The sequence below is a fragment of the Alloyangia pacifica genome (genome assembly GCF_900116195.1).
Classification (GTDB): Bacteria; Pseudomonadota; Alphaproteobacteria; order Rhodobacterales; family Rhodobacteraceae; genus Salipiger; species Salipiger pacificus.
Genome location: NZ_FOZW01000005.1, coordinates 284,175 through 341,845, shown reverse-complemented (window position 1 = coordinate 341,845; position 57,671 = coordinate 284,175). Strand labels below are relative to the sequence as shown.

Sequence of the window (57,671 nt, the reverse complement as noted above, 5' to 3'; positions counted from 1 at the left end):
GTAGTCGACGTTGCGGGCCGGATCGAAACCATGTTCGAGCGAGATGAAGGCATCGGGATGCCATCGCAGGTTCACCTGCATGCAGCCAAGGTCGATGGAGTCGATGCCATCCGACTGCCGCGCGCGCACCCAGCTCGCCGCGGTGGCAGGGTTGTTGAAGTAGCGCCCGTCGCCGTCCGCATTGGCCGTCCAGGGCCAGATGGTCAGTTCGCCCTCGTGCATCATTCCAGATTCCTGCAGGCCGATGCCCAGAAGCAGGTTGCCCGGGATCTGGTGGCGCAGCTGCGCGCGCAGGATCTCGCGGATGCAGATACCCGCGGGATCCGCAGAGCCCCGAGTGGCAGGCATCGGCTCGGCCTCGCGCACGGTCGGACGGTAGAAGTCGCTCCAGTCCGCCTGGGCCCCCTGCCCTCCCGCGACAAGCGCCGCCAGCGCAACAAGGGCTGCCCGGATCCCCCGCATCAGAAGCCCCCGTTGATGATCAGGTCGAACACCGTGTCGGACAGGCGCTTGACCATGGCATACATGAAGGGAAGCAGCACCAGCAGGCCGAGGAAGATCGAGACGATCTTCGGCACGAAGGTCAGCGTCATTTCCTGGATCTGCGTCAACGCCTGGAAAAAGGCCACGGCGAGACCGATGCTCAGCGCGATCGCCATGATCGGCCCGGACGCGTAGAGCACGGTCAGGAAGGCGTCCGAGAGGATCGTATGCGTATCGGCTTCGGTCACCGCGCCCCTTTCAGCCGGTTCAGACCGGCATGCGCATGATTTCCTGATAGGCCTCGACCAGCTTGTCGCGCACCGACACCGCCACCTTGACCGTGGATTCCAGTTCCAGCGTGGCCAGAACCACCTGCTGCGTGTCGGCGTCGCCGCGCATGCCGTTCTGCGCGACGGCCTCCGCCTGGCGAATGGTCTGCACCGTGTCGGCACCGGCCTTGGCGATCATGTCCGAGAAGCTGGGCTGCTCGGCCCTGTCCGGCACGATCGCCGGCATCTTCTCGGCGGTCATGTCGCGCGAGGCGCGGTAGGCGCCGCTGGCGGAGTTCAGGGAGAGGAGCGAGGAGGAGGGGCCCGCCATACGTCAAAGTCCTATTTCAGAAGGTCGAGAAGCTGGCTGCGCATGGTGCGCCCGGTCTCGAACATGTTCAGGTTGGCCTGGTAGCTGCGCGAGGCCTCGCGCATGTTGGCCAGCTCGAGGATGGTCTTAACGTTCGAGACCTTCACGAAGCCGTCCTGGTTGGCGGCCGGGTGTGCCGGATCGAAGCGCAGCTCGAAATCGGCATCGTCCTGGGTCACGTCCGAGACCCCCACCATCGAGGCACCGGTCTCGCGATCGATCATCTCCTCGAAGGAGATCACCTTGCGTCGGTAGGGCTCGCCACCCTCGGTGTTGCCGGTGGAGCTGGCGTTGGCGACGTTCTCGGAGACGACCTTGAGGCGCTCGCCCTGCGCCCGCATGCCGCTCGCGGCGACGTTCAGAACTGATTTCAGCGGATCCATGACGTACCTTCTCAGCGAATGCCGGTGACAGCGACGGTCAGCAGGCTGTGGCCCTTGCGATACAGTTCGGCGGCGAGCCGATAGCTGCCGGCCACTTCCGCGGCCTTGATGGTCTGCTGCTCGACCGACACGGTGTTGCCGTCGAGGCTGGCTTCCCATGCCGTTTCGTCGCGCTCGATTCGCACCCCGTCAGGCGTCGTGTGGCCGCTCTGGATGTGCTGCGAATTCGTGACGGACAGGCCGTTCATCGCGCGCTGACCATCCAGCGCCTCGGCGAAGTCATTCACCTCGCGGGCCTTGTAATTAGGCGTATCCGCGTTGGCGATGTTCTCGGAAATCACACCCTGCCGAGCCCCGAGCCACGTCATGCGCTCGGAGGCCAGTTGGAAAAAGGACATACCATCAAGCTTCATGAAGAGTTCCCTTTTGGTTGAAACAAGGATAGCATGAATAAAACGGACACATCAATGGATAGTGACCATGCACACCGCGTTTTCAGAGCTTTCTAGCCTTACCCGTACAATTGAAAGGTCAAGCATAACCGGCGAGGTGAAATCCGCGCTCGGGCTGGTCCTGACGGTTTCGGGGCTTGAGCGCGCGGTGGGCATCGGCGCGCACTGCCTCGTGCAAGGGCGCGAGGGTCCGGTGCTGGCCGAAGTGGTGGGCATCGATGAGAGCGGCACACGCCTGCTGCCCTTCGGCAGCTGGGACGGGGTGCGCACCGGCGATCCGGTGCACGTCTCTCACAGCGCCAACGAAATCCGACCCGACGACGCCTGGATCGGCCGGGTTGTGAACGCGCTGGGTCAGCCGCTCGACGGCAAGGGCCGCCTGCCTGAGGGCGGCACGCCGCGCAAGATCCGCGCTGCACCCCCGCCGGCCTTCGAGCGCCGCCGCGTCGGCGCGCGGCTCAACACAAAGGTCAAGGTGATGGACGTGTTCACCCCGCTCTGCCGCGGGCAGCGCATGGGGGTCTTTGCCGGCTCGGGTGTCGGCAAGTCGACGATGATGGCGATGCTGGCGCGCGGCGCGCAGGCAGACGTGATCGTCGTCGGCCTCGTCGGCGAGCGTGGCCGCGAGGTGCAGGACTTCCTCCAGGAGGATCTCGGCGAAGAGGGCATGGCACGCTCGGTGGTCGTGGTCTCGACCGGCGACGAGCCGCCGTTGATGCGCCGTCAGGCCGCCTGGACCGCCACTGCCGTGGCCGAGCATTTCCGCGACCAGGGCAAGCAGGTGCTTCTGCTGATCGACAGCGTGACCCGTTTCGCCATGGCGCAGCGCGAGATCGGCCTCGCCGGCGGCGAGCCGCCCACCGCCAAGGGCTACCCACCCACCACCTTCGCCGAGATGCCGCGCATGATGGAGCGCGCGGGCCCCGGCTCGGGCACGGGCGGCGACATCACCGCGCTTTACACCGTGCTGGTCGATGGTGGCGACATGGAAGACCCGATCGCCGACGCGGTGCGCGGCATCATGGATGGGCACATCGTGCTCGACCGGAAAATTGCCGAGCAGGGCCGCTTCCCGGCGGTGAACCTGCTGCGCTCGATCTCGCGGATGCTGCCGGACTGCCACCACCCTGACGAATACGCGATCTACAAGGCGGCGCGCCGCGCCGCCGCGCGCTACGCCGACATGGAGGAGCTGATCCGCATCGGCGCCTACCGGCGTGGAAGTGATCCCGAGGTGGACGCGGCGATCGAACTGGCGGAACCGCTCGACATGCTGCTGAGTCAGCGCAAGCACGAGGCGATGGAGAGCTCCGAGACCTTCGCGCGCCTGCACGGCGCGCTCGGGGACGCAGGAATCGACGTCATCACGGAGTGATCTGCAAATGCCGCGAGCCGCACCCCGAAAGGTGCGGCTCGCAACGATGTCTTGGCGACGGAATTCAGACGATCACGAAGTCGTCGACCGTGAGCGAGGTCACGTCGTCGATCCGCGCAATCAGCTGCTGATCTGCCCCGCCGACACCGTCGGCGTCGTAGTAGAGCTTGTTGGACTGGCCATCGAAGATCAGCCGGTCGTCGGCATCGAGGGCCCCGGTTCCCATCACCAGCTGCCCGGCCAGAACCGGTCCGGAAAGCCCGGAAAAGGCGCTCGAAGAGAAGCTCAGCTTGTCACCGTCGACGCTGCTGAAGTCCTTGATCCGGTCGTAGGTCGAGGCGTCTGCCGGGGTTGTGATGAACTGGAACGTGTCCGCCCCGGACCCGCCGGTGAGAACGTTGCGACCGGCATTGCCGATGAGAAGGTCATCGCCATCGCCACCGAAGAGCAGGTCGACGTCCTCACCGCCAACAAGCGTGTCGTTGCCGTCTTCGCCGTAGAGCTTGTCGCGACCAAGGCCCCCTTCCAGCCAGTTATTCCCGTCGTTGCCCTCGATCCGGTTGTCGAGATCGTTGCCCATCGCTGTCAGATCGTCCGATCCGAGCAGTTCGGCATATTCGACATTGTCCCAGAGCGCGGTGATGGACACCGTGCTGAAGACCGTGTCGCGATCGCCTTCACCGGCAGCTTCGATCACCACGTCCCCGCTCGAGTCGACGTAGTAGTCGTCATTGTCGAGCCCGCCGGCCATCTGGTCATCGCCCTCGCCGCCGTCGAGCAGGTCCTTTCCCGCACCGCCGTTTAGCACGTCGTCACCCTCTTCCCCGTAGAGGCGGTCCGCCTCGACGAAACCGTTGATAACGTCGCGGCCCGCGGTGCCGCCGAGATTGTCGCGGTCTTCCGTGCCGTCGATGATGTTGAACACATCGCCCACGGAGATGTCGAAGGTGCTGGTCGCCGTGGAGCCATCCGCCGACAGGGCCTGCACGGTGACCGAGCGGGTGACCGGACCGGATGCATCGAAGCCCGCACCGACCGTGATGGCGCCAGTGGTCGCGTCGATGTCGAACTCGCTTGCGCCGGTCAGCAGCGAATAGCTGACGGCATTGGTCGTTGCGTCCGCGTCTCCCGCCGTGACCGTGATCCCGGTGTAGTCGCCCACCGAAGGCGCGGCCCCGACCGCATTTTCGGCGGTATCGACATCGACCGGCGCGCTCACCGAGAACTCGTTCACATCCTGCACCGCGATCTCGAAGGTGGTGTCGGCAAAGGAGCCGTCCTGCGAGGTGGCACGGACCGTGATACTGCGGCTCGGACCCTCTTCGCGGTCGATCGCGCCGGCGACCAGCACCTCGCCGGTGGTGGACGAGATCAGGAAGCGACCACCGTCGTCATCGACCAGCGAATAGGTGATGCCGTTCTGCGTGGCGTCCGCATCCGAGGCCGATACGGTGATCCCCACGGCTGTGCCGACCGATGCATTCTCCAGCACGGAGCCGCCGGGCGCACCCACGACATCCACTGGCGCCGTCACGTCGGCTTCGTCGACATCCTGGATCGCGATGACGAAGGTCTCGGTCTCGGTCGAGCCGTCACTGGAGGTCGCCAGGACGGTGATCTCGAGCGTTGCATCGGCCTCGCGGTCGATGAGCGTACCGTTCAGCACCGAGACGACGCCGGTGGCGTTGTCGATCTGGAAGGCGCCGCCTGCATCGTCCGTCAGACTGTAGGAAACGCTGTCGGCCACATCCGGATCAGCGGCAAGCGCGGTGATCCCCACGAGCGTGCCGTTGGCGGCACCTTCGGCCACCGAGTTGGGTGCGCCGTCATCATCGACGGGCACGCTCACGCCGTTGTCGTTCGCGTCGGTCACCGCGATGGTGAAGCTTTGCTCCGAAGTGCTGCCGTCGCTGGACGTCGCCAGCACGGTGATCTCGCGGGTCGCTCCGCCTGCCCCTTCGCGGTCAAGCTCCTGCGCGGTGGTGACCACGCCGGTTGCACTGTCGATGACGAACGCGCCATCCGCATTGTCCACCAGCGAGTAGGTGACCGTGCTTCCCTGATCGGGGTCGACGGCAAGGGCGGTGAGTCCGACCTCGGCTCCCGCGCTCAGCCCCTCGGCCACCTCGTTCGCCGCCGTGTCGCTGTCACTGATGGCGCCGACGTCGTCAGCAACCCCCTCGACGGTGACCGTGGCGAGTGCCACATCGCTGCTACTGCCGCCGTCGGAGAGCAGGTAGAGGATCTCGACCTCTTCCGATTGGCCCTCGTCGAGGTACTGGTAGGCGCTCGTAAGGTCGTATTCGACCGCGCCGCCATCGCCCGAGGCGCTGGCGATGCCAAGACCCGGCGCCTGCACCGTCGCCGCGAGGACCATTCCCGCGCCGCCGTCGTTGGCCAGCACGTCGAGCGTCCGAACGCCGCCCGCATCGACGGTGAACGCGTCGTCCACCGCGTCGATCGGATCTGCGGGCTGGAACGACAGGTTCTCGATACTTTCGGCAAGGGTGACCGCGCCATCGGACGCCCGGGTGATCCGGTAGGACCCGCTTCCGAGCAGGTCGATGGAGTAGTCTGCCGCCGTCCCCAGGAGCACCAGCGTATCCTGGCCGGCGCCGCCGTTGACCGTGTCCTGGCCCGCGCTGAAGAAGATGATGTCGCGGCCGCCGCCGGCGTTGATCAGATCATCCCCGAAACCGCCGTCGAGCAGGTCGGCACTGCCGCCGCCGATCAGCGTGTCGTTGTCGGCGCCACCGAACAGTTCGTCCGCGCCATTGCCGCCCTCAAGCACGTCATCGCCCTCGCCGCCGTCGAGCGTGTCGTCACCCTCGCCACCGTAAGCGCTGTCATTGCCCGCGCCGCCGTAGAGCGCGTCATCGCCCTCGCCGTCGTCGAACTCGTTGCCCGGCTTGTTGCCGCCGTAGAGTGCATCGTCGCCGTCACCGCCGTACAGCGAGTCGTTGCCCGACTTGCCGTGCAGCGAGTCCGCCGCGGAGGTGCCGATGATCGCCGTGTCGACCACAACTCCCTGCCCGGTCTTTTCCGCCTGCAGTTCGGTGAGCAACATGCCCTCGGGTGTTCCCTCGGGGAATACGATGACGAAGCCCGACGCATCGATCGTCTCGCTGGTGATGCCGTCGATGTTCAGCAGCGGCCCCCAGTTGCTTTGCGCATCGCTCAGATCGAGGCTCTGGATATCCAGCCCGAGAATGTCGGCGAAATGGAAGATCGCAAGCGGGTTCTTGTGATAGCTGCCCGTGATCACGACGTTGGCGAAGACAATGTTGCCAGAGGCCGGCGGGTGCGCCGGAGCCGGATTGGCATTGCCGTCGCTATTGATCGCGCCGGTGATCTCGATCGCGTTGTCCGGGCGCTGGCTCTGCGGGGTCGCCTCGTCTTCGCCGTCGATGGTCAGGTTGGTGAAGGTCGCGTCGCCATCGAAGCCGAAGAGCTTGATATGGCTCGCGCCGTTGGAACCGCCGGTGCCGTTGTTGCTCATTTCCACGTCGGTGACGGTAAGCGCGTCCAGCGTCGGTACTTCGGGCGTGCCGCCGTCGGAGGAGCGGATGCCGTAGCCCGCGAAGCCCGAGATCGACAGGTCCGTCAGCGAGAGCTCTCCGACATTCGCGCCGTCGGTCACGAAGACCCCGTAGGTCGCGCTGCCGCCATCGACGATGTCGAGCCCGCCAATCGCCACGTCACCGCCGCCCAGATCGCCCGAGAGGGTGATCGCTGCGCCGCTGGTCGGGGAGAGCACGGCGCCCTCGGCGCCCTCGATGGTAATCGCCTTGTCGATCACCAACTGCTCGGCATAGTTGCCCGCAGCGACACGGATGGTGTCTCCGGCCCCGGCAGCGTCGATCGCTTCCTGGATGGTGTCGAACTGGCCGAGGATAACGTTGCCCTGAACCAGCTGGACCGGGCCCTGGTCGAGGGTGGCCAGGGTCAGCGAATCCACCGCGATGCCGCCGGTCACATCGACGTTGGTGAACCAGCCATAGCGGTTGCCACCGAAACTGTCCCAGTCATCGCCGGCCGCGCGCACCTCGGTGAAGACCCAGGCGCCCGAAGCGTCGTAGACGTTCATCGCCACCTCGAGCTCGCCGTCGGCGTTCTCGTAGAACTTGTGCTCGAACGTGTACCAGCCCGAGGCGTCGATGACCGCGTGGTTGCCGGTCTCGAGGTTGTTGATCGGATCATAGTTGGAGTTGTTGCTGGCGCCGACGAGAAGCTCGCCGGTGGTGGCATCCTGGGTGACGTGGAAAATGAAGTCGCGCAGGTGTGCGTTTGTGCCCTGGCTATTGGCCGCCACCGAGTAGTCGAAACCCTCGCCTGCCGCCATGCCGGTATCGAGGTAGATGGCGATCTTGGTGACAACGCCCTCGTCATCGCTCGTCCGGTACCCGTCGAAACGGGTGAAGGCGCCGCCAGAGTCGCTTTCGGAGATGCGCAGGTGGCTCCCGCCATCCGCCGAGTCGACACCGTTGCTGCCGGAGGCTTCGAGCGCCACGGTCGAGCCGTTTGCGACAAAGGCCGAGGCATCCGTCTCGAAATCCGCGGAGAACCGCAGGAACGCGCCCGTGAAGTCCGGGCTGTTGGCGTCGAGCTCGTAGGTGATGCCATCCTCGAAGAGCACACCCTCGACGCCGGTCAGGTGATCGATCGACTGGTCCGCGATGCGGGTGACACTGTAGCTGCCGTCCGGGTTGCGGGTGATATCATAGTCGGACCGGGCGCCGCTCATCAGCGCAACATCGGTTCCGGCACCGCCGACGAGGCTGTCGTTGCCGAGCCCCCCATCGAGTACGTCGTCGCCCTCGCCACCCTCGAGCGTGTCGTTGCCGAGACCACCCGACAGGCTGTCATCGCCGCCGAGGCCGCTCAGCAGGTTCGCGCCGCTGTTGCCGGTGATCGTGTTGTCCAGCGTGTTGCCGGTGCCCGACGGCCCTGCCGCATCGAAGGTCGAGTAGCTGATGTCGTCGAAGTAGAAGCCTTCGTTCAAGCCGCCTGCACCATCGGTTTCTGCACCGGCCGCGCTGGTGCGGAAGAACAGGCGCGACACCTGGTTCGCCTCGGCGTTCGCGTCGTGATCACCTGAGCCATAGAAATCGCGGTAATTCTCGAAGGACGTCGAGCTGCCGATGTAGAGATCGTCGAGGTAGAAATCGACAACGTCATTGTCGGCACCGTCGTTGAAGCGCATCACCATGATGAGACGATGCTCCACCGTCGGATCCACGCCCTCGATCAGCGTCGTGTTTCCGGTGAAGGCCGAGAAATCGTTGAGCGTATCACCGGTCTGCCAATTGCCGTCAGCCAGCGGGTCGGACACCGCGATGCGCAGGCCGTCACCGGTGTTCTCGATGCGCATGAAATTGTTACGGTCGGTGGCCCCTTCGGTGCCGAAGTCGACTTCGAGCGTCGCATTGTCCGACGGATCGGGGTCCACGGCGCGGAAGGTGAAGCCGATCTGCATGGAATCCGCACCGGCGCTGGTCGACGACTCCCCCGCCGCAACGTCGAGACCTGGTGTATAAGGGCCGGCAAAAGCGCCGGAACTGGGATCGCTGGAGATCTTGAAGACCTGATTGTCGCCGTCCTCGGGGTCGGTCACCACCGCCTGGTCGCTGTTGGCCGTACTGTTCACGGCCCAGTCGTTCTCGCCATCGGTGATCGCGCCAAGATCGAAGTCCTCGAAATCCTCGGCGTTCTCGGCGGCATCCATCAACACGAGGTTCTCGACGTTTTCACCGAGCGTATACGTGTCCTTGGTCAGCACCGTATCGACGCCCTCGTCTTCCGCTTCGATCACGGTGTCGCCGGCCTCCGCGACGTAGACATCGTTGCCGGCGCCCCCGGTCATCTCATCCGTGCCCTCGCCGCCGTCGAGCGTATCGTCGCCATCCCCGCCAAAGAGGGTGTCATCGCCGCCAAGGCCCGAAAGCACATCATTGCCGCCCAGGTCTTCATCGTTCTCGGAGAAGATGTTCAGCGCGTCGCGTCCCTCGGTACCGGTCTGGATATCCGCGGCAGCCAGTCCGCGGACGAATACGTCGAGCTCCGCGGTGAGGTCGCTGTTCACCACTGTGAGACCGGAGAGGTCGAGCGTGCTCGTCGCCGCGCCACTTCCATCGTAGGCGCCAGGCCGACCGGGCGTGGCGCTGACCGCGTCAGTGGTGCCATCGGCAATCGGATCGATGAACGCCAATACCCCCCAGCCGCTCGCACCCGAAAGCGACGACTCGCCAATGGTCAGGCCGGAGAGGTCCGTGTAGCCCTGAATGGCCAGATGCGGTTTGTCGTAGTCCCCGGTGACATGCACACCGTCGATCGTCACGCTGCCGATCGGTTCAAGCACATCGTAAGAGCTCTGTTCGAAGCCGGAAATCTGGATCGCGTTGTCGGCGCGCGGTGTCGTGCCCTGCTCGGCGCCGGTGACGGTTACCTCGGAAAGCGTAACATCGCCGTGGTACTGGAAGATAACGATATCGCCGGTTCCGTTCGACCCACCCAGCGCATTGCGGACGAATTCAGAGCCTTCGATCGAGACGGCGGCCACTCCCTCGGCATCATTGAGTTCAAAGCCCGAACCGGAAGCGTTCGAGATGCTTACATTTGAAATCGCGAGCTCTTTGAGTTCCGCGGTGCTTGCAACACGAATGCCGTTGCTACCGCCGTCGGTCACGAGGTTCTGCAGCCCGACGGTGCCGCCCTCAACCTCTGCGCTTACCGTAATCGCGGCGCCCGACCCGGTCCCTACCTGCACCGTCGGCGCGCCCGATTCATCGGCCGCGCCGACGATGGAAACCGCTTTATTCACGAGAAGATTCTCGGCGTAGACGCCCGACGCTACCTGAATTGTGTCGCCATCTGCCGCGACCGCAAGTGCCGCCGCGATGGACTGGAAGGGCGTGAGCTCACCCCCATTAGGAGTCCCCGCACCCGTATAAGACCCGTCTACAAAGATAATACTCATTTCGCGCACCCTATAATACGAAAGTCGCAATCCGGCATAAATGCTGGTTGCCGTTTTCACACGCACCCGGCGACCGGGCACAATACTTCACAGCGCGACCGAATGATTTCGGTCGGCCTAGAACTTTTTCACAGTCTGGAAACTAAATTTCCCCCGTCGGCATCTAGAGCCAGAATTACATGCGGTTCCGTTTCCCCGCATATCACGAATTGAAAATAATTATCTCACTCGAACTGTGTCAAGACCGTGGCACACCTCGTGGCAGATTTCGGACATGAGGTGACCCAAGGTAAGTCCGAGAATTCGCGTGATTTCATTAACAAATACTTAATTTTCCGCCAGATCACCCACGTCGATGCGCACCGGTGAAATGCGCACGGCAAAGCCTCGCGCCTCAGTTCTGCCGGTTTTTAAACACAATTTTTGCTATCGCCGTCCAATCACCGCATTCGATCCAGGACCGCTACGTCCCCCGAATTCGAAGAATACGCCTCGTCGAGAAAAATCGGCGCAACGACCTCGGCAAGTCCCATTTACGGAAACTAAAGAAAACATTCTGAAAATTTCCTCATGACTGTTTCCCTATTTGTGACCAATCAAGAATGTTCGATACAGACGGCGAAACCAGATACCTGATATCGCTGCCCGAACGGCGAGGTCTCGCGGGCACTCGAACCGGCGCCGCTTTGGCGTCATGATTCCTTCCCGTCGCGAGCTGCTCGACATCCACGTGAGCCGAGAAACGCCACGCCGCACCCTCACCCGACGATTGACGCAAGCGCTGCCCAAGTATGGCGAACCCGCCAGACTTGCCCCACTTCGCCGCCAAATTTCGACGCATCCGGGTCGCGAACCAATCCGAATGGGCAAAACGGCCACACCGACGCCCGGCATGCACAGCATTGCTATTGCGCGACAATTCTCGATCCAAAGGGAAAAGGTTCAATTCTTAAATGTCTTTCTGCGCCGGCCCAGATTTCAACCCGACCGGACCAAAGAAAGAACACCTTTCCCGACAAAAACGGAGCTACCCGGCTTAGGTCGCTGCAAACCGGCGCGGCCCTCGGACGCCGAGGCGAGGTCAGAAGGCCCCGTTCGCAATCAGAATTCGCAGGATGATCCATATGACCGCCAAAGCACTTATCTCGCCCCTCGCGATTGCCCCTACTTCCGACCTCGACTCCGAGCCTTACTTTCAGGATTCAGATATCCGCAAGAGTTGGTATCTCGCGGGCTCACCCCGCTCGAGCCTTCGAATCGACGTTGAATCCGTCTGGGACGACTACCAGGGAGAGGGTATCAAGATCGGTGTTCTCGACTCGCAGATCGACTTTCTTCACACCGAGCTCTCGCGTGCCTATGACACATCGCTCGACTACAGTTTCGCCGAGGGCACCGACGACGTCACCATCCGCTCCTCGAGGCTGACGGACTCCCACGGGACCATGGTCGCCGGCGTGATCTCTGCCGAGGGCGACAATGGCTACGGAAGTGTCGGCATCGCTCAGGACGCCACGCTCGTGGGCCTCGCACTCGATTATTCCAGCGCCGATGTCGTCGCGCAGGCCATCGCGGGCATTCGGGCGGGCGCGGAACTCGACGTTCTGAACAACAGCTGGAGCTTCACCTCCAATTTCGCCGACAACTTCGCACAAGGAAGCGACGGCGCGGAGATGGCGGCCGCACTGGAATTTACTGCCAGCACCGGGCGCGATGGGCTCGGCACGTCGATGGTCTTCGCCGCCGGCAACGTGGGCACTGACGGCAGCTCCAACTACCATAACTTCCAGAACTCCCCCTACACCATCGCCGTGGGGGCCGTGGACCGCGACGGCGACGCCTCGTATTTCACCTCGATCGGTGCCAACGTCCTGCTCTCCGCCGCCGGCAGCAGCGTCTACACCACCCTGCCCGACGAAGAATTCAACAACGTCTCGGGCACATCCTTTGCCGCGCCGGCCGTCTCCGCGGTCATCGCCCTGATGCTCGAGGCCAACCCCGAACTCGGCTACCGCGACATCCAGCAAATCCTGGCGATCTCGGCACAGAAGGTTGGCCTTGGCGAAGGCAGCGCGCATGGCGACGGCTGGCTGACCAACGGCGCCGACAATTTCAACGGCGGCGGAATGCACTTCAGCGACAGCTTTGGCTATGGCTTCCTGAACGCCCACGACGCGGTTCGTCTGGCTGAAACCTGGAACAAGCAGCAGACCGTGGAAAACCGCGCGACCACGGAAGTCACGGTGAAAACCGACGCCGCGCTCGTGGCGGGCACGTCGGACCATATCTCGGTCGAACTGCAGGTGACGGACGAGATCATCGCCGAGCACGTGCAGCTTTCCATGAACCTGAGCTGGTCGCTCACCGGGGATCTGGACGTGTACCTGACCTCTCCCGATGGCACCACCGTGCGTCTCGTCTACGACCTGCCGGACGTCGAGCGCGTCGGCAAGATCAAGGACTTTGCATTTACCTCCGTCGCGTCGATGGGCGAGATGGCGGCGGGCACCTGGACGCTCGACATCTACAACCGCAACGCCGACGCAACCGATCGGAATGGCGACGCCGTCACCGGGCTGCTGCGTGAGGTAACCCTTACCGTTCATGGCAGCGACGAGAACATCTACGACGACGTCTACGTCTATACCGACGAGCTCGGTGAGCTTTACGATGACGCGGAACTTGCCGAGCGCAGCGTGCTTTCAGACACTGACGGCGGACTCGATACGATCAATGCCTCCGCGGTCACGTCCAACAGCGTGATCGATCTAAGCGGCGCGCGTGCCAGCCAGATCGCTGGCGTTCAAATGGACATCGACGGCGACGAGATAGAGAACATCTTCAGTGGTGACGGCGACGACCTGCTGGTTGGAAACGATGCAGACAACTGGTTTGCCGCGGGCCGTGGCAATGACACCGTCGCCTACAGCGCCGGCAGCGATACACTCGAGGGCGGCGCGGGCGAGGATACCCTGTCCTTCGAGGCGGCACTGGCGAGCGTGACAGGTTTCCTGACCGACGCCGGCGATTTCATGATCGGCCTGATCGATCAGGGGCTTTCGCTGGTCAGCGGCTTCGAATTCTTCAACTTCTGGGACGTGACCTACAGCTTCGAAGAGATCACCAGCCACTTCGATGGTGCCGAAGAAGTCGTGACGCCGACCGATCCCGAGCCGGAGACCGAGACCGAGACCGAGACCGAGACCGATCCGATCCCGGAAACGCCCGAAACGACAGAGCCCGAGGACAACAGCGGCGCCGAAACGACTCCCGAGGAGACAACGGACCCGGAAACGCCGGAGGAGCCCGACACCGACACCGACACCGACACCGACACCGACACCGACACCGACACCGACACCGACACCGACACCGACACTGGCTCCTACGTCGCGGTGATCGAGGGCAATGCCGGAGACGACCGCCTGCGCGCCGACGATGTGGCGACCCATATCATTGGCGGCGAAGGGGACGACTACCTCGTGGGACAGAGTCACAACGACCTGCTGCAAGGCGACACGGGACACGATAAACTGCGCGCCGGAGCCGGGGCTGACTATCTCTATGGCGGCGAAGGCAACGACACGCTGCTTGGCGAAGAAGGCGACGATCTGCTCTTCGGTGGTGTGGGCGACGATATTCTGCGCGGCGATGAAGGCAACGACACGCTCTACGGCGGCGCGGGCAGCGACAATCTCCAGGGCGGCGAAGGCTCGGATGTCTTTGTCTTCTCGCTCTCTGACCTCGGCGCAATGGACGTGATCTCCGATTTCAACCTTCTGGAGGGCGACAGCATCCGGATCGACGGAATCTCCGCCGATCAGTCGGAGAGCTTCAAGTTCGTCGATGACGGCCGGTCCACCTACCTCGAGATGCACGGAGCTGATGGCGAGAGCTACGTCATTGCCCGCATCCTTGGCCAAGGCGCCTCCGATCTCGAGGTCTCGCAGCTTACGGCGGACTCTCTGTTCTTTGCCTGATCAGGCAGGCTTTCCCGGGCAATGCAAAAGGGCGGCTCCAATCGGGCCGCCCTTTTTCTTTCTCCTGCCTAGGTGCCGGACACCGTGGTGACGAAGCGCTCGTAGGCCTGCGTCACTGCCGCCTCCAATTCGGGTGGGATATCGAGATCAATGGCCTCGTCCCGCGCGAGGTCGTCGGCACGCTTTTCGATACGTGTAAACTTTCCGCTTGCGGTCGGATCGCCACCGCCGCCCTTGCGTGACGCCGACGGGCTCTCGTAGCGGTTCTCCAGCGGTGGATGCAGCGACAATGCGCTCGAAATCCTGGCGAGCTGCGCCTCGGGATCTCCAATGAGGTCGGAATGGGTCAAACCAACGCGGCGATCCGCCGGAAAATCTTTCCAGAGTTCGACCAACCGGTTGACCCTTTCGACATAGTATGCGGCGGCCGCGCTATCCGTTCCGTATTCGTCGCGGCCCAGCCCATCGTAAAGCTTGCGGATCGAGCGGATGGCCGGCTTCGGGCGGCGCGCAACGAAGATCGCGCGTGCCTGAAAGAATGCCGGCGGCGCTTCCGCATCGTGCCGGGAATGCAGGAGCTTGTCGAAGAGATACTTCGAACCCGGCGCCCAACCGCCGCGAAGCGCCTGATTGACGACCAAACGGCCAAGCGCTTCTCGGCTCTTGTAGCGAATATGTGCCTCGCCATAGCCGTTTACGTCCGGACGCGAGCACAGGATATTTGACAGTGCCGTGGAGCCGCAGCGCATATGGGCTAAGATGAAGATGCAGTTGCGATACTGGCATTGCGGCATCAGCGTCGCGGTGGTGCGTCCGATCGCGGATTTGAGGTGTTCTCTCATGTCTTCAGATCGTTCCCAATTCAAAAAAGTGACGCGCAGATCACGTAGTCCCACCCGAACGCGCAGCAGCTCCCGAGGGCTCGCGCCGGGGTTCCAGTCGGGTCCGCAGTGCGCGGATCATCGGACGCTCGACCAGCCGGTAGATCGCGATGCCTGCAATTGTGCAGATCACTACTGCGAGGCCATTCGTCACGACGAATTGCGCCCAGCCTTCGAGCGGCAGCCTTGCGAGACCCTTGTACAGAATGACCATCAAGATCGTGTGGCTGAGATAGATCGAGTAACTGGCGTCCCCGATGGCCGACAGCCAGCTCATGTGCAGGTTCGGAGCAAGGCTTTGAATGCCCAGCGTACCTGCCACCGTCAGAACCGCGGCGACGAAGAACGCCAAGGTCGTCGATGCCCCCTGCAGCCCACTGAACCCGGCGAGGAATGCCAGGGCGAGGCCGATCGGCAGGAGCGGCCAAGCGCGACGGAAATCCGTGCGCTTCCAAAGCGCCGCAAGTCCGATCCCGAAGATGAAGAGAAGCAGGAACGGACTTGTCCAGGTCAAGACCCGTGCATCCGTGCTGTCGACGACCTGACCAACCACAACAAGCGCTGCGAGAATGAGGCTCGCCACGAGCCCGGGCCGACCGGCAAGGATTCCGACGAAGAAGACCGCGAAGAAGAACATTTCGTAGTTCAGCGTCCAGCCCGGCACCAGGATCGGCCAGATCTCGGTCGGCACCCCGCTGTGATAGTGCGGAACGAAGAAGAGCGAGCCGAGCAGCTCGGGCACGCGCCGAAGCGGTTCGTTTGCGGCAAGGTCATTGCGGAAGACTATGGCGAAAAAGACCAGGGTCATCAGCCAGTAGAGCGGCACCACACGGATGATCCGCCGTCGGGCAAATGTCGAGGCCGGCTCACCCCGGCAGGCGTGCATCATGACGAACCCGCTGATGACGAAGAAGATGAGCACCCCGGGTCGTCCCAAGTCCACCTCGGCAAAGGGAGAAAAGAACCCTGCCCGGTCGTGCAAGGCGTGGTGAACAACGACCATCATGGCGGCCACGCCGCGCAGATATTGAACCGCCTGAATCTGTCCCGATGCTTTTCGTGCGATGTGCTCTGAGACCACAGATTTCTCCTCGTACCAAAAAGGCTTGGGGTCGGTCGGTTTCGGGCCGGACTCTCGCAACGCCCCTAGACCACCGTCGCCCGGGGCCTTGAGATTGCTGCAGGTTCCATTTGCGTATGAGCGTCCTGGTGAATCCTGAGAGCGAGTCCGACCAACAGCCCGGCCATGCCGAAGAACAGGAAGTCCAGGTTCGGCGTGGCCTTCACTACCAGGGATCTCGCGATGCAGCCGGCGCAGCCCATCTTCAGCGACATCAAGAGTACTGCGGTTTCGGGGTCGTCGACCTCGATGGAAGTGCGGAAGAGGCGCCAGAGGAAGGTGAGCATCAAGCCCAGGCCAACCAGACCCGTTGTCGACAGTGTCGCCACGAGCCAGTTCGACGCCCGCACCGAGCCAAGCCCCGCGCCAAGCATGTAAGTGTCGAGGAAATTGCGGAACGCCTGGCGGTTCCAACTCATTCGCTCGACCCCGGAGTCGCTCGACAGCTTGTTCAACAGCGATCGATCGATGAAGTCAGTGAAGCCGGGCACCAGCTCATAGAGCGTGTAAACCCCTATGAAAATCAGGGGAACGATCCCAATTGCGCCCACCAAGACCGCAACCAGGCGCCCATCAAGCCTCTGATGGCTCGCCAACTCGCGAAGACGCATGAGCGCAAAGATGAAAACAAGGAGCGCGAGGCCGACGTAGGCCGAGGAAGAGGTTCCGCGAAGGATCAGGAACAAGGTCAGCAACAGCAGAATGAGCGGAAGTCGCGAGCCGCTCTTGTCGTGGAACCAGTAGCTGAGCCAATAGCCGAAGAGCCCGAGCGTCACGTAGGAATAGGAAGACGCCTCCGGAAAGCCCCCGATCACCCTGTTGAGACCTGCCATTTCCTGACCAAGTGTCAGCGCGTAGTTGGCCGTACGCACCGGCTCGAGAATGAAGGCCGTGCCCGTCGCCTGCGTCGCGATGTCCAGAAATCCCAGGCCCGCATGGACGATGGTCACCGCGATCATCGCGCGGCGCGCAAGTCCCGGACTCTGCTGGCGCAGCATGACCAGCACAACCACGAGAAACACCAGCAGGCTGAGCATGATCCTCAGAAGCTGGGACAGATTACCGCCGCCGGGGGACAAGGGGCGCATCACGATGCCGATCTGGTTCGCGACGCGGCCGATACTGAAGACCTCGGTCGCGCCCTCGAACACGCGCGGCAGGAAAATCGATCCGATTGCCGCATATATCAGGAAGCCCATCAGCGGCAGCGCGGTGCCGCGTGGCGCAAAGATCAATCCCAGGTCCCGGTTCAGGCTACGCTGCGGCAGGAACATGCAAGCGAGGGTGATCGCGGCCAAGTCAACGGCAAGAATCGAGGTGTTGCCGACTGCCGGCAGGTTAAACGCCGCCATCATACCAAATGGGATGAGCGAGAAGAGGATGATGACCCCTTCGAAGCGCCCACGGTGGATCAGGAGCATGACCAGCGCGAACGCGATCAGCGTGCTTGGAACGATCTGCATTTCACCAGTTGAACAAGCCTTCGACACGGGAGGAGCAGTTCACAAATATTCGAACTGTATAGCTTAATTTCTGTTGTAGCCCGATGGGCGGCCTGCGCATAGTTCAATCGTTCCGAATAAGGGTTTTCATTACATTATGCCTGAAATCGAGGCCAAGGCTGACGCGGGCAAAGGGCTCAGCAAAGCCCGGCGCAGCGGCAGGGCGATGTTCGCCTTCGTGGCACGCTCGCTTCAGCAAATTTCCACCTTCGTGATCACTCTGCTGGCCGCACGTTTCCTGCTGCCTGCTGAATACGGCGTGTATAGCCTCGGGATCGTGTTTATCACGCTGATCCAGACGCTCACCTACACAGGGTTCTACCATTTCATCGTCACCTCGAAGGACGACGACGAAACCGTCCTGTCGACGAGCTTCTGGATGATCACCGGGCTAGCGACCATTGCTGCTGCCCTGCTCGCCATAGCGGCGCTGCCGATCTCCTGGGCCTTCGACTCGCCGGAGCTCTTTCCGGTCCTGTTGCTGCTGGCCGCTGCCCAACCCGTGGCCGGGGCGGGTGCCTGGTTTTCCGCCGCGCTGCTGCGGCGACAGGCCGTCGATCTGCACTTCGCCATCATGTTCGCGCAGAATTTCATCGCGCTGGTCGGAGGTGCTGCGTTGCTGTGGCTGTGGCAGTCTCTCTTCGCCCTCGTCGCTTTTCGCTATCTGCGGGTGCTGTCGGGTGCGGCGCTCTACCTCACATTCAGCAAGGACCGGCCCGGCTTTCTTTTCGACAAGGCACTTGCGCGCCGCGCAACCGGTTTCTCGGGCGGGTTGTACGGATCCCGCTTCTTGAATTTCCTGTCCCGCTACGCCGGAGACCTCTTGCTTGGCCTCATGTTCACCACAGCCGAGGCCGGCCTCTACCGCTTCGGAAGCCGGGTCGCGGGCGGCGCGATTGATATTGTGTCGCAACCCATGCGCAGCTTTGCGCTGACTCAGTTCGGGATCGCTGGAAGGACAGGCGCGGACCTCGCGAACCCCCTCGAAAGGTTCGTCGGCTCGGTCATGCTTCTTACCGGGATCGTCGCAGCGGTCACCATCGTTTTCGCGCCAGCCGTCGTGGACGTCTTCTTCAACCCGGCCTACTCTGCAGCTCTTGCGGTGACTTACGCCATGGCCGTGCGCTCCGTGCTCAATATCGGCACGCTCGTGCTTGAACCGGCTCTTGCCGCCCAGAGCCAGACGGGCAAACTCTTTTCGTTCAACTTGTTCTGGACGGTCATTACCATTGCTTCAGCTCTCGCCGCGTCGCCCTTCGGATTGTCGGTCCTTGCCTGGAGCCAAGCGGCCGTGATGCTCTTGAATACGCTGTCGGCTCTCTACATCCTGAAACGGTCCGGCATTTCCGTCGGCCGCACGACGCGCGCGTTGATCGTCGCTGCGGCCCTGTCCGCTGGGTTCGGCCTCGTGCTCTATGAAATCTGGTCTCCGATCCGCACGGCTCTCGGCGAGGGCGCCCAGTCCATCAGCATCGGGCTCGCTGTCGCCTCGCTCTTGGCGCTTGCACTTCTCGCGATAGGCTCGAAGCTCAAGGTATTCACATTGAACGTCTTTTCTGGATGACAAGCCAAGTATGAAAGGCCCATAGATGAGATTTCTCCCAGAGAGCAATTTTCTGTTCGTCCACATCCCCAAGAACGGCGGGCAAAGCGTTCGAAACGCGATGTCACACGCTGGCGAACTGAGCTTCGCGCCTCTCGCAGAGGATCTCGGCATTTCCGAAGATGAAGCAGCACGAACGTCTGAATCCGGCTATGAGCATCCCGTGCTTGGCCCCATCCATCCCGCCCACCTGCCACTCTGGGTCATGCGCGACCACTTTCCGGCGTGTTGGAAGGTTCTTCAGGCCAGCCAAAGCCTGGCTCTGACCCGAGCGCCGCGGGAACGTTTCATTTCTGCCCTCATGCAGCGACTGAGGGAGTTCGGCGGCGCCGGAGCGATCCGCGCCGAAGACGATCTCGTGATCCACGAGGCGACTCGTGTGAAAGAATGGCTCTCGGAGCACCCTCGCGTGCTGGGGCTGGAGTATATCCACTTCACCCCACAAGTAGATTTCGTCAACGTCGATGGCGTCCGGCAAATCGACGCGATCTTCCCCATGAGCCAAATGGCGAGTGCCGCCTCGTGGATTGAAGCGCATGTCGGTCTGCACTTGTCGATCGGTCACGATCATGCCCGCCGCCAACCGAAACCCTGGGCGCGAGCCCTCCAGCCGGCAGCGCGATTTGCCGGACGCAAGTTGATGCCCCATGCGGTGAAACGCCGTCTGCACCCGCTGTGGATGGCCAGCGGCGTTTTCTCGAATGCGTCCAAGGGCTACTCCGCCATCGACTTCGGCCCGGAGATCGAAGGCTTCATCGCCGAGTACTATGCTGCGGACGCCGACCTGCACCGCGAGGCGCAGGCGAATGCAGCCGAACAACAGACGACAAGCGCGGCCTGAAGAATGACTGGAATCGATGTAAACGGTAAGTTTTTGGGCGCCGGGCTGAACGGTGTGCACCGGACCGCGGCCCATTATGCCAGCCTGCTGATCGAACGAGCGCGCGCGGCCGGACATGATATTCGCCTGCTCGCACCGCGCCCTACCGAACCTGACCCCGACTTCCCGCTCCTGGTGCCGGAAGTGCATGCCGGCCGGTTCGGGACGGGCCAAGGCTGGGAAATGTTGACACTCCCCCGGATCTCCCGCGGGCGGTTGCTGGTCAACTTCTGCAACCTCGCGCCGGTACTGCACAGCAACTCCGTGGTGATGATCCACGATGCTCAGACCTATCTTTACCCGGCGGATTATTCCGGGCGACAGGCGACTGCCTACCGCGCGCTCCTGCCGCTCATCGGCGCGCGGGCGCGGCGCATTCTGACGGTGTCCGGGTTTTCGCGGGAGTCGCTCGCGAGTCACCGGGTCGGCACCACGGAGAAGATCGACGTCGTGCACAATGGCACGGATCACATCCTCGATGTCGCTCCCGAGCCGCACATCCTTTCCGAGCACGGGCTGGAACCGGGGCGCTACGTTATGGTTGTAGGCTCGGCCAAGGGCTACAAGAATATCGCGCGTGTGTTCGAGGCGATGCGCGCCCCTGCCCCGGGCGGTCTGCGGCTGGTCGTGGCCGGCGGGCCGGGCGAGCAGGCCTATCGCGCCAAGGGCTGGACCCCGCCAGACGGCACCGTTTTCACCGGTTTCGTGTCGGACGGCGCGCTTCGGTCGCTTTACGAGGGCGCCGCAGTCTTTGCCTTCCCCTCCCGAACCGAAGGCTTCGGCCTGCCGCCGATCGAGGCGATGCATTGCGGCACGCCGGTGATCGCCGCGAGCGCCGGGGCGATGCCCGAGGTCTGCGCTGAGGGCGCCGAGTTCGTCGACCCGGAAGATACGGAAGGCTGGCGCCGGGCAATCCAGGGTGTTCTCGAGTCTCCGGAACGAGCCGATGCTCTTCGAGATGCGGGGAGTACACGGGCAGCCGAACTCAGTTGGCGCGCCGCCGGGGACCGCCTTTGGGATGTCATCGCGCCCCTGGCTTGACCTGGCCACGACAAATTTTCTGTAGCTACGAAAAAGGGCCGGCGCATGCGCCGGCCCTTGAATTTCGCTTTGGCGTCAAATCGCCGAAACCGATCAAGCGAAGGGAAGGTCCTCGACCGTGGCGTAATCCGCCGATGTGAGGATGTCGTCCGCGTCGACATGTGCATCATAGAAGGTCACGGTGGTATCCCCGTAGGTCATCACCGTGTTGCCGCTGCCGGTATAGGAGAAGGACACGGCGGACAGATCGACCGCATCGCTGAGGAAGACGCTGTCAACACCCTCTTCGAAGTCGAAGACCTTGTCGTTGCCGTCGTCGTTGTCGAACACGAAGAAGTCTGCGTAGCCTTCGTTGTCGTCGCCGTCGCTGGGGTTGTCGCCGTAGATCACGTCGTCGCCGTCGCCGCCGGCCACGGCATCGCTGCCGGTCCCGCCATAAACGCGGTCATTGCCTTCGCCGCCATCCATGCGATCGTTGCCGACTCCGCCGTAGAGTTTGTCGTTGCCCGACCCACCATCCATGCGATCGTTGCCGGCGCCACCGTACAGCTTGTCGTCCTGCGCCCCACCTTCGATGTGGTCGAGGCCGCCGCCACCTTTCAGGATGTCGTTGCTCGCGTCACCACTGATGCTGTCGTTGCCCTTGCCGCCGATGATCGTGTCCCGGTTCGCGCCGCCCGAAAGCGTGTCGTTTTGGTCGAGGCCGATGATCAATTTGCTGCCACCGCCGCCTTCGACGGGCTCGTCGCCCGCGTAAATAACCGTACTCATGTTTACTTCCCTTACAATAAAGAACCAGTGCCCTCGAAAACCGCGTTCCTGTCCCGACGAGTGCAAAAGCTGATGGACAAACAGCCCCTTGATCAGCCGTAGAAATTCTGTCCTCGCGTCGGGTCGCGGCTCCTCCGAATGCCACACTAATGCCGCATTATGGACAGGAAGTTAACCCAGTTCGGCCTCTTTCAACCCAATTTTTGCCCCGATTTTCTAGATAACGCCCTGACCAGTCGACTTTTTCGTCAGCACATCGCCTGTGACTTGCAAGCCAGCGTGAATTCTGCTCGTTTAGGTTGAAACATTCTCTGGCAAGAATTCCGGGCAGCACATGCGATGCGAAGCGCGAATCACGGACGCGGTATTCTTGTACCGACCACGAAGGCGGGAACCCGTATGAATTCGCGTCGCAGATCGTGAGCAATCCTTGGGCGAAAGATCGCCGAAAAGGCCCGTCGCCAGCCCAAAATGTAAATATCAATATCTTGCTTAAGAAATTCAGCGAGAATTGATCGAGTAACTCAACCAAGGGGCAAGACGTGGACGCTCACTCGCTGAACGCACAGAAACTCACCGCTGAAATACCCCCTCCGACTTCTGCGCGCGTGCTCATCCTCGGCGGTGGCATCGCAGGGCTCACCGCTGCCGATACGCTGGCACGACTCGGTCATGACGTTACCGTCATCGAAGAATCCGAAACCTGCGGCGGAGTTCATCGCTCGCGCGAAATCGGGCCTTACACCTTCGACGCGGGCAGCATCTTCTATGAAGACAATGCGCGCCTTTTCGGTCTGGCCCCGGGGCTGCGCGAGCTGAGCCCGCCCGTCCGCCGAATCCAGCGCCGGATCAGCCCTGAGGCGACGCTGCTTCACTATCCCTTCGAGCCGCGCGACCTGATGAAATGGAAGAAACTGCTCTTGCTGCGCGGACTCGCCGATATGGGCTGGTCCCGCATGCGAGGCGCCCGCGACGGCACGCTCGAGACCGCGTGCCGGACCCGCCTCGGTCGCTCGATTTTCGAAGGCACCGGGCTTCGAAGCTACATGGAACGCTTCAATCACGTACCGCCCGCAGAAGTGGACGAAAGTTTCTTCTTTCACAGAATGAAATTCGTCGAGCAGGCCACACGAACTGACGCCATTCTGCGATCCGCCCTACGGGCGTTGCGCAGAAAACCATTCCGCAAGGGCCCGCCCGTTCCGCTGCGGGTGCGCCCGGCAAGCGGATTCCAAACGCTCTTCGAGCCGATCCAGGCCAATCTGGAGGCGCGCGCGGTAAAGTTCGTCATGTCCCAAAAGGTCACTGGAATAAGTGGCACTCCGGGAAACTTCACAGTCACGACCAATGGCGGCATTTACCTGGCGGACACCGTGATCAGCGCCATTCCCCTCCCGACGATCTACGAACTCCTCTTTGGGGAAGACAGCGGGTTGTTGGCTCTCGACATGCTCACGCTCTTCGTCTCGGGAGTCGACATTCCCAAGGAAGCGGGCAACGTGCTGTTCAATTTTCACGCCGAGGGGCGCTGGAAACGCGCCACGCTCTATTCACGGATATATCCTGAACGGGAGACCGGGGGACGGGAATATTTTTCGGCCGAGGTGACCTTGCCACCGGGAAAGGCGGCGGACCCGGAGGAGGCCTTTGCCGATCTCTGCCGGCACATGACGGAGCTGGGCCTGATCCGCGATGCAAAGCTCGAAGGTCACGAGTTGGTTCGAAACGCCTATCCCTTCTACCCGCCGGGAACCGTCGGCAAGCTCGAGAAGGCGTTGGCCCGGGTGTCGGAGTGCGGAATCATCAGCGTCGGCCGGCAAGGACGGTTCGAGTATCTGCCCACATCGAGCGGAGTCATCCGGCGGGTCGGAGAGGAGCTCGAACGCGCCGACATTTCCAGCTCGGCGTTGGAAGCTCCCGCCGCCTGAGCGGGGATGCATGACACCTTGAAACAGAAGGGGCGGCCGCGCCGCCCCCTTGTTACTCAGGCCGCCGCGCGGCCCCGGCACATGCCGTGTCAGACTGGCAGAAGATCTTCGATCGTCGCGGCATCACTCAGGGTGAGTACGTCATCAATATCGACATAGGCGTCATGGAAGACGACAGTCGTCTCGCCATACGTCATTGTCGTGGTCTGGTTGCCAATTGCGCCGCTGTAGGAAAACGTGGGAGCGGAATCGAAGAACGTATCATCGGTGTCCGACAGATAGATCTTGTCGAGCCCCTCCTCGAAGTCGAAAACTTGGTCGCTTCCGTCATCGGCATCGAAAACGAAGAAGTCGTTGAAACCTTCGTCGTCATTGCCGTCCGCGCTATCGCCGTACAGAACGTCGTCGCCGTCGCCACCATTGATGGCATCGTTGCCGTCCTGCCCATAGATGCGGTCATTGCCTGCGCCGCCGAACATGCGGTCGTTGCCCTGCCCACCGTACAGCTTGTCGTTTCCGCCACCCCCGTCCATGCGATCGTTGCCACCGTCGCCATAGAGCTTGTCGTCCTGCGCCCCGCCCTCGATGTGGTCGAGGCCGCCGCCGCCCCTCAGGATGTCATCGCTCGCGTCACCACTGATGGAGTCGTTGCCCTTGCCACCGAGGATCGTGTCCTGGTTGGCACCGCCCGAAAGCGTATCGTTGCCATCCAGACCCTTGATCGACTTGCTGCCGCCTCCGCCTTCGATGCTGTCGTCCCCACCGGTTCCAATAAGATCGGTCATAACTAATCTCCGTTCGAAAAATATATTCTGCGCGCCTCTTAGGGGGAGCGCGAGTGAGTCAAATTTTGGAAACACATTCACTGGCACTGAAAACACGAGGGCGCTCCAGCTGAGAAATAAATCGCTCAATGCCACATCTTCAGGGGAACCGATCCTGCCGAATGAGGTCAGATCAATCCTGAGAAGACGGGCTTGCTAACGAATTTTCGATACAGACAGGAAATATATACCTATTTCGAAAATTCTGCTGCCATCGCGGAGCCGCCAATTCGAGATGCTGGCTGAGAAAAATTCCCTAAAACTTCGCCTCATATTTATCTAATTTTATGTATGCATAAATCCGTCAGTCCGAGCATCTAAGTTACAAATCTGAGATCTCAAAACCTACCCAGAGTTGCCAAGAAATAAGGTTCATTTTCAATGAATTTATTCTCCGCATTTTCACGCGGAAGAATCCATGAGCGAACGATATCACGCACCCATGCGGGCCACAAACCAAATGTCCAGATGTACGCTTTCTCCAACAGCGCGGCACGAACAGTACGAGCCGGGTCGATGCGCAGCCTCTTGAGCCTCTCCCGCTTGGGAAAGGCTCACCAAGAGAACCTCACAGCGAAAGGAAATGGCTCATCAGGAGTGTGGCTGCATCATCAAGTTCGGCAAGTTCTGCGGTCGTCAGTGCCGAGTTCGCCACAAATGCTCCCCGCACGACAGCGTCGGAATGTGCCCCCGACGGGTTGCCGACATAGAGTCCGGCGGCGGAACTCGCAGAAGACGTCGTTGTTCCGCTCGCGATGACCGCACCTTCCGGACCGTGCAGTCGGATCGACGCGGCGCCATCTCGGACCACGGCGCGCAGGCCTGCTTCGGTTTGCAGCCCGGATACGTTCTCATTTGCCGAGGAGTTCAAGAGGAACCGGGCGGCGCCCGCAGTGGTCGCCCTGAGATAGCTGTCGCCGGTATCACTCGTCAGGTCGCCGCGAGTATTCTCTGCCAGCGCGGCGTACCACAGGCCGAAAGCGCCGCTGTCTTGCGACCAGTCGCTCGATGGGGCGAACTGAAGATCCAGGCCGCCATTGGCGTCCGAAAGCCCGGACCAGCCGACACCACCCGTCCACACCCAGTCGTTGGTCGCCAGGGACCCCGCCTGAACCAGCGACAGAGACTGTCCGACCAGGTCAAGGCTCGACGAGACCGTATCTGCGCAGCTCAGGTAGAGACGTGCGATCTTGCTCCACCAGCCCGACGCCTTGGCAGTGAGAAAGAAGCTATTCAGCGCAGCCGCATCCGCACCGGAGAGGGTCGCTCCGCCATTGGCTGTGACCTGAGCGATAAAGGCATCGGTCTCAGACTCGAGGCTGGGTGCCTGCGCATAGGTGGACACGCTCCACTCCGCAGATGCGCCTCCGACGGTGATCGTGGTCGAGACGCTCGCCGAGAGGTTCGCGGACGACTGCATGCGCAGTTGCAGTCCCTGAAACGGGTGGATCGTTCCCGGCGCCGAGCCCCAGTCCAGCCAAACGCTGCCGTCAGGGTTGAGCACCCGGTATTCCGCGTCACCGCCGCTGATCGACAGCGCGGCATGACCCCCAAGGCCCCCGGGCGTCAGCTGGGCCGAAAGAATCTCCATCCCGGGTGCGACATCCGATTGGTCAACGAAACCAAGACTATCCGGCGAGGTCGCCAATACCGGTCCGAAAGCGGTTGCATAGGTGCCAGCGTAGGCAGCATGGCACCGGGTCCCGCAGCCCTCGCACCAGGGCTCTGCCGGATGCAGAGAACCGAAATTGCTTTCGTCGAAATCGAGCGACACGATACGCACGCGGGGATCCGTTGCCGCGACCCGTTCCTGCGCCTCGCGCACCATGAACTGCCCACCGTACGTGGAAGTGGACAGATCGGCACTGCAGGGACGAATGCGCTCAATGATAAACATGCCGTTGCTACCAAAGGCGCCGTCCGCCGCGAGGCTGGCAAGAAGCTCTTCAAGGTTTTCCTGATAGTCGGCAGCGCTCTGCAGGTCGTTGCTGTCCGCTTCGCCCTGATTCCAGAGGAACACCTCCTCCACGGCGATCTCCAATGCGGCCAGTTCGGACTTCGCCGACAGCGCCTGCGCGACATAGCCGTCGTAGCGTTCGCCCGTGGCTTGCGGCGCCCAGTCACCGCCGCCCGCAGGCGCAAGTGACTGACCGTTCACCGCTTCTTTGAGGATATACACTGGCTGCGTGCCGCCGCTCTCGCGGAGCAGGTGGACGAACTCTGCCTCGGATCCCCAGACGCCGCTGTCAGGCCCACCGCGATGCCCCGACGTCGCGCCGCAAACATAGGCCGTCCACGCACCCGCGCCAGCATCCCAGATATAGGTTTCGCCCAGATCGGTGTATTTCTCGGCAGGCGTACCGCCACTGTTGCCGGCCTTGCGGCTGTTGGACTGGCCACCGACGCTCAGCAGCAGCGCGGGTGCAGGTCCAGGCGGCACTCCCAGCTCATCGGTCGACGCCATGTCTCCGAGCGACGTTCCGATCCCGAGCCGCATCACACCAGCCCCACGATGCCGGTTGCGCTGGTTCCCGTCTGCCACACCCGCCGCACGCGGACCGGAAACACCGACCCTGCCGCGACATAGATCGTCGCCACCGTCCCACCGACGGTCGTAACCGTCATCGTTCCGCTTTGCGTTACGGAGAGACCCCGCGCAAAGACCGGAAGGTCCGCGCCATCATCGGGTGTCACGTCATGCAGTTCGGTCGCGGGGCTGCTCAGCCCCGATTGATGCTCGGCGAAATGGTCGGTCATGGTAATCTCCGCTCTCACCCTGGCGCAGGAAATGCGCCAATCGTGCTCGGGACTACCGTGCAGAAGAATTCTGAACAGGCTGCGATATGCGCGCCCGCTGCAAAGGCAACGGACGCATATGGCTCCGGTGTTGCTTCAAGCCATTGATCGCCAACAACCTTTACCTTGCCGAGACCTGTTTGCCCGGATCAGTTGTCGGCCGCGTAGCCGTAGACCTCATCGCCGGACTTCGGGTCCGACATTGTCATCACAACCGACACCGACTCGGCACCGAGGTCGAGCATCTTCCGCGCTGCATCCGTGACCGCACGACGCGAGGTGGAGTCATGACGCACCATCAGAAGATACTCATCCGCCTCTCCGATCAACGCAAGCGTGTCCGCAACCGCGAGCAAAGGCGCTGTATCCATGATGACGAGTTCGTATTGCGTTTTCAGGTACTCGATCAGCACGCGCACGTTCTCGCGCGGGCAGATATCCATCAGGTAAGGCGTCGGCTCGTTGAGCGTGATCAGATCCGCCCCGATGTTGGGCATGGCGTAGATGGCATCTTCGATCGGCTTTCCCTCGAGCAGAACGCCTGCAAGGTCGGTTTCGCTCTTGTATCCCGTCAGCTTCGACAGTTCGGACTTGCGCACATCGAAATCGACGATGATGCAGCGGCGCTGCAGACTTCCCTCGAGATAGGCGAGCGCCAGCGCGGTCGACGTCTTGCCCTCGTTCGGCGCCGCCGACGTCAGCAGGACACTCATGCCGCTGCTCCCCGAGGTCTTCTTCAGAAGCAGAGCTGTTCTCAATTGCCGGGCGCGTTCAGCGAAACCCTGATAGGGCTTGTCCCGCATTGCGGCGAGCATGTCCTTCGGCGACTTCCAGGGCTCTCGCATCAGCGTTGCAATGACTTTCAGCCCCGTAGCCTGCGAGAGCTGGTGCGCGCTCGTAAATCCCGCGCCCGAAATCATGTAGAAGAAAAGGCCGATGAAACTCCCCGCAAAACCCAGCGTTGCCCCCAGCGCACTGAAGAGCAGGACGCGCGGAGAGGACGGCGCCCGCGGTGCCACCGCCATCTCGACCAGCCGGGCATCGGCGCGCTGCAGCTGCTCGGTCGATTGCGTCTCGTTCAGGCGATTGAGCATTTCCTGATAGGTTTCGCGCGCGGCGTCCGCTTCGCGTTCAAGCTGCCGCAGCTCCAGATTGGCCTGAGACATCTCGGACGAGCGCTGCTCCATCTCGGTCACGCTGGTCTGGATGGACTTCTCTCGGATCCGCGCCACCTCGACATCATTGCGGAGCGTCGCCACGATCTTGCGCACTTCCTCGGTCAATTCGTCCGACAGGCTCGCTTGTTCCGCGGCGATCCGGCGTCGTTCCGGGCGCTCCGCACCGAAACGCGTCGCCAGCTCGGCATCTTCGCGGGCCAGCTCGGAAATCTGCTGCCGGAGCGACACGACCAACTGCGAGGTCAGAAGTTCCGCTGCAGCTTCGAACCCGTCCTTGTCGATCACCGTTTCGATTTGATCAAACCGCGCTCTCGCCTGCGCAAGATCAGCGCGCGACAGCGCGAGCTGCGTGCTCAGGTCAAGCAATTGCTGGTCGACGGTGGTCACCGAGACCCCGCGCTCGGCAAGCTGTGTCTTGCGGAACTCCTCTATCGCGGCCTCGGCTGCCTCGACGTTCATCCGCATCTGCGTGACACGATCTTGCAGGAAGCGGGTAGCGCCCTGGATCGCCCCGACCCGGTCCTTGATCTGACGGTCGATGTAGGTCTGGGTGACGGCATTGGCGAGCTGCATCGACAGCTCAGGGTCCTCGGTTTCGACCGAGACCGAGATCAGGTACGACTGGCCTTCACGCCACACCGTCATGCTTCGACGGAGCGCGCCAACGAGCCGTTGGATACGCATTTCCTCCGGATCTCTGGCGACAACCGCCGTTTCTCCGGCCGGGTTCTTCGGGCTCGCCAGCGTTGAGAGCATGCCTCGGATCGCGCCTTTCCCCTTCTCGATGAAAGACCTTTCGCGGTTGGCGGGGTCGAATGCCTCGAGATCCTCGGCCGGGAAGCTGGACACCACTTCGGTCAGAAGCAGGTTCGAGCGCAGCACGGACACCTCGGTGTCGAGCAGCGGGTTGTTGAGCGTGAGGTCCGAAACCACCGCGTCCGACGACAGCACCTGGACGGACCTCGGATCGAGCATAACACTGGAACGCGCGCTGTAGAGAGGCGTGACCTGAGCGACCAGTACGTAGGAAAGAAGCCCACACAGCAACGTCGCCGCGACAATGATCCACTTACGCCGCCACGCATTCGCGAAGATGCTGCTGAGTTCAATATAGCTGTTCTCTTCGACGGACATTTTCCGAAAAGCCTCACATTATTTAGTCGGCGAAAGCCATGCGCGTTGGTTTGTGCTTGCACTGGAGAGCCCCGCAAGTGGTCCAGTCCATGCCGCTCGATTCAAGGGTATCTGGGTTGATTTGGATGGCGCACCGCGACACCCGAGTGGCGGGTCGCGGCACAATCTCGGAGGATCACTTTCTGGCTGCACTCCATTGAGGCAGCTCTCGGCCGATCATCTCTTCAAAGGCCCGCGTGCGCGGGGCCAGATAATCGGCGAGCCATGCCTTCGCCTCGGAGTCGTCCACATCCTTCTTGTCGAATTCCACCGTCGCACTTTTCCGCAGCTTTTCGACCACCGCGCTCGGAAGATGTTTGCGGGCAGACGCCCACAGGGCCGAGTCGCGAATGGTCGAAACCAGCGGAAACCGCTCGCGCCGGGACGTCGGCGGAGACTTGTGCCGTTCAGTGATCTCGGAATCCGTGTAGTCGTAAGGCTCCAGCTCCAGCCATTCGAGCACCTCGGACAGCACCTCCCGGCGACGCGACCGCAGGTCTTCGGCAACCAGCACGAAAATCTGCGAGCGATCGAAATGCTTCAGGTACTCGCCCATCTGAAGCGCGTAGTCCGAGGTATCGCGGTAGAGCGCGTTCTCGCGCACCGCCCGGTCGAGTGGCAGCGGCTCCTGGAACTCCTTGAACCGTTGCCAGTAGTGGCCGATCGCCCGCGCCACCGGTTCGCGCACCGTGTAGATGATCCGCGCATCCGGACAGGCCGAGGCGATGCGTCCCGCGACCCCCGAGCGATGCGGCGCCTGTGAGTAGTAGACCGACCCTTCACCACGGTAGCGGGCGCCCTCGCCGCCCTTCCACAGATCCAGATAGGCTGGCCACTCGTGACTGCAGGGCTGGCGCGCCATGATCGGCCAGGCCTCTTCCAGCTCTTTCTGGTCGACGAAGAAGCACGGCTCCTTCTCGCGGCTCATGCAGATGTCCGGGTGCGGTTTGAGATAGGCATGGAAAGCGCTGGAACCGGATTTCGAAGCGCCGATCACGAACAGGTTCGGCATCAGTGCCCGCTGCGCCGGGTCGGTCGGCGCGGCGAGGGGATCGAAGGTCAAAGGGTCTTGTACCGTCATGCTGATCTCTTTTCTCCCCCGTCACATGTCCAGAATGCGTTCTGGACGCGCTCGGGTTGTCAGAATTTCCAGAAGGGCCTTTCGGTTGCCCGCCGCCCTGCCCTTTCGGTCGATCCAGGGCTCGGGACGGAACATCTTCGCGTGGTTGGCAAGCATGTTGCGCAGCGCGAGTCTTCCTGCGAACCGCGCCGACATGGTTCCCTTGCGCCACAGGTACCACGGGTTCACCATCTGGCTGTAGCCCAGCCGGTGTCCAGCGGTCTCGCGGCCGGACTTGGCGCCGCGATGCACCCCGGCGAAGGCCGAGGTCTTTATCCGCTTGCCCGGAACGCGGGCCGCGAAGTCAATATCTTCCTGCCAGCCGTAGAGCGGCAACCGCTCGTCGAACCGCGCCTCCCCCAGCGCCGCGCCGCGATAGGCCATGTTGCAGCCGTAGAGCCCCTCGAGGCCTTCACGCATGATTGCCGGCGCGGGTGCGTCGCCGTCCGCAAGGCCGAGCTCGGCGTCGTAGCGCGCGACGAGTTCCTGCGCCTCGGAGTCCTCGAAGCCCAGCCCGTTGATCCCATCGGCGATCACGTGCCCGGTCATGCCATTGACCTCCGGCAGCTCGGCAAACGCCCGCTGCAGTCCGGCGAGCGCATGGCGGGAGGGCACGAAGTCGTCATCGTAGAAGACGATGATCCCGCAATCCCCTGCGAGGTGGTCGAGGCCGGTATTGCGCTGCCGCGGCAGGCCCTTTTCCGAATAGACCACCTCGGCTTGCGTCTGTGCGGGGAACAGGGGCGCAGGATCGAAGCCGACATCCTCGGGTTTGGTGACCACGAACAACACCCGATCGGCCGGCCGCGTCTGTGCCGCAAGATGCGGCACGAGCTCCGCCAAGCAGGTCGGGCGGCCTACCGAACAGATTATGACCGCAATACGGTCGTCGGCTCCGGTCGCCATGGGAAGCTCCTGTAACAAATCAGAAAAAATGTCCCGATTGCTCGAGACTGCATCAAGTCTGACGCCGGGTTTCCAGACGGTCAATCGCCAAGGCTCAACAATCTCGCAATCAATGCTGCACTGCGGTATTTTTTTCGCTTAGTGCGCGCATTGGCCCTCACACGGAAACAATCTGCGGGCCCGGCTCGCGGCAGACTTCACGGCTTTGCGACGGCGTCTTTTCTTTCCACGCCTCCGAGGTACCATCGAATCCGGCCCAGGCGTCCCGGGTCTTCGGCCGCGGCAACCTCTCCTCCGTGCCGCCCCGTTTGGTGAAGTCGACAAAGTGGAGCCATATTGATGTCTACTGTTCGGGCGTTTCTCTCTCGTTTTCAGTCCCTTGCCCCTGCCGCGCTGGTCGCGCTGGCAGCCGCCCAAAGCGGCATTGCTCAGGCCGACGAGGGGCAGGCCGTCGGACCTCGCCTCGGCGCCGCATCCAATTTCTCGCAGGGGCGGCAGCCCGGCACCATGGAACTTGCCGAAAAATTAGGCGTCGCCACCTATCGTGACGGGATGGTCTGGGATCGTGTCGAATCCGCGCCCGGCAGATTTGTCTTCGATGACCCGCGCACTGCCTTTGCGCGAGAGATTGCCGCGCAAGGCGCGACCGCCTCGCTGGTGCTGAATTGGGGCAACAAGCTCTATGACGGCGGCGACACACCGCACAGCGCCGAAGCCCTCGCCGCCTTCGGAACCTTCGCCGCCGAGGTGGTCACCCAATTCCCCGAGGTCGACAGCCTTGAGATCGGCAATGAGTTCAACGGCACCAATTTCGTGCGAGGTCCGCTGAAGAAGATGCCGGCGTTGGAACGCGCGCGCGCTTATGTGGACATGCTCGCGGCCGCGTCGTCCGAAGCCCGCGCCGCTCGTCCCGGTATCCGCATCTCCGGCGGTGCGACCCATTCGATCCCTGTCGGCTATCTCTGGGAGGTCCTCGATGCCGGCGGTGCCGCTTACATCGATGCGCTGGCCATCCACCCCTACACCACCGACGCCGAGCAGTTCGTCCGGCAGATCGAGGTGCTCCGCCGTCACCCCGACGCCGCCGAACTGCCGTTGGAAGTGACGGAATTCGGCGAACCCGATCCTTCAAAGGCCGCCTCCCATTTCCTGCGCAATTATTGCCAGTTTGCGCTCGGCGGCGTGACACATGCCATCTGGTATCCGCTGAATGCGCGCGGCGACGACATGGTTCCGCTGTTCACAAAGCAGGGACAGATCACACCCGCTGGCCGGGCGTTCCGGCTGATCCGGGAGAACATGGAAGGCCGCCCGGTCGCCGATGCCTCGCAGGGCCCATTCAGCTACGGATGCACATTCGGCGACGCGGTCATGGTGGTCTGGGGCGCGCCGCGCTCGATCGAAGTCTCGGAGGGTGTCAGCGCCCATGATGCTGCCGGATCCGAAGTTGCCGGCCCGCTGGCGCTCAGCGAAGACGAGCCCCTGGTCTTCATTGCCGAGGGCGGCGGCATCTCGAACAAGGTAAAGTTTGGCTCCACGGCAGTGATCGCGGACAGCAATGATCAGTTCGCATATCCGGAGGATACCGAATTCCAGGCCGGCGCGGATGCTTTTGAAAGGTTCGCACGCAGGGGTGGCAAGGAGTTTCCGCTGATCACCCTTCCCGGTCAGGAGGCCAAGGGAACGCCCTGGTATCCCTACCGCGGCAATCCCGATTTCGGAAACATCCGGCTCAGCGCCGACGGGATGCTGCCCGGGGGTCGGGCCGATAGCCCGGTGGAGATCGTTCACCGATACACGGCGCCGGAGGATGAGGTGATCGACGTCGCCTCCCGTTTCGCCGCGGCCAAGCGCAGTGAGGACGGCGTGAGCGTTCGCATCACGCTAAACGAAAGGGAGTTGTTCGCTGAAACTGGAAAGCAGCCGATAAAGGCCGAGCTGTCTCGCGTGACGCTTCGCAAGGGCGACCAGCTCGAGGTGTCGGTCGGCCCGAACGGCACCCGAAAGGGCGACCTGACCACCTACAGCATCCGCCTGTCCAGGAGTTGAGCTCAGGCCCGAAGATGCGCCGCGACAGTGAAACGGCCGCGGCGCCTTCGATCAGACCATTGCGTAGGCGGTGGCCGCCTCTACTTCGCCAACCGTCGAGTCCAGCACAACGACCTCGAGCACATCGTTGACGTAGATTTCTACGTCGCTGCCGTTCGCCGCAAGGTCGAAGGACAACTCTGCCGCGGTGTACTCAGGGATCGAAATGATGTCTTCGGCCCCGTCGAAATCGGCAATCGTATCGACCGCCCCGTCACCGATGTCGGTTGATTCAAATTCGAACGTGTCGGCCCCTTCGCCCCCGTAGAGAAGATCGGCGCCTTCGTCGCCGGAGATGAAGTCATCGCCGTCGCCGCCGTAGATGGTGTCGTCGTTCTCTCCACCATAGAGGGAGTCGTCGCCGCAACCGCCTTTGATCAGATCATCTCCGCGGTTCCCGAGGATATAGTCGGCGTAGTCGCCGCCGTTGATCGTATCGTCTCCGGAATTCCCGGCGATGGTACTGGCATAGCCGGCGGTCGTCTCCAGAAGATCACCTTCGGCCGTGCCCCTGATCACCTCGGTACCAATCGGGTCCCCGGTGGGGCAGCCGCCATCACAGCCACCGTCATCGTGTCCACCACCATCGTGGTGACCGCCGTCATGGTGACCGCCGTCATCATACTTATCGTCATCGCACTTGAAGGACGAAAAATAGTCCAGTTTTGCAACGAACAGTTTTTTCAAGCTCGAGAACAAGCTGAAAGAAGAGAAAAAGTAAGACATGAAAGAGCCTCTATCCACGCTAAAACGACACATTTATGCCTTATTTTTAAGAATGCGTTAATACCCTCTCTGCGGTGCAGAAAATTTTCCTCAAGCCTCTGTAAATTAAGTATAAAATGAAGAACATGCAAAAGAGGCCGAAATGACAAAGCGCGCAAAAGTAAAGCTGACGCCCGGATTTACACCCATATGTTGCACGCCGCGCCCTGTCCCGACCTCCTCTTCGGCAACGATTCTCTTGCGCGCTCCTGGGGGCGCCACTACGCCTTTGAGGGTCAGACCTATGCGTTGCACGCAGTGTCCGGTCACCGTCTTTCGGAGTGAATCGTTTGAGAAAAGTCATTATTGTTAACGATGCCAGCGTCGCACGCGGCGGAGCCACCGGGCTATCGTTGCTGCAGGCCCGGGAACTGGCGCGTCGCGGCATTCAGACGGTCTTTGCCGCCGCGGACCGCGAGCCCAATGCCGAGCTCGCCGAGCTTGGGGTGACGCTCTACAACGCCGGCAGCGACCCGTTGATGAAAGCACCACCCCATGTCGCGGCAACGCGCGGCCTCTACAACAGTGACGTGCGGGCCATGCTCGAACGGGTGATCGCCGCCGAGGATGGACCCGACACCGTCTACCACGTGCATTCCTGGTCCAAGACCTTGACCCCGGCCGCCTTCAGCGCCCTCCAGCGCGTCGCGCCACGCACGTTCATCCACGCCCACGACTTCTTTCTCGCCTGCCCGAATGGCGGCTTCATGGATTACCAGGCGATGCAGCCCTGCACGCGTACGCCCCTCTCGACCTCCTGCCTCGCCACCAATTGCGACAAACGCAGCTACGCACAGAAAATGTGGCGTGTCTCGCGGCAGCTCGTCCTGCGCAAGAGCCTGCCTCGCCATGCGCCCTGGGGCGGCATCCTCATGATCCACCCGGACATGGCGCCCTCCCTCGAAAACGCGGGCTATCCTGCCGAGCGGCTTGTTCCGCTGCGCAACCCGGCAACATCTCTTTCCGAAACGCGCATTGCCGCCGAAGCGAACGACCGCATTCTGTTCATCGGCCGTGTCGAGGCGGAAAAAGGCGTCGAGGAGCTGATTGCTGCCGCGGAACGCGCGGGAGTGGCATTGACCATTGCCGGCGAGGGCCCGCTGCGAGAGCCGCTCGCGGCAAAGCATCCGCAGGTTCGTTTCACCGGTTGGCTCGACCGCGCGGGGATGCTCGCGGAGGCGCAGGGCGCGCGTGCCCTTGTCATGCCCTCACGCTATCCGGAGCCTTTCGGGCTGGTCGCGGCCGAGGCCTCGCTCGCCGGCTTGCCGGTGATCGTCTCGAACAGCGCATTGCTCGGCGCCGAGATCGCCCGTCACCGCATTGGCTGGACCTGCGACACACGCGATCCGGAGGCCTTCGCGACCCTGCTCCGCAAGGTCGCCGACACGCCGGACGACACGATCCGGGCGATGAGCGAGAAAGGTTTCTCCGGCGAAGCCAACCTGTGCCTGACCACGGATGCCTGGATCGACGCGCAGCTCGAGCTCTATGATCGCGCGACGGCAATCCGATCCGAAAGCGCGGCATAAAGCCGGCCGACATCGGCCAGCGCCTCGGCGAGAACCTGCGTGCGACGCGCCTCGTCGAGGCCCGCCTCGGCAGCTTGCAGCACCCGCTCCGCCGCCGCCTCCGCGGGAAGGTCGGCGGGATCCGCCATCCAGTCTTCGCGCCCGATCGACGCCATGAAAGCATCTAGCTTGTCGTCCCAGCTCAGCGCGAGCGCTGGCACGCCATGCGAATAGGCGGCGATGACCGCGTGCATCCGGTAGGCGACAATGGCATCGCAGCCCCCGACGATCGCCGACAGCTCCGCCGGGGTTCGAGGCCGGCAAATTTCGATGTCACCGGGAAGTTCCGAGATCTGAGCGCGCAGAAGGTCGACCGTGGCCAGGTCCTCGGGCGCGCCATTGGTGAACACCACGACTCTGGCGCCACGCCCTGCGAGCTCGCGGATCAAGGCGATATACCATTGCGTCAGCCCATCCTCGTCCAGCAACGCGGTGGCATGGTAGCGGATCGCGACGTGGCTCATGATGCCGATCCCGACGACCGGCACCCGGCCCTTTTCGCGTGGAACAACTCCGTAAGTCTGTTGAGCCAGAAGGCCCGGATCGCGCACAACCTCGGCGGTCTTCCCGGACTCCGCGCCAAAGCGGGTATCCCAACGCTCCTTCGATGCACCGTCCCGCACGAAGACCGCGTCAAGCGCGCCCGTCTGCAACGCTCTGCGCATACGGCGGTCCCCCTCGACGCTCCAATGCCCGCCCATCCCGCAGGCGTAAAGCGCCACCGGAAGCTGCCGCGCCGCGGCGGTGCGCAGAGCCAGCGCCAGTTTGGTGGGGAAGTTCAAATCATGATCCGACAGAAGATTGCCGCCGCCGATGGCCACTGCGTCGGCGCCGATCAGGCCTGCCTCGTAGTGCGGCCCCCACTTGCGCCGTGACTGCAGCGCGAGCGGCGCCCGCACCGCAAGCCCGCGCAGCCCGTCAGGCAGGGCATCGAGCACCGTCATGACTGCGCCCCGGCCCGTGATCGTCTGACCGAACTCGGTGCGCCCGGCGAGGTCGATCGACGAGCTCTCGGAGGAGGCTCCGTGTAGCTTCAATCCCTTCTCGAGACATTCTGAAAGCAGACCGTCGCCGAGGTTCGGGCTGTATTTCACGTTCAAACAGCGGATCACATGCCCGCCCGCGTCGCCTTGATCCGTCATCAGCATGGTGGTGTCCGATCTTTTCTGCTCCGCCCTCCCGAGGGATGACCAAGACTATGCCTCGCGTCAACTGCCAGCCCTCCGCGCAACGCACGCGTCACCGAGTGTATCGAAACGGCACGCGAAGATGCGCCTGCACCGAGGGGCGCGCGCGATCATCGACTCAGCTTCGCCTATTTTTCATGCGATTTTCGTTGCCGTTTGCACGGCGTGGCAACCCTCAGATCGGCTCGGTTTTCGGATGAAGTGATTCGGATTTTCCCTGCGAAACCAAAGACAATCTGTTGCGATTTGGTTAACAGTGGCAAGGCTCCGCCCGAACTATGTCAAAATTTAGACGAACGCCCGTTTTTCGTTTGACTGAGTTTTAATCAACGGCTTACTACCACGCATACAAAGAATACTGCACCGCAGAAAAAATCTCATTGAGGCGACAGGCGACCAAGGCCGATTATCGAAGCAAGCCACTGATAACACGGGATTCAATTGACTATGATCGCACCAAAAACGGCCAAGCCATGGAACTGCAGCGTCCTATGCCCGTTACAAGTGTCGAGCTACCGTGAAGTGGAGGTCAGCGATGACCTCGGTGACAAGTCCTGCAGGCCATAGATTTTTAAGCCGGGATCCCTCCGTCCCGGGAAAATCCATTGGACGCACATTTAACAAAACATTGACGCTGCTGGGATGTAGATATGACGAACTTTTCGACAGACACCACGCGAAACACCACAGCCATAGCGCACTCCTCCCTCTATGGTGCGAACCAAAGCTATCGCGATCTCTCCAAACGGCTGCTCGACATTGTGCTTGCCGTCCTGATGCTTCCGGCATTGCTGCCGGTCATCGCTGTTCTCTACTGCGCGGTCCGGCTCGAAGGCGGCCCGGGCTTCTTCGGCCATGAACGCGTCGGTCAGAACGGTCAGCTCTTCAAGTGCTGGAAGATCCGCACGATGGTGCCGGATGCCAAAGCGCGGCTCGAGCACCTGCTTGCCACCGACCCGGACGCCCGGATCGAGTGGGAACGCGACCAGAAACTCCGCAACGATCCGCGCGTCACCAACTTCGGCTCTTTCCTGCGCAGGTCCTCGCTGGATGAGCTGCCGCAGATCTGGAACGTGCTGAAGGGCGAGATGAGCCTCATCGGCCCGCGTCCGGTCACCAAGCCCGAGCTAGAGCGCTACGCCGAGCACCGCTGGATCTATCTGGCACTGCGCCCGGGCATCACCGGCCTTTGGCAGGTCTCTGGACGCAATGATCTGACCTACGAAGAGCGGGTTCAGCTCGACGCGGTCTACTACGGCTCGCTGTCGCCGCGCGAAGACGCGAAAATCCTCTGGCGGACGGTCAAATCCGTTCTCCTGCGCACTGGGTATTAAGCCAACGCGTCTTTCCTAGGCTCTGTGTGAGAAGGCCAGCTCCGGGTGAACATTCTCCCTTGCGCATTTGCACCGCGCTGTCGTTCACTTCGGAAGCAGTACATGAGATGCGCCCGCCGTCGGTATTGAGCGGACGCGTCGTTGAAGGCCGAAGGAAGAAACTGACCATGACGAGTTTTCCGCTGCTGCGCCGCATGAGAGGCCTGGCAATCGCGACAATGGCAGCGACCGTATTGCTGAACGGCGCTCCTGCCTTCTCCTCCCCCTATCAGCTCGTGGCGGGTGACCGCCTCACCCTCAGCTTCACCTCCCAGGGCCTCGAGCAGGACCTCAGCATCGATATTGACGGTGAAGTCCGCCTGCCGAGCATTGGCGGTGTCGTCGTTGCTGGCCTGTCCTTGGACGAGGCCGAATCCCTGATCGAGACGCGGCTGGTCGACGAGGGGAGCTACCTCTCCCCTCAGATCACGCTTTCCGTCTTGGAATACGCTCCCGTCGTCGTTTCTGGCGACGTGACTCGGCCCGGCAGCTTTCCCTATGTGCCCGCAATGACGGTCGGCTCCGCACTCGCGCTGTCGGGCGGCAGCCAGGCAGCCGGGGTCAGCCGGATGGAGATCGACCGTGCACGTGTCGAAACCGAGGGTGCCATGCAAGGTATCAACCTCGATATCGCCGCCTCTGCGGTCGAGATTGCGCGGCTCGAAGCTGCTCTCTCCGGCAGTGCCGAATACACCCTGCCGGATCAGCTCCGGCAGGCGATCCCCAACGCTGCCTCTATCGATCTCGAGGCCTTGATCGCCAACGAGGCTGAAACGCTCACCACCGAAGCCGGCCAGAGGACCCAGCTTCTCGCGTCGTGGAAGCAGGAAATCACCACGATCGAACAGCAGTTGGAGCTTTTTTCGCAGCGTCTGACGGTGCAGAGCGAGATCGTTGCCCAGACCAGCGAAGACCTTGCCACTGCAGAGAGCCTTCAGGAACGCGGTTTGCAGACGGCGTCGCGCCTGTCCTCAGTCGAGCAGCGCGAAGCAGATGCACGCGCACGGGTTCTCGAGATTGAATCGGCGCGGCTCGCGGCGACGCAGGCCCTCGGCGATGCAAAGCGCGCGCAGTCGCAGTTCCTCGCCAACGAGCGCGAGACAAATCTTCGACGCTTGCAGGAGGCGCGGATCGCCTTGGCATCGAACCAGCTCCGCTACGCACGCCAGCTGGAGCACCTGTCGATCCTCACCGGCGGCAACATGGGTTCGTTGCTCATGTCGGATGCGATCGACGTGACATTCCAGATTGTCAGCCCGCGTGCCGACCGCGGTGATCTCGGAACCGTCACCCCGGCCACCCGGCTCCTGCCCGGCGACATGCTGATGGTTTCGATCGAGGCCGCGACCCTCGCAGCAAACTAGGCACCCAAAAACGACAAACGGGCCCCCGAGTTTCTCGGGGGCCCGTTTGCGTTCCGAGGCAGCGCAGAAGAAGGAAGCTCGCTATCGGGCCTCCGATCCTGCGCCGCGCTCAGGCCGAGGTCTCGAACAATGCAGCCCGAAGCGCTGCAAGCCCCTTGTCCATCAGCATCGAGGCCGCGTCACGATCCGCGGCCTCGACATAGAGCCGCAGCTCGGGCGCATTGCCAGACGGGCGAACGTGCACGATACGGCCATCGCTCAGACCCATCCGTACACCGTCCGTCAGATCACATGCGGCCTCCGTCGCCCCCAGCAGGCCGAGAAACTCTGCACGGGCGGACGGCGCATCGCGCAGACGCGCGACGAACGGCTGCGACGCCTCCTGCGGGACTTCCTGCAAGCGATCCGCCATGGTGATCACCGGAGGTTCCTGCGCGACGCGGGCCGAGACCGTGCCTTTCCCCGCCGCCACCAGCGTCACGATCAGCGGCAGCATGCAATCGCGGGTCGGCAAGGCCGACAACACCCCCGCCGGGCCTTGAGCGTCAAATCCCAGAAGAAAACCGCCGTTGGCTTCGTAGCCGACGACCTGTCCGCCCAGCTCTTCCATCCCACCGATCACGAAAGGAGAACCGATCCGCGTGGTCATCACCTTGGAAAACCCCTTGCGGGTGACCCCCGAATTTGACGAGATCGGCGTGACCACGGCCTCGGCACCGAGCGCCTCGGCGGTGATCTGCCCCATGATGTCGCCGGGCACGATTGCGCCAGTCTCGTCGGCAAGCAGCGGACGGTCGCTGTCGCCATCGGTGGAGACCAGCGCATCGAGCCCCTGCTCGGAAACCCAGGCCGCGATCTGAGCACGGGTGTCCGGGTCCACCGCCTCGGTGTCCACCGGAATGAAACTGTCGGACCGGCCCAGTTCGACCACCTCCGCGCCGATCCGCTCGAGCATCGCCTTCAGGTCATCGCGGCCCACCGCGGAATGGGCATAGAGCCCGATCTTCCGGCCCGCCAGCGCCGCGGGGCCAAAGGCCGACGTGTAGCGCTCGACAAAGCGTCCGGCGGCGCCGCCATCACTCTCGAGCGCTCCGTCGAGGCCCGCCGCCCCGCGGCCGAGCGCCGCGCTGATCCCCGCTTCGTCACGCTTGGAGATCTCGCCCGTACGCACGTAAAACTTCAGCCCGTTCCGATCGGCGGGGATGTGACTCCCTGTCACCATGATCGCACCGGCGCCCGCCGACATCGCGGCGTAGGCCAGCGCGGGTGTCGGCAAGGCACCGCAGTCGACGACCCGGATACCCTCGGCCCGCGCCGCAGCGATGATATCCCCGGCAATGCGGGGGCTAGAGGGCCGCAGGTCCTGGCCGACGAAGATGGTGCCGCCGTGATCGCAGGCCGCGATGAAGGCCCGGACATTGTCCGCGACCAGCTCGGGCGTCAGCTCCGCCACCAGGCCACGCAGGCCGCTCGTTCCAAACTTGGGTGCCATAGCGCGCCCCTTTTCCGTCAGTGTACTTTGCTAGTGTACTTCGCCTGTGTTCCGGGCCGGACAGGCCCCGCGTGGCCGCTGGCAGGCAGCGGCCACGCATGTTGCAAGTGCTCCGTCAGCCCTTTGCGCCCTGGCCCCGTGCGTAAATGTCCTCGTAGCGCACGATGTCGTCTTCACCGACATAGGAGCCGGTCTGCACCTCGATCAGCACCATCGGCACCTTGCCCGGATTCTCCATCCTGTGCACCGAGCCAAGCGGGATGTAGACGCTCTCGTTCTCGGTGATCAGCTTCACCTCGTCGTCCACGGTGATGCGCGCCGTACCCTCGACCACGATCCAGTGCTCGGAGCGGTGGAAGTGGCTCTGCAGCGACAGCGCCGCGCCGGGGTGGACGTGAATGCGCTTCACCTGGAAACGGCTGCCGACCACGAGGCTCTCGAACCAACCCCAAGGCCGGTGGTCCATCGGGAATTCGGTCGCCTGCTTCGCGCCCTTGTCCTTGAGCGCCGACACCGCGAGCTTCACGTCCTGAGACCGGTCCTTGTGGGCGACCAGCACCGCATCGCGCGTCGCCACCGCGACGATATCCTTGAGGCCGATACCGACAAGCTCCATCGCCTCGTGCTCGGAGCGCAGGATCGAGCTGCTGCAGTCGATCGCCGTCGCGCCCGCGTTGCACACGACGCCGTCGCCATCCTTTTCAAGATCGCGCCACATCGCGTCCCAGCCGCCGAGATCGGACCAGCCAGACTCGAAAGGCACCACCTCGAGGTTGTCCGCCTTCTCCATCACCGCATAGTCGATCGAGATGTCCTCGGCCCCGGCCCAGGGGCCCGGTGCGAGACGCAGGAAGCCGAGATCGACCTCGGCCTCCTCGACCGCCGCCGACACCGGCCCGACCAGCTGGCCCGCGCAGGTCTCGATGGCCTTCAGGATATCCTTGACCCGGAACAGGAAGATCCCGGCATTCCACAGGAAGTTGCCCTGCTCGATCATCTTCTCCGCCGTCGCGATGTCCGGCTTCTCGACGAAACGCTTCAGCGGCACGGTGTCCCCGCCGTTGGTGTCGAGCTCGAGGTAGCCGTAGCCGGTCTCGGGCCGGTCGGGCTGGATGCCGAACAGCACCATCTTGCCCTTCTCCAGCGCGCCCATTCCCTTTTCGACCGCCGCGCGGAATGCCGCCCCGTCGGGCATGCGGTGATCGGACGGGGCCACGAGCATCGCGGCCTCCGGATCCCGCGCATGCAGATAGAGCGCCGCCGCCAGCACCGCGGGCGCGGTGTTGCGTCCCTCGGGTTCGATGAGGATCGCACCGGGATCGATACCCACCTCGGAAAGCTGCTCCGTCACCACAAACCGGAAATCCGAATTCGTCACCACGATCGGCTTCGCGAAACGTGCACTCCCGCTCAACCGCTCTGCGGTCGCCTGGAACAGGCTTGTATCATCCACGAGCTGCGCAAACTGCTTTGGAAAACTCTTGCGCGACACCGGCCAAAGGCGCGTACCCGAACCGCCGCAGAGGATAACCGGGGTAATCGTATTCATCGAAATCTTCCTTCCAGAACCATCAAGCAGTGATGTTAGAATTCAGTCCGGTCAGAGTCTTACGCACCCTGATGACCGTTGGGTTGAGGAAACCAGAGGAGGCGGTCGGACCTCAAGTGCGCAATGCAGGAAACCCGAGATTTCCAGCACTCGCTTGCCCCCTGTGTCGCCGTTGCGATCTCTTTTCCAGGCAGGCGCCCGGACATGTCAGGCGCCGATCCGCGCGAGGCTGGCAAGAATCCCCTTCCGGAACGCGGATTCCGAGAACAGCTGCGCACGAGCGACACAGTCTTCGGGGCCGCAGTCGCCCAGTCCCGAGGCCTCGAATCGCTCGATTGCATCGACCAGCGCCTCGACACTTTGCTCCTTGAAAAAGAGCCCCGTCTCGCCATCGACCACGGTATCGAGGATCCCGCCACGCCCGTAAGCAATCACGGGCCGACCAGACGCCATTGCTTCGACCGGGACAATGCCGAAATCTTCCTCGCCGGGGAAGATCAAGGCCTTGCAGCGCGCCATTTGATCCTTGAGGACAGCGAAGGACGTCTTGCCGAGGAAGGTCGTCTTGTCCCCAGCCTTCGACTTCAGCTTCGCGACCGTGTCGTCGGGCCCGCCGATCACCACGAACGGCAGGTCCAGCCGGCGAAATGCCTCTACGGCAAGCTCTGGCCGCTTGTAAGGCGCCAGTTCACCACACCAGAGATAGAAGTCGCCGATCTCCTTCTTCGGTGCTGGGGCGAAATCGCCGACCGCCACGGGCGGTGCCACCACGTCCGACTCGCGCCGCCAGTATTTCTTTATCCGGCTCGAGACGAAGGTCGAGTTTGCCGCGAACCCATCGACACGTGCCGCACTGGACACGTCCCATTCGCGCAACCGGTGGGCCATGTGCGGCATCAGCAGCCGCGTCGCGAAACCCGCGCCCTCTCGGTACACGTGGTACTGGTCCCAGAGATAGCGCATTGGGGAGTGGCAATAGCAAAGGTGCGGCGCATCGGGCGGTGCGATAATGCCTTTGGCCGGCCCGGATTCCGAAGAGATAACCAGATCGTAGCCCGTCAAATCCAGTTCTTCGAGCGCCCGCGGCATCAGCGGCAGGTATTTCTGGTAGAGCTTCTTGGCCAGCGGCAACCGACCGATCCGCGTTTCGATTATGCGATGCTTGGTCAGTACTGCCGACAGCGACGCGGGATCCGCCACATGGGTGAAGATGTCTGCCTGAGGAAACATCCGGCACAGCGCCTCGATCACCTTCTCGCCGCCGCGCATCCCGACCAGCCAGTAGTGGATTATGGCCACCCGTCGGTTCTTCTGAAGCGAAATACCTAGTTCATCCATCAAGCAGCTCTCAGAAATCGAAACATCTACCGGGCCAAGATGTATGGCCGTTCGGAGCGACGCAACCTGTAATCTCTGCACTGCAGCACCGCTTCACCCAACTGTGCTTTGTTGACGCGACGGTCGCCGTCCCGAGCGCCTCCCGAAGCCCCAGCTCCCTCAAATTCCAGCAAAATTACTGCCAAATCGCCGCATAAGCGTTCGACAAGCGCCACATTTGCGCGGTCTTCAGAAGCAACAAGAAAGCCACAAAGGCGCAAACCAGGCGGCCCGTACGGGGAATACGGCGCGGCTTTGGCAATCGAAGGGACACAGGCATGAAACTTAGCGTTGCAACCCACTTTGGGCAGGGCTCGGGGTATGGCGAGCGCAAGGCAGACACGCTGCTCGAAATGGTCGCCGACAGCGGTGCCTCCGGCATCCGCGACGGGATCAGCTGGGCCTCGGTCGAGACCTCGCCCGGCGTCTATGACTTCTCGGAGTTCAAATCGAGCTACATGGCGCTGGCCGCCGACAGCGGGCTCGACGTCACGCTCTCGATCCTGCCCGGCGGCAACCCGCTCTACGATGATGGGCACACGGTAACCTCGGCAGAGGCGCGCGCCGCCTTCGCGGCATTCGTGGACGCGCTGCTGACCGCGTTTCCCTCGATTGACCGCATTGTCATCGGCAACGAGTTCAACGGCCTGAACGCGCAGTTCGTCGATGGCCCCGCTGCCTCCAAATCGATCCCGGAGCGCGCGGCGACATACACGGACATCCTGGCCGACGTTGCGAATCTCGTGGCCGAAACCCACCCGGACGTGGAGCTAGGCGGCGGCGCGCTGCATTCCGTGGCGACCGGCTACGTACAGGCGCTGATCGATGCCGGGGCCTTCGCCTATATGGACACGCTCGACCTGCACCCCTACGGCCTGGACCCGGTCGAAGTCGGCACTGCACTTGCGCAGCTCGGCAAGGTGCTCGACCAGCTGCCCGAAGACCAGCGCCCCGATCTGGTGGTGACCGAGTTTGGTGCGACCGCTGACAGCTCCGACCCCCTCTCCAACGCCGAGTACCTTGCCAAGATGGCTGCGGTGCTGTCCGCCGGCGGAGTCTCCGAGGCCAGCTGGTACGCGCTTCTTGACGAGGACAGCTCCGGCACGCCGGATATGGGACTCTACGATACGATCAGTACTGCGAACGACATGCTCGAGGGGTTCCGCTTCGTCCAGTCGATCCTTTCCGATGACCAACCCGTGCAGGCGCTCGACCTCGGCCCCGGGATCGAAGCCTATGACTTCGGCAGCGGCACATGGCTGGTGTGGGGCTCGCTGCAGGACGTGGATTTCACCGGAAGCGGCCTGGTGTTTCGCGATGCCTCGGGCGCGGTGATCGCCGCCCCGGATCAGCTCACCGACAGCCCAATCTACGTGCAGGGCGAAAATGTCGAAATGCTCACCGAGGATGGGCCGGGCAGCCTCATCGCCGACAGCTTCTATGACTGGGCCCTCGATGCCGACCCCGATGGCCCCTGGAGCTATCACATGCTCAAGATCAAGAACGGCACCGAGCATGTGATCGCCACCGAGGTGCTCGAGGGGCAAACCCGCATGGGCGAGCAATGGAACCCCTACCTCGGCAGCGAATACGCCCGCCCCTTCTCGATCACCGCCGACACGGTCCTGCCCGCCGCCTTCGGCGGCACCGGCAACAACGACCGGGCCGCGCTGGAGCGGTTCACGGCCGAACAGACCGGCACCGTGGATATCGTCGGCAGCTGGTCTGTCAGCTCCGAGTCCGATGACGGCGTGATCGTCGAGCTGCGCCTCAACGGCGAGACCCTGTCGATCCAGACCGTTACCGGACACTTCGCGCTGGTCGTGCGCGCGCTGGCCCTGACCGAAGGCGACCAGCTCGATTTCATCGTGCACGACGGCGCCAATGCCGGCGGTGACGTGACCACCCGCCATATCCGCGTGCTCCAGTCCGATGGCAGCGTCTCGAGCGACGCGCTCCTGCAGGCGCATCTCGGCGCCGACCTGATCGACGGCAACGAGGAGCACATCGACAGCGTGGTGATCGGTGACCACCTCGTGAGCCCGGACGGCGGGTTGGAGGCCGATGCGACCGACCCCGAACCACAGCCCGAAATTGTCCAAGAGGCCCAGATTTCGGGCACGGCCGAGGGCGATCTGCTGAGTGCCGATGCCGCCGTGAACACCAAGATCAGCGGCCGTGGCGGCGAAGACACGCTGCTTGGCAACAGCGGCAATGACACCCTGGTTGGCGGTGCCGGCGCCGATCACCTGGACGGCGGCAGCGGCAACGACATGATCACCGGCGGCACGGGCAACGACCTGTTGATGGGCGGTGACGGCAACGACAAGCTCAATGGCAGCGCGGGCGACGATACGTTGATCGGCGGCCGCGGGGATGACCAGCTCGTCGGGGGCGACGGCGCGGACGTCTTCGTGCTCGCCATGGGGGATGGGAGCGACACGCTGCGCGACCTCGATCCGACACAGGGCGATCTGATCGACCTCACGGCGTTCGGCGCAGACTTCTCGGACCTGCGCTTCGAGCAGAGCGGCAAGCACGTGCAGGTCTCGCTCACCACGGACGGCGACGCGTTCTCCTTCACCGTGCTCGCGACGACGGTCGACACGCTGAACGACGAGGCGCTCTTCCTGTTCTGACCCAAGATCCAGCCGGCGCAGTCCCGCTCTATGCGCTGAGCGCAAGGCGGGTCTTCGCAAAGGGGCGTTGTTCAGGCGCGTCGCCGATGGCATCTTCTCCCCATCGGCGCCTCGCAGCGCCGAGGAATTTTCTAGAGGCTCTCTCCTCCTCCCTGAGCCTCGGAAATCGGCGGCGACCCATCTCCTCCTCCCTCGGGTCGCCGCCACCCTCCTTCCCCCACCGCGTTCCCTCCCCCACCGCGTTCCCTACCGACCGTAAGTGTTCGATGCCGTCATGAACTTGGGCGTGCCGTAGGCATCACGCCTGCTACGATGATCGATCGCACCAACGAAAAAGGGCCGGCACAGCGGCCGGCCCTTTCGACACCCAGTGGCTCCGGCCTCAGGCCGAAAGCTCCTGCGCGGTGATCGCGTAGGCAAAGCTGTCGGGATCGAGCTCGTCCTGCTCCACCCCGTCGATCTCGGCCTGCGGGTACATCAGGAAGCCGACCGTCTCGCGCGCGGATCCCGGCAGCGGCACGTCATGCGCGAAGTTGAACCCGATCCAGTTGCCTTCCCAGGAGCCGAACAGCGCAGCGCGCACCGCGCGCACCTTCGGATCGTCCAGATCGAGGTTCTTCGGCGGCTCCTCGAGCATCACCTTGCGCACGTCCGCCGGATCCACCGCGACCCAACCGTAGTCCTGCAGGAACACCTCGGCACGGCAATGCTGCGCCTTGCTGACATTGGACGACCCGGCACCGAGGCTCTTGTAGCCGAAGGCCGAGGGCGCCACGCGCAGGCCGTAGACGTCGCGTGCCGGCAGGCCCGCCGCGCGGGCGAGGCCGACATAGAGCGCGTTGAGGTCGGCGCATTTGCCGGTGAGATCGCCCATCTCCAGCATCGAGGCGACATCGCCGATGCCGCAGCCGCGGGTTTCCGGGTTGCGCTCGGTGCTCTCGACAACCCATTCGTAGATGGCCCGGGCCTTTTCGAGATCCGTGGTCATCTCGGCGGTGATCATATCCGAGGTCGCCTTGACGATCCCGTCGGTCGGGATCAACCGCGTCGGCGCGGTGTAGAGCGCCCGCTCCTCGTCCGACAGGCTCGCCCCCTGCCCCGGCTTGGACAGGTCCACAAGACGGTCGCGGGTAGAGACGACCGCCGAGACCTCGAGTTCCGCGCTCGCCTGCCCGCCGTTCCAGACCGCGTGCACGAACTGCGCGCCGCTCTCGGGGTCGGTCTTCAGCTCGGCGCTGTCGGCATTGCCGCCGAACACCGGCGCTTCGGCTTTCATCCATGCCGCCTCGTTCACCGAGGGCACGGGGATCCACGCCTGCACCGGCTTGCCGTCCGCAGGGATATCGACCCGCGTGGTGACCTCGAAGCGGCGCCACTCGGCAGGGGTGGGTGCGAAGGCCGCAAAGGCGCCGCGCGGCAGAAGCGCGCTCACGGAAAGCGCCGCGCCGGCCTTGATGAAGTGTCTCCGATCCAGGTGCATCGCGTGCCTCCTTGTCATGTGGGAACCGTCCTCCCGTCCTGGGTCCCGCAGATACCCCGATGCCCCACACACCTCAAGAACCAAGCCTGCGAACCCAGACAGGCACCTTTGGATCGCCGCGCCGGCAAAGCACGGAAAATTTTGCGCATCGCCGTTCTCCCCGCGTCAAATGCGGTCTATCTGGGGACCATGGATGTCGTCATTGTCACCGCGGTCATCGCGTCGCTCTTTCTCGTCATCGCCGCGGCCGAGCCGCTGGCGGCCCGGCTCCGTCTGCCCTACAGCGCGATCCTCGCGATCCTGGGCACCCTGATAGGCAGCGCCGCGATCTTCTTTTTGCGCACCGATCTCACCGATGCGCTGAATCCCATCGCGGCCGCGATCATCAACTTCCCGATCCGGTCGAACGTCTTCCTCTACGTGTTCCTGCCGACGTTGCTGTTCCAGGCGACGCTGGGCATGAACCTGCGGCGGATGCTCGACGACTGGGTGCCGATTCTGGTCCTCGCCATCGTCGCGGTGGTCGCCGCCACGCTCTTTGTCGGGCTGGCGCTGTCCTGGACCAGTTCGCTGCCGATCATGGCCTGCTTCCTGGTCGGCGCGATCGTCTCCACGACCGACCCCTCGGCGGTGGTCGGCATCTTCCGCTCGATCGCCGCCCCGCGCCGGCTGGTCCGCATCATCGAGGGCGAAAGCCTGCTCAACGACGCCGCGGCCATCGCGCTCTTCGGCCTGTTCATGGGCTTCGTGATGGAGGGCGTTCCGGACCCGACCCCGCTCGGCGCGCTCACCCAGTTCCCGATGCTGCTCGGCGGCGGCGCGCTGGCCGGCTGGATGGTGGCCCAGGGAGCCATCGGTGCCATGGCGCTGCTCGAACGCTACGAGAAGGCGCAGCTCTCGGTCTCCATCGCCCTGCCCTACCTCGCCTATATCGGCTCCGAGCAGATCTTCGGTGCCTCGGGGGTGATTGCCGTGGTGGTTTCCGGCCTGACGCTCAACCTCGTCGGCCCCGGCAAAATCCCCCCCACCGCCTGGGCCAACCTCAAGGACGTCTGGGACATCCTCTCCCATTGGGCCGGGGCGCTGATCTTTATCCTCGCCGCCCTGCTGATCCCGCGCCTGCTCGAAGACGTGCACTACACGGACTTCGCGCTTGTCCTCGTGGTGGTCTTCGCGGCCATGGCCGCGCGCGGCGCGATCCTCTCGGGGCTGCTGCCGATCCTGCGCCTCCTGCGCCTCTCGCCGCGCATCGAACGCCCGTACCGCATCGCCATCCTCTGGGGCGGTCTGCGCGGCGCGCTGACCCTCGCGCTGGCGCTGGCGGTCACCGAGAGTTTCCGCGTCCCCATCGAGGTCAAACGCCTCGTCGGTATCCTCGCCACCGGCTTCACCCTCTGGACCCTCCTCGTGCAGGGCACCACGCTCACCTGGGTGATCCGCAAGCTCGGCCTCGACAAGCTCGCCCCGCTCGACCAGGCGCTCTCCAACCAGGTGGTCGCCGTGGCGTTGCAGACCGTGCGCGAGCAGGTCTCGACCACAACGGACACCTACGGCCTCGACCGCGACATCGTCCGCTCCGAGGCCAAGCGCTTCGGCAAGCGGCTCGATCAGGCGGTGAAGACCGCCGAGGAAGGCGACGAGATCCTCGACCGCGACCGCATCACCCTCGGTCTCATTGCCCTCGCCGGGGCCGAGCGCGACGCGACCACCGCCCGTATCCGGGAACGCATCCTGTCGCTGCGCCTGGCGCAACGCGCGCTCTCGGACTGCGACCGGCTGATCGAAGGCGCGCGCAGCGAAGGCCGGACCGGCTATCAGCGCGCCGCCAAGGCAAGCCTCGCCTACGGCCCGACCTTCCGCGCCGCGCTCTTCGCCCACAACCGGCTGCATATCTCCGGACCGCTGGCCCGGATGACCGCCGACCGCTTCGACCGCCTGCTGTCCCAGCGCCAGATCCTGCGCGATCTCGAAGGCTTCATCGACGGCCGGATCCGCCGCATCCACGGACGCCGCGTCGCCGACCTGCTGCGCGAGCTGCTGACCCGCCGCCGCGAGGCTGCCGAGACCGCGCTCGAGGGCCTGCGCCTGCAGTACCCAGGCTACGCCGAGGAACTCGAGCGCCGCTTCATCCGGCGGACCGCGCTGCGCCTCGAGGAAGGCGAATACGACACGATGCACGACGATGGCCTGATCGGCGCCGAGCTCTACACGGCGCTGAAGCAGGACCTCGCCCGCCGCAGGGCCAAGTCCGAGGAACGGCCGCCGCTCGACCTGTCGGTGCAGCGCGCCGAGCTGGTGCGGCAGTTCCCACTCTTCGCCGACCTCGAGGAAAAGGAAATCCGCCCCCTCGCCCGCTCCCTGCGCACGCGCTATGCCGCCCCCGGCGACGTGATCATCCGGCGCGACAGCACCGCCCGCGAGGTCTGGTTCATCGCCTCCGGCGCGCTCGAACAACAGGCGGGGGGCCAAACCTTCCGCCTCGGGCGCGGCGAAATGTGCGGCCAGCTCGCCTTGCTCACACCCCGGCGACGCCGCCGCTCCGAGGTCCGCGCCATTGCCCCCTCGACGCTGCTGCGTCTCGACGAGAGCCGCTTCAAGCGGCTTCTCAAACGCTCCGAGAAATTGCGCGAGGCGGTGCGCCGAAGCGCCGAACGCCGCGGACTGGACGTCTCGGAAATCCTCGGCGACATGCCGGAGGTTTCCAAGGGCGCGTGACACCGCGTGGCGGCAGCGGCCGAGCGGGGCGAACGCCTCGCCGGCTGCCCCATCCTGCATCTGGGACCGGCCGGGCCCAGAAACGATCAACGCGTCCCTTCGCACCCGCCATGGGGCCGCAAGCAAGACGACGCGTTGCGCAGGACATACGCGCGTCTCCTCACCGACCACCGACGACAGATTGTCAACGCGGTGACGCCCAAGAGCCTCTCGGTGACGCCCTCAGGCCGTGCACCATTCGACGGGGCGCAAGCGCGTCACACTTGGCCGTATCGGCGAGCTCTTCTCGGCGCATTTCGCACCGCCTATAGGTGTCAAACGCTCCGCCGGCCGCCGGCAATGCAGGCGCACCGCCGGCGGGCCGATGGCGCATTGGGCGCCCCACCCTTTTGGCCGGGAGGCCCTCCGCTTCGGCCACCGACCGGCATCGGTCTTCGCCATGGGGAACCTGCGCGGCCTCGGTCGCGCCGACGCCGAAGAATGCCGACACGTCCCCCCTCCTCGCACATCCAGATCAGCTCTAGAGACGTCATCCGGATCGAGGACACCATGCAGCTCATGGTGCGGTCCCGAAACCGCTTGGCGATGGCCGTGCGCGAGACCTCGTACATCAAGCTCCGCGGCGCCATGGAGCAGGAAGACCCGGCCGAAAACACTCAACTCTGCCAAACACTGCGGCACGGGACACGGGGCGTGGTGCCTATTGCGCTGACCGGAGACGGAGACGGAGACGGAGGCGGTGGCGGATGTGGTTTTTCCCTGATCCCGCGTCCCCGATGACCTGCCACGACGGGCCATGGCGGGTCTCCGGCAACGTCAAAGAGCCTTGCGCACCGCCTGCGCGACAAAACTCGCACCAAAATTGGTCTTTAAGAAGCAATACCAATTACTTACGATCACATTGGCACATTTTCGACTCTGCATCGCCACCTGCTCACCCGAGTCGCTCTCTGCGAAGTTGTTGCCCGGCTCATTGGCGAGCTGACCGGAGTTACAGAAACCGCCTGCGCGTTCCTTCCATGACTCAGCGACCGGCGTGTCATCGACGCCAACGGCTGGGCTGGCCAGATATCAGCCCACGGCATCGTCTCTGCGCCTCTCTAGCGTCTGCCCGCTGACCGGCGATCCACGGACGACGCGGCTCCTCAGCGGATGGCTCGACGAGCATCGCGCGCCGGACCCCGACACCAGGAGACGCCCCTGCCCCGCCACTTCGGCGAACGGATGCTGCAAGAAAGCCACGGGCAGACGGAGGCCCGAAAAGCAGTCCGACAACGGCAAGATCGCTCCCCGACAAACGGGACATGTGACGCTGGTGAGGCCTCGCTATCGCAGCCAGAACTGCCCGCGCGGCGGACCAACTCGACCAGGAGAAGGAATCCAATCTGCAGGCCCGCATCTCTCCCCGGTATCCGGCCGGAACCCGCACCGGTCTGTTGCTCCACGGCGGTCCCTTCGACGGCGACCGGAATTGCCCTGCGCTCCAAGCGTAGGGCAATTCCGGTCGTACCATGGCGTCCCCCGAGCGTATCGACCGCTACGCGCTGCGGCCTCCGCTCACGCGTCACGTGGCGGCTCCGTTGCACTGGCAGTGGGGCTGAAGCGTTTGGCACAGGGCGCGCGACGACTCCCAGATTGGTCTTGGGGTCTTTGCCCATGGCGGGGTTTGCCTCTGATCTGCACGAAGGCCGCGCGCGACCGCAACTTCTTCCGGCGGCACAGTCAGACCTCAATGCCCCATCGACGGGCCATGACCCTGCTATGCCTTGGCGAACACCGTCGGCTTTGCGTCTGACACAGGGACCGTCGCTCCGGGCGTTCAAGGTCTCTGCGGCGAAGCCGCGCCTGGACAGCTGGCTCGGCTCCAAGGTGGCGACCGGCCTTTCCGCCGCTGCCCCTTTCTCCTGACGGGTCTGCCACTGCGGGCAGGTCTGATTTGTGGATAGAGTTGACGGGCCCGACATAAGGCCCCGTCTCGGGATCATCGCGCCATCCATCAATAGATGACTTAACGCTTACAGCGGCGCTCGGCGACTTACCCCGCCTGTTCGGTCCAGCCGGTCCAGCCGTCCCGGGTCGATGTCCCGAAGAGCTCGAGGAAAGGCCCCCAGCTGCAGCTTTCGATGATCCGGTACTGCTCGTCCGGTTTACCCGCGCCACCGGGCCCACTCGCACCATCCGGCTGAATGAAGTTTACCGTGCTGCGCGCCGGCGCAAGGGTCCGCACGTTCTTGCCGCGGATGCCGAAGAGGAGAATTTGGGTGACGTCCGCAAAAACCTCTCCGTCTTCGGCGGCTGTGTCGAAATCAGAGGTATGCTCGGTCTGCCAGACAATATTGCTGGTGTATTTGAAGCCCCAGGACTGCAGGACCTTCATCCCTTCGGGAAGCAGGCTGTTCGGCACCCAGAGATAGCAATGTGCCCGGTCGTCCATATGCTCTGCGATAGGCAGCGCGCAGATATCTTCCAGAGTGCGCCGCGGGTTTTCCGCCACGGAATCACGGAAGGGATCCGCGAGGACGCAGCCGAATTTCCGGCCTTCGAGGAAAGCGCTCATCTGGGTCGGTGCGGTTGCGGCGTCATTCATGGGTCATGTCCTTATCTGTCGGGACGGGTATCTTGCGGATGGCCGGGAAAGTCGAGCCTTGATGGAGCCGAGTCTTCGGACTTGAGGTCGGAAGACGGCGCGGTTCACAGCTGTGAACTGGAGCGAAAGTTCACAGCTGTGAACTTTCACGCGGCACGGCGTTCGAGGGCCAGGATCATTCGCGTCGATGAGAAGCCTCCCTCGCGGGCCTTGCGGGTGAGGTGGCGCAGATAGCCGCCGGGGTTGCGGATCTCGGAGAACCTCTGGAGCATCGCGCAGAGCGTGGTCGAGGCCTGTTCAGGCCCCATCGCGGCCTTTGCGTCGTTCCAGGCGGAATCGGAGATGCCTGTCATCGGACGAATTTTCTCTGCGGCCCTGATCAGCCCGTGCCAGTCCTGGATTGGATCGGGAGAGAAGACCGCGATCTCTGAGCAGGTGCCTAGGACGAGGCGCAGGGGTGGGGGAGGCGCTGCCGGCTTCTCGGCAATTCGAGTGTCTATCTCGCTATCTAGAGCCGCATTTTCCGAAGCTGGGTCGATTTCTTCGTTGGTCAGTTCAGAGTCTAAAGATTCTTTTAGTGAACTCTGTTGGTGCTGCTCATTTGGGGCACCATTGCTGCTCATTTCAGGTGTTTCGAACTCGAAGAAGCTGGCGGCACGCGCGACAGCGGTGCGCAGCGAGGCGACGATCTGCTCGAGAGTTTCGAGGTCGAGCTTGCGGCGGAGCTGGCGGGCCGTGAGGCGGGCCATGTCGCTGAGCGCGTCCCAGGGGCCCTCAGGGCACTGGGTGAGGCCGAGGTCGGAAAGGGCTGCGAGATCGCGACGCAGAAGGCTCGCAGTCTCGCGCAGGGTCTTGATCTCGGCCTCGTGTGCACGGGCTTCCTCGGCCCGCTGTGCAATCTCGGCGGCGCGGTGGAGCAGGGGGGTCAGATCGAAGCCGAAGGCAATCTTCTCGCCGGCGACCCGGCGGGCGTAGCGCTTGCCGTTCGGGCTGTCACGGCGGCGCAGCAGACCGGCCTCGACAAGGCGTCCAAGGTGGCGACGCATGGTCGAATTGGCCATGCCACCGGCGCGGGTGCAGATCGTCTCGTTGGACGGGTGGATGACCAGCGACTTCGCCGGGTCGAGCTGGCTGTCCGGATGGAAGCTGAGCAGAGCCTGCAGCAGCGTGATGTCGCGGTCCGACAGCTCGAAGCTTTTGCGGGCGGCGGTCAGGTCGCGCAGGATGTGCCACTTGTCGATAGGGCAGGGGGCATCGGCGGCCAACTGGCGTGTCTTCAGAGAGATCACGACAGCCTCAGCCGTTCGCCCAAAAGGCGTGATGGGGTGGTAACCCATGTTTTTCATTCACGAAGACAAAAAATACCCGTGCCGCGAATCGATTTCGACTTGCGGTCAATGGCTCCGGACACTACCTTGAGGGTGCTAAGAACAAGTCAGGGTCTCGTGGAGCGAATGCTTTGCGGGGCTCTTTCTTTGTCGGGCTCGTGCCTCCTATCTCATTGTTATCGTTGACTGCTCAGTCTTCCGCGCGGTTTTTCCAGCGCGCGTGAAGCTCTTTGAAGACGGTCTGCGCCTCGGACTCGATCCAGTCGGCGAAACGCGGGTCGTCCAATTCCATATTCAGCCCCTTGGCGGTGCGCTTGAGCGTGCCGGCCTTGCGGCCATCGACCACCAGTGCCTGCCGCCGTGGTTTTGCCGCCGATTTGGTCTTCGGCGCGACCGCGCGGGCAGGGGAGGGGGCCAGATGGCCCATCACTGCCTCGAAGGCGGCGACGGAGACGTCTTCGGGCGGGGTCTCGCCGTTGACCACGGCGACCTGTGCCCGGGTGTGCACGTCATCGGCGAGACCTGCGAGTTCCTCGCGGTCGGCACCGGTTTCCTCGATGGCGCGGGCCATGGCCTCCCAGCGGGGGCGGCCGATGCCATGGGCGGCGCCGATGGCGGTTGCCAGATCGCGGCCGATCAGCTCGGCCACGGAAAGCGCCATGGAGATCGACGATTTGGTGACGGTCAGCACCTCGGCGACCTGGCTCTGGTTGCCGAAGCCGCTTTCGACCAGCTCGCGGGCGAACAGCGCCTTTTCGATGAACGACAGGTCGCGCCGGGCCATGTTCTCGGAGATCTGCGCGGTCACCGCGTCGCGCTCGTCGATCGAGGCGACCAACGCGCGCACCTTGGTGACCTTGTCCGAGCCGCGGATCGCCTCGAGCCTGCGGCGGCCATAAACCAGCAGGTAGCGCCCGTCCTTTTCAGGGTCGCGGCGCACCAGGATCGGCACGGTCTGGCCATTGGCCTCGATCGCGTCGCGCAGGTCATGCACATCCGACGGATCGAGCCTATCGCGGGTGCGCGTGTCTTCGATCTGTGACGGATCCAGCTCCCAGACGCGGTGGCTGTCGACCGCATCGCGGGCCGAGCGCAGCGCGCGGTTGGTGGCCATCATCGCCGAGCCCGCGCCGCCCTGCTTGCCGGCGGCGGCGAGGCTGTCGAGCATGGACATGCGTTTCTTGCGTGTATCGCTCATCGGAGGCTCCTCTTGGTCCCGCGCATCGTCCCGTTACCGTCCCCAGGTCTTCTGGATCAGCGCGGCGATCTCGTCGTTCACCGCGTTGAGGCTTTCGAGCGCGCGGTCGTAGGTGGCGCGGGTGAAGGCGCTGCGGTCGACCTCGTAAAGGGTCTGCTTGGTGAGGCCGGCATCGGAGATGGCGGTGGACTTCAGCATCGGCGCGTTCAGCACCTTCTCGCCATACATTGTGCGCAGGAAGGCGACGATGCGGTTCTGCGGCGCGTCCGTCGGCTCGTAGCGGGTGAGCAGGTAGCGCATCCAGTCGTGTTTCATGTCGGCGCCGGATTCGGCGATCACGTCCATGAGGTCGGCGGTCATGCGCAGGAACTGCGACATGGACATGACGTCGAGCATCTCGGGGTGGATGGTGACCAGAACGCCGGTGGCGGCGGAAAGCGCCGACATGGTCAGGAAACCGAGCTGCGGCGGGCAGTCGATCACCACCACGTCGTAGTTGTCGTCGACCTGCGAGAGCGCGTCCTTGACGCGGAAGAAGAACAGGCCCGCATTGCCCTGCGCCAGCGCGCGCGGGGTCTCGTGCTCGAATTCCATCAGCTCGAGATTGCCGGGAATCAGGTCAAGCCCGGGGATGTAGGTCGGGCGGATGACATCGGTGATCGGCACCGGGTCGTCGTAGCGGATCGCGTCGTAGAGCGTGCCGCCGTCGGGCAGGTCGAACTCGGGCTGCACGCCGTGCAGCGCGGTGAAGGAGGCCTGCGGGTCGAGATCGATGGCCAGCACGCGGTAGCCGAGCAGGGCCAGCCGCTGCGCGAGATGCGCCGAGCTGGTGGTCTTGCCCGAGCCGCCCTTGAAGTTCATCACGCCGATGACCTGCAGGTGGTCGAGATACTTGTTCTCGCTGCCCTCGGGAGCAAGACGGCGGCCGGGCAGGTAGTCGCCGGGCTTTC

The 57,671-nt window shown here is 63.4% G+C and carries 38 protein-coding genes (2 of these 38 cut by a window edge); 12 read left to right on the top strand and 26 right to left on the bottom strand.

The window, feature by feature from the left end; translation table 11 throughout:
• The 5 genes in view from BM397_RS12990 to flgB are tightly spaced (at most 19 nt apart) and all read right to left on the bottom strand, a layout consistent with a single transcriptional unit that may run on beyond the window.
• On the bottom strand, nt 1–462 hold the 5' portion of the coding sequence (locus tag BM397_RS12990; protein WP_092424625.1) for a lytic transglycosylase domain-containing protein. The gene continues 351 nt to the left of window position 1, outside the view; 462 of the gene's 813 nt are visible here — the first part of the coding sequence; its start codon is at nt 460–462; the stop codon falls past the left edge of the window.
• Nucleotides 462–731 carry a flagellar biosynthetic protein FliQ gene (locus tag BM397_RS12985; RefSeq protein WP_092424623.1) on the bottom strand — a complete coding sequence of 90 codons (270 nt, stop codon included), beginning with the start codon at nt 729–731 and terminating at the stop codon, nt 462–464. Before BM397_RS12985 ends, BM397_RS12990 begins: the two co-directional genes overlap by 1 nt.
• Nucleotides 732–750: 19 nt before the next feature.
• Nucleotides 751–1,083 carry a flagellar hook-basal body complex protein FliE gene (gene fliE, locus BM397_RS12980; protein WP_092424621.1) on the bottom strand — a complete coding sequence of 111 codons (333 nt, stop codon included), beginning with the start codon at nt 1,081–1,083 and terminating at the stop codon, nt 751–753.
• Between the two features lie 11 nt (nt 1,084–1,094).
• The gene (flgC, locus tag BM397_RS12975) at nt 1,095–1,505 is read right to left on the bottom strand and encodes a flagellar basal body rod protein FlgC (RefSeq protein ID WP_092424619.1); all 411 of its coding nucleotides are present in this window, start codon (nt 1,503–1,505) and stop codon (nt 1,095–1,097) included.
• An 11-nt stretch (nt 1,506–1,516) separates the two neighbouring features.
• Nucleotides 1,517–1,918 (bottom strand): flagellar basal body rod protein FlgB, encoded by a 402-nt coding sequence (gene flgB, locus BM397_RS12970; RefSeq protein WP_092424617.1) that lies wholly within the window; start codon nt 1,916–1,918, stop codon nt 1,517–1,519.
• A 67-nt stretch (nt 1,919–1,985) separates the two neighbouring features.
• Between flgB and fliI the strand changes: the two genes are divergently transcribed.
• Nucleotides 1,986–3,332, top strand: a complete 1,347-nt coding sequence (gene fliI, locus BM397_RS12965; protein WP_092424615.1) for a flagellar protein export ATPase FliI — start codon at nt 1,986–1,988, stop codon at nt 3,330–3,332.
• Between the two features lie 64 nt (nt 3,333–3,396).
• Here the strand turns inward: fliI and BM397_RS29705 are convergent, their stop codons facing one another.
• Nucleotides 3,397–10,152, bottom strand: a complete 6,756-nt coding sequence (locus BM397_RS29705; RefSeq protein WP_092424613.1) for a cadherin domain-containing protein — start codon at nt 10,150–10,152, stop codon at nt 3,397–3,399.
• Between the two features lie 1,280 nt (nt 10,153–11,432).
• Here BM397_RS29705 and BM397_RS12955 point away from each other — a divergent pair.
• Nucleotides 11,433–14,288 carry a S8 family serine peptidase gene (locus tag BM397_RS12955; protein WP_092424749.1) on the top strand — a complete coding sequence of 952 codons (2,856 nt, stop codon included), beginning with the start codon at nt 11,433–11,435 and terminating at the stop codon, nt 14,286–14,288.
• A 68-nt stretch (nt 14,289–14,356) separates the two neighbouring features.
• On the opposite strand, the gene BM397_RS12950 is transcribed toward BM397_RS12955, so the two are convergent.
• From BM397_RS12950 to BM397_RS12940, 3 genes are all read right to left on the bottom strand, one after another.
• Nucleotides 14,357–15,130 (bottom strand): sulfotransferase family protein, encoded by a 774-nt coding sequence (locus tag BM397_RS12950; RefSeq protein WP_092424611.1) that lies wholly within the window; start codon nt 15,128–15,130, stop codon nt 14,357–14,359.
• Nucleotides 15,131–15,170: 40 nt separating this feature from the next.
• Nucleotides 15,171–16,250, bottom strand: coding sequence for an acyltransferase family protein (locus BM397_RS12945; protein WP_092424609.1), 1,080 nt, complete (start codon nt 16,248–16,250; stop codon nt 15,171–15,173).
• A 65-nt stretch (nt 16,251–16,315) separates the two neighbouring features.
• Entirely contained in the window at nt 16,316–17,752 is a 1,437-nt protein-coding gene (locus tag BM397_RS12940; protein ID WP_092424607.1) for an O-antigen ligase family protein, read from the bottom strand.
• A gap of 136 nt (nt 17,753–17,888) precedes the next feature.
• Here BM397_RS12940 and BM397_RS12935 point away from each other — a divergent pair, with 136 nt between their 5' ends.
• Genes BM397_RS12935 through BM397_RS12920 form a run of 3 tightly spaced genes read left to right on the top strand, consistent with a single transcriptional unit; the run spans nt 17,889 to nt 21,315 of the window.
• Complete coding sequence (locus BM397_RS12935) at nt 17,889–19,355, top strand: oligosaccharide flippase family protein (protein WP_092424605.1); 1,467 nt, start codon at nt 17,889–17,891, stop codon at nt 19,353–19,355.
• Nucleotides 19,356–19,380: 25 nt separating this feature from the next.
• Nucleotides 19,381–20,235: a hypothetical protein gene (locus BM397_RS28970; protein WP_143015377.1), complete on the top strand. Its 855-nt coding sequence runs from the start codon at nt 19,381–19,383 to the stop codon at nt 20,233–20,235.
• Between the two features lie 3 nt (nt 20,236–20,238).
• On the top strand, nt 20,239–21,315 hold the full coding sequence (locus tag BM397_RS12920; RefSeq protein ID WP_092424599.1) for a glycosyltransferase family 4 protein: 1,077 nt from the start codon (nt 20,239–20,241) through the stop codon (nt 21,313–21,315).
• 93 nt (nt 21,316–21,408) lie between these two features.
• Here the strand turns inward: BM397_RS12920 and BM397_RS12915 are convergent, their stop codons facing one another.
• Nucleotides 21,409–22,086 carry a calcium-binding protein gene (locus BM397_RS12915; RefSeq protein ID WP_092424597.1) on the bottom strand — a complete coding sequence of 226 codons (678 nt, stop codon included), beginning with the start codon at nt 22,084–22,086 and terminating at the stop codon, nt 21,409–21,411.
• Between the two features lie 542 nt (nt 22,087–22,628).
• Here BM397_RS12915 and BM397_RS12910 point away from each other — a divergent pair.
• Nucleotides 22,629–24,014: a protoporphyrinogen/coproporphyrinogen oxidase gene (locus tag BM397_RS12910; protein WP_218124879.1), complete on the top strand. Its 1,386-nt coding sequence runs from the start codon at nt 22,629–22,631 to the stop codon at nt 24,012–24,014.
• 89 nt (nt 24,015–24,103) lie between these two features.
• On the opposite strand, the gene BM397_RS12905 is transcribed toward BM397_RS12910, so the two are convergent.
• The 6 genes from BM397_RS12905 to BM397_RS12880 all read right to left on the bottom strand — a co-directional run bounded on the left by BM397_RS12905 (nt 24,104) and on the right by BM397_RS12880 (nt 32,011).
• Nucleotides 24,104–24,799, bottom strand: a complete 696-nt coding sequence (locus BM397_RS12905; protein ID WP_092424595.1) for a calcium-binding protein — start codon at nt 24,797–24,799, stop codon at nt 24,104–24,106.
• Nucleotides 24,800–25,406: 607 nt separating this feature from the next.
• On the bottom strand, nt 25,407–27,302 hold the full coding sequence (locus BM397_RS12900) for a sialate O-acetylesterase (protein ID WP_176806640.1): 1,896 nt from the start codon (nt 27,300–27,302) through the stop codon (nt 25,407–25,409).
• A gap of 32 nt (nt 27,303–27,334) precedes the next feature.
• A complete protein-coding gene (locus BM397_RS12895) occupies nt 27,335–27,595 on the bottom strand; it encodes a spike base protein, RCAP_Rcc01079 family (RefSeq protein WP_092424592.1) in 261 nt (86 codons plus the stop codon).
• A gap of 188 nt (nt 27,596–27,783) precedes the next feature.
• Nucleotides 27,784–29,946 carry a GumC family protein gene (locus tag BM397_RS12890; protein WP_092424590.1) on the bottom strand — a complete coding sequence of 721 codons (2,163 nt, stop codon included), beginning with the start codon at nt 29,944–29,946 and terminating at the stop codon, nt 27,784–27,786.
• Between the two features lie 175 nt (nt 29,947–30,121).
• A complete protein-coding gene (locus BM397_RS12885) occupies nt 30,122–31,048 on the bottom strand; it encodes a sulfotransferase family protein (RefSeq protein ID WP_218124878.1) in 927 nt (308 codons plus the stop codon).
• A gap of 39 nt (nt 31,049–31,087) precedes the next feature.
• Complete coding sequence (locus BM397_RS12880; RefSeq protein WP_092424586.1) at nt 31,088–32,011, bottom strand: glycosyltransferase family 2 protein; 924 nt, start codon at nt 32,009–32,011, stop codon at nt 31,088–31,090.
• A 339-nt stretch (nt 32,012–32,350) separates the two neighbouring features.
• Here BM397_RS12880 and BM397_RS12875 point away from each other — a divergent pair, with 339 nt between their 5' ends.
• Complete coding sequence (locus BM397_RS12875) at nt 32,351–34,060, top strand: glycoside hydrolase family protein (RefSeq protein WP_143015376.1); 1,710 nt, start codon at nt 32,351–32,353, stop codon at nt 34,058–34,060.
• Between the two features lie 51 nt (nt 34,061–34,111).
• Here the strand turns inward: BM397_RS12875 and BM397_RS12870 are convergent, their stop codons facing one another.
• Nucleotides 34,112–34,825 carry a calcium-binding protein gene (locus BM397_RS12870; protein WP_092424582.1) on the bottom strand — a complete coding sequence of 238 codons (714 nt, stop codon included), beginning with the start codon at nt 34,823–34,825 and terminating at the stop codon, nt 34,112–34,114.
• A gap of 320 nt (nt 34,826–35,145) precedes the next feature.
• On the opposite strand from BM397_RS12870, the gene BM397_RS12865 reads away from it, so the two are divergent.
• Nucleotides 35,146–36,393 carry a glycosyltransferase gene (locus BM397_RS12865; protein ID WP_425425934.1) on the top strand — a complete coding sequence of 416 codons (1,248 nt, stop codon included), beginning with the start codon at nt 35,146–35,148 and terminating at the stop codon, nt 36,391–36,393.
• Here BM397_RS12865 and BM397_RS12860 read toward each other — a convergent pair.
• Nucleotides 36,351–37,580 carry a polysaccharide pyruvyl transferase family protein gene (locus tag BM397_RS12860; RefSeq protein ID WP_092424578.1) on the bottom strand — a complete coding sequence of 410 codons (1,230 nt, stop codon included), beginning with the start codon at nt 37,578–37,580 and terminating at the stop codon, nt 36,351–36,353. The genes BM397_RS12865 and BM397_RS12860 overlap by 43 nt on opposite strands.
• 689 nt (nt 37,581–38,269) lie before the next feature.
• Between BM397_RS12860 and BM397_RS12855 the strand changes: the two genes are divergently transcribed.
• Both BM397_RS12855 and BM397_RS12850 read left to right on the top strand, forming a co-directional pair.
• Complete coding sequence (locus tag BM397_RS12855) at nt 38,270–38,953, top strand: sugar transferase (protein ID WP_092424576.1); 684 nt, start codon at nt 38,270–38,272, stop codon at nt 38,951–38,953.
• A gap of 167 nt (nt 38,954–39,120) precedes the next feature.
• The gene (locus tag BM397_RS12850) at nt 39,121–40,356 is read left to right on the top strand and encodes a polysaccharide biosynthesis/export family protein (RefSeq protein WP_176806636.1); all 1,236 of its coding nucleotides are present in this window, start codon (nt 39,121–39,123) and stop codon (nt 40,354–40,356) included.
• A gap of 109 nt (nt 40,357–40,465) precedes the next feature.
• Here the strand turns inward: BM397_RS12850 and BM397_RS12845 are convergent, their stop codons facing one another.
• From BM397_RS12845 to BM397_RS12835, 3 genes are all read right to left on the bottom strand, one after another.
• Entirely contained in the window at nt 40,466–41,848 is a 1,383-nt protein-coding gene (locus tag BM397_RS12845; protein WP_092424572.1) for a phosphomannomutase, read from the bottom strand.
• A gap of 115 nt (nt 41,849–41,963) precedes the next feature.
• Nucleotides 41,964–43,397, bottom strand: coding sequence for a mannose-1-phosphate guanylyltransferase/mannose-6-phosphate isomerase (locus BM397_RS12840; protein ID WP_092424570.1), 1,434 nt, complete (start codon nt 43,395–43,397; stop codon nt 41,964–41,966).
• Between the two features lie 207 nt (nt 43,398–43,604).
• Nucleotides 43,605–44,735, bottom strand: coding sequence for a glycosyltransferase (locus BM397_RS12835; RefSeq protein WP_092424568.1), 1,131 nt, complete (start codon nt 44,733–44,735; stop codon nt 43,605–43,607).
• A 317-nt stretch (nt 44,736–45,052) separates the two neighbouring features.
• Here BM397_RS12835 and BM397_RS12830 point away from each other — a divergent pair, with 317 nt between their 5' ends.
• Entirely contained in the window at nt 45,053–47,413 is a 2,361-nt protein-coding gene (locus BM397_RS12830; RefSeq protein ID WP_092424566.1) for a calcium-binding protein, read from the top strand.
• Nucleotides 47,414–47,795: 382 nt separating this feature from the next.
• Here BM397_RS12830 and BM397_RS12825 read toward each other — a convergent pair whose 3' ends face one another.
• Nucleotides 47,796–48,893: a transglutaminase-like domain-containing protein gene (locus BM397_RS12825; protein WP_176806634.1), complete on the bottom strand. Its 1,098-nt coding sequence runs from the start codon at nt 48,891–48,893 to the stop codon at nt 47,796–47,798.
• 189 nt (nt 48,894–49,082) lie between these two features.
• On the opposite strand from BM397_RS12825, the gene BM397_RS12820 reads away from it, so the two are divergent.
• A complete protein-coding gene (locus tag BM397_RS12820; RefSeq protein WP_092424743.1) occupies nt 49,083–51,608 on the top strand; it encodes a cation:proton antiporter in 2,526 nt (841 codons plus the stop codon).
• Nucleotides 51,609–53,643: 2,035 nt separating this feature from the next.
• Here BM397_RS12820 and BM397_RS12810 read toward each other — a convergent pair.
• The 4 genes from BM397_RS12810 to repA form a co-directional block, all read right to left on the bottom strand.
• Nucleotides 53,644–54,195, bottom strand: coding sequence for an MT-A70 family methyltransferase (locus BM397_RS12810; protein ID WP_092424562.1), 552 nt, complete (start codon nt 54,193–54,195; stop codon nt 53,644–53,646).
• 146 nt (nt 54,196–54,341) lie between these two features.
• Nucleotides 54,342–55,541 carry a plasmid replication protein RepC gene (gene repC / locus BM397_RS12805; RefSeq protein WP_256218754.1) on the bottom strand — a complete coding sequence of 400 codons (1,200 nt, stop codon included), beginning with the start codon at nt 55,539–55,541 and terminating at the stop codon, nt 54,342–54,344.
• A gap of 172 nt (nt 55,542–55,713) precedes the next feature.
• On the bottom strand, nt 55,714–56,721 hold the full coding sequence (gene repB, locus BM397_RS12800; protein WP_092424558.1) for a plasmid partitioning protein RepB: 1,008 nt from the start codon (nt 56,719–56,721) through the stop codon (nt 55,714–55,716).
• A gap of 33 nt (nt 56,722–56,754) precedes the next feature.
• Nucleotides 56,755–57,671, bottom strand: partial view of a plasmid partitioning protein RepA gene (gene repA, locus BM397_RS12795; RefSeq protein ID WP_092424556.1) — the 3' portion only. Its footprint extends 295 nt past the window's final position; the window shows 917 of its 1,212 coding nt (coding positions 296–1,212); the start codon falls outside the window, past its right edge — the gene reads right to left on this strand; the stop codon is at nt 56,755–56,757.

Coding starts and splice junctions, on each gene's coding strand:
- BM397_RS12900 (WP_176806640.1), bottom strand. CDS start 27,302: ATGGCGTCGACCGATGAGCTGGGAGTGCCGCCTGGACCTGCACCCGCG.
- BM397_RS12825 (WP_176806634.1), bottom strand. CDS start 48,893: ATGCACCTGGATCGGAGACACTTCATCAAGGCCGGCGCGGCGCTTTCC.
- BM397_RS12935 (WP_092424605.1), top strand. CDS start 17,889: ATGCCTGAAATCGAGGCCAAGGCTGACGCGGGCAAAGGGCTCAGCAAA.
- BM397_RS12940 (WP_092424607.1), bottom strand. CDS start 17,752: ATGCAGATCGTTCCAAGCACGCTGATCGCGTTCGCGCTGGTCATGCTC.
- BM397_RS12950 (WP_092424611.1), bottom strand. CDS start 15,130: ATGAGAGAACACCTCAAATCCGCGATCGGACGCACCACCGCGACGCTG.
- repC (WP_256218754.1), bottom strand. CDS start 55,541: ATGAAAAACATGGGTTACCACCCCATCACGCCTTTTGGGCGAACGGCT.
- fliI (WP_092424615.1), top strand. CDS start 1,986: ATGCACACCGCGTTTTCAGAGCTTTCTAGCCTTACCCGTACAATTGAA.
- BM397_RS12840 (WP_092424570.1), bottom strand. CDS start 43,397: ATGAATACGATTACCCCGGTTATCCTCTGCGGCGGTTCGGGTACGCGC.
- BM397_RS12905 (WP_092424595.1), bottom strand. CDS start 24,799: ATGACCGATCTTATTGGAACCGGTGGGGACGACAGCATCGAAGGCGGA.
- BM397_RS12855 (WP_092424576.1), top strand. CDS start 38,270: ATGACGAACTTTTCGACAGACACCACGCGAAACACCACAGCCATAGCG.
- BM397_RS12895 (WP_092424592.1), bottom strand. CDS start 27,595: ATGACCGACCATTTCGCCGAGCATCAATCGGGGCTGAGCAGCCCCGCG.
- BM397_RS12860 (WP_092424578.1), bottom strand. CDS start 37,580: ATGCTGATGACGGATCAAGGCGACGCGGGCGGGCATGTGATCCGCTGT.
- BM397_RS28970 (WP_143015377.1), top strand. CDS start 19,381: ATGAGATTTCTCCCAGAGAGCAATTTTCTGTTCGTCCACATCCCCAAG.
- BM397_RS12920 (WP_092424599.1), top strand. CDS start 20,239: ATGACTGGAATCGATGTAAACGGTAAGTTTTTGGGCGCCGGGCTGAAC.
- BM397_RS12820 (WP_092424743.1), top strand. CDS start 49,083: ATGGATGTCGTCATTGTCACCGCGGTCATCGCGTCGCTCTTTCTCGTC.
- BM397_RS12955 (WP_092424749.1), top strand. CDS start 11,433: ATGACCGCCAAAGCACTTATCTCGCCCCTCGCGATTGCCCCTACTTCC.
- repB (WP_092424558.1), bottom strand. CDS start 56,721: ATGAGCGATACACGCAAGAAACGCATGTCCATGCTCGACAGCCTCGCC.
- BM397_RS12890 (WP_092424590.1), bottom strand. CDS start 29,946: ATGTCCGTCGAAGAGAACAGCTATATTGAACTCAGCAGCATCTTCGCG.
- BM397_RS12835 (WP_092424568.1), bottom strand. CDS start 44,735: ATGGATGAACTAGGTATTTCGCTTCAGAAGAACCGACGGGTGGCCATA.
- flgB (WP_092424617.1), bottom strand. CDS start 1,918: ATGAAGCTTGATGGTATGTCCTTTTTCCAACTGGCCTCCGAGCGCATG.
- BM397_RS12880 (WP_092424586.1), bottom strand. CDS start 32,011: ATGGCGACCGGAGCCGACGACCGTATTGCGGTCATAATCTGTTCGGTA.
- BM397_RS12845 (WP_092424572.1), bottom strand. CDS start 41,848: ATGGCACCCAAGTTTGGAACGAGCGGCCTGCGTGGCCTGGTGGCGGAG.
- BM397_RS12830 (WP_092424566.1), top strand. CDS start 45,053: ATGAAACTTAGCGTTGCAACCCACTTTGGGCAGGGCTCGGGGTATGGC.
- BM397_RS12915 (WP_092424597.1), bottom strand. CDS start 22,086: ATGAGTACGGTTATTTACGCGGGCGACGAGCCCGTCGAAGGCGGCGGT.
- fliE (WP_092424621.1), bottom strand. CDS start 1,083: ATGGCGGGCCCCTCCTCCTCGCTCCTCTCCCTGAACTCCGCCAGCGGC.
- flgC (WP_092424619.1), bottom strand. CDS start 1,505: ATGGATCCGCTGAAATCAGTTCTGAACGTCGCCGCGAGCGGCATGCGG.
- BM397_RS12870 (WP_092424582.1), bottom strand. CDS start 34,825: ATGTCTTACTTTTTCTCTTCTTTCAGCTTGTTCTCGAGCTTGAAAAAA.
- BM397_RS12850 (WP_176806636.1), top strand. CDS start 39,121: ATGACGAGTTTTCCGCTGCTGCGCCGCATGAGAGGCCTGGCAATCGCG.
- BM397_RS12810 (WP_092424562.1), bottom strand. CDS start 54,195: ATGAATGACGCCGCAACCGCACCGACCCAGATGAGCGCTTTCCTCGAA.
- BM397_RS12875 (WP_143015376.1), top strand. CDS start 32,351: ATGTCTACTGTTCGGGCGTTTCTCTCTCGTTTTCAGTCCCTTGCCCCT.